Annotated in this window: 54 protein-coding genes, 2 pseudogenes and 1 riboswitch (1 of these 57 cut by a window edge); of the genes and pseudogenes, 25 read left to right on the forward strand and 31 right to left on the reverse strand. The window is 63.7% G+C overall.

The features are described 5' to 3' along the window. Nucleotides 1-418 carry the 3' portion of a sugar-phosphatase gene (gene yidA / locus C2U37_RS05445; protein WP_104451971.1) on the forward strand. 392 nt of this gene lie to the left of the window's left edge, so only the last 418 of its 810 coding nucleotides appear in the window; the start codon falls outside the window, past its left edge; the stop codon is at nucleotides 416-418. 363 nt (nucleotides 419-781) lie between these two features. Continuing rightward, complete coding sequence (locus C2U37_RS05450; protein WP_043154048.1) at nucleotides 782-1552, forward strand: gamma-glutamyl-gamma-aminobutyrate hydrolase family protein; 771 nt, start codon at nucleotides 782-784, stop codon at nucleotides 1550-1552. A gap of 151 nt (nucleotides 1553-1703) precedes the next feature. Here the strand turns inward: C2U37_RS05450 and C2U37_RS05455 are convergent, their stop codons facing one another. The 7 genes from C2U37_RS05455 to lptM form a co-directional block, all read right to left on the reverse strand. Next, nucleotides 1704-2108, reverse strand: coding sequence for a hypothetical protein (locus C2U37_RS05455; RefSeq protein WP_010672705.1), 405 nt, complete (start codon nucleotides 2106-2108; stop codon nucleotides 1704-1706). 71 nt (nucleotides 2109-2179) lie between these two features. Beyond that, entirely contained in the window at nucleotides 2180-2890 is a 711-nt protein-coding gene (locus C2U37_RS05460; RefSeq protein ID WP_104451972.1) for an HAD-IA family hydrolase, read from the reverse strand. Between the two features lie 95 nt (nucleotides 2891-2985). Further along, nucleotides 2986-3963, reverse strand: coding sequence for a tyrosine recombinase XerC (gene xerC, locus C2U37_RS05465; RefSeq protein ID WP_104451973.1), 978 nt, complete (start codon nucleotides 3961-3963; stop codon nucleotides 2986-2988). Continuing rightward, nucleotides 3956-4636, reverse strand: a complete 681-nt coding sequence (locus C2U37_RS05470) for a DUF484 family protein (protein ID WP_041212252.1) — start codon at nucleotides 4634-4636, stop codon at nucleotides 3956-3958. Before C2U37_RS05470 ends, xerC begins: the two co-directional genes overlap by 8 nt. A gap of 79 nt (nucleotides 4637-4715) precedes the next feature. Beyond that, nucleotides 4716-5546, reverse strand: coding sequence for a diaminopimelate epimerase (gene dapF / locus C2U37_RS05475; RefSeq protein WP_029313578.1), 831 nt, complete (start codon nucleotides 5544-5546; stop codon nucleotides 4716-4718). A gap of 62 nt (nucleotides 5547-5608) precedes the next feature. Next, nucleotides 5609-6859 (reverse strand): diaminopimelate decarboxylase, encoded by a 1251-nt coding sequence (lysA, locus tag C2U37_RS05480; RefSeq protein ID WP_104451974.1) that lies wholly within the window; start codon nucleotides 6857-6859, stop codon nucleotides 5609-5611. A gap of 20 nt (nucleotides 6860-6879) precedes the next feature. Then, nucleotides 6880-7080, reverse strand: coding sequence for an LPS translocon maturation chaperone LptM (gene lptM, locus C2U37_RS05485; protein ID WP_104451975.1), 201 nt, complete (start codon nucleotides 7078-7080; stop codon nucleotides 6880-6882). A 73-nt stretch (nucleotides 7081-7153) separates the two neighbouring features. Between lptM and cyaY the strand changes: the two genes are divergently transcribed. Both cyaY and C2U37_RS05495 read left to right on the forward strand, forming a co-directional pair. After that, nucleotides 7154-7468 carry an iron donor protein CyaY gene (cyaY, locus tag C2U37_RS05490; RefSeq protein ID WP_010672698.1) on the forward strand — a complete coding sequence of 105 codons (315 nt, stop codon included), beginning with the start codon at nucleotides 7154-7156 and terminating at the stop codon, nucleotides 7466-7468. Next, nucleotides 7465-8118, forward strand: coding sequence for an alpha/beta hydrolase (locus C2U37_RS05495; protein ID WP_104451976.1), 654 nt, complete (start codon nucleotides 7465-7467; stop codon nucleotides 8116-8118). The genes cyaY and C2U37_RS05495 overlap by 4 nt, the downstream gene beginning before the upstream one ends. Nucleotides 8119-8305: 187 nt before the next feature. Here the strand turns inward: C2U37_RS05495 and C2U37_RS05500 are convergent, their stop codons facing one another. Then, complete coding sequence (locus C2U37_RS05500) at nucleotides 8306-10825, reverse strand: class I adenylate cyclase (RefSeq protein ID WP_042879398.1); 2520 nt, start codon at nucleotides 10823-10825, stop codon at nucleotides 8306-8308. 335 nt (nucleotides 10826-11160) lie between these two features. On the opposite strand from C2U37_RS05500, the gene C2U37_RS05505 reads away from it, so the two are divergent. The 5 genes from C2U37_RS05505 (at nucleotide 11161) to C2U37_RS05525 (ending at nucleotide 16165) form a co-directional block, all read left to right on the forward strand. Then, nucleotides 11161-12078, forward strand: coding sequence for an IS5 family transposase (locus C2U37_RS05505; RefSeq protein WP_104451977.1), 918 nt, complete (start codon nucleotides 11161-11163; stop codon nucleotides 12076-12078). Between the two features lie 129 nt (nucleotides 12079-12207). Next, complete coding sequence (hemC, locus tag C2U37_RS05510) at nucleotides 12208-13137, forward strand: hydroxymethylbilane synthase (RefSeq protein ID WP_158656316.1); 930 nt, start codon at nucleotides 12208-12210, stop codon at nucleotides 13135-13137. Nucleotides 13138-13183: 46 nt separating this feature from the next. After that, the gene (locus C2U37_RS05515) at nucleotides 13184-13918 is read left to right on the forward strand and encodes a uroporphyrinogen-III synthase (RefSeq protein ID WP_039039810.1); all 735 of its coding nucleotides are present in this window, start codon (nucleotides 13184-13186) and stop codon (nucleotides 13916-13918) included. After that, a complete protein-coding gene (locus C2U37_RS05520) occupies nucleotides 13915-14991 on the forward strand; it encodes a uroporphyrinogen-III C-methyltransferase (RefSeq protein WP_104451979.1) in 1077 nt (358 codons plus the stop codon). The genes C2U37_RS05515 and C2U37_RS05520 overlap by 4 nt, the downstream gene beginning before the upstream one ends. Before the next feature lie 10 nt (nucleotides 14992-15001). Further along, complete coding sequence (locus C2U37_RS05525) at nucleotides 15002-16165, forward strand: heme biosynthesis HemY N-terminal domain-containing protein (RefSeq protein ID WP_045523022.1); 1164 nt, start codon at nucleotides 15002-15004, stop codon at nucleotides 16163-16165. Between the two features lie 168 nt (nucleotides 16166-16333). Here C2U37_RS05525 and C2U37_RS05530 read toward each other — a convergent pair whose 3' ends face one another. Both C2U37_RS05530 and glpX read right to left on the reverse strand, forming a co-directional pair. Then, nucleotides 16334-16585 (reverse strand): YkgJ family cysteine cluster protein, encoded by a 252-nt coding sequence (locus C2U37_RS05530; RefSeq protein WP_104451980.1) that lies wholly within the window; start codon nucleotides 16583-16585, stop codon nucleotides 16334-16336. Between the two features lie 248 nt (nucleotides 16586-16833). Then, nucleotides 16834-17844: a class II fructose-bisphosphatase gene (gene glpX, locus C2U37_RS05535; RefSeq protein ID WP_039040467.1), complete on the reverse strand. Its 1011-nt coding sequence runs from the start codon at nucleotides 17842-17844 to the stop codon at nucleotides 16834-16836. Nucleotides 17845-18062: 218 nt separating this feature from the next. On the opposite strand from glpX, the gene C2U37_RS05540 reads away from it, so the two are divergent. After that, entirely contained in the window at nucleotides 18063-19121 is a 1059-nt protein-coding gene (locus C2U37_RS05540; protein ID WP_029313567.1) for a porin, read from the forward strand. Between the two features lie 59 nt (nucleotides 19122-19180). Here the strand turns inward: C2U37_RS05540 and C2U37_RS05545 are convergent, their stop codons facing one another. Next, nucleotides 19181-19918 carry a class I SAM-dependent methyltransferase gene (locus C2U37_RS05545; protein WP_104451981.1) on the reverse strand — a complete coding sequence of 246 codons (738 nt, stop codon included), beginning with the start codon at nucleotides 19916-19918 and terminating at the stop codon, nucleotides 19181-19183. Nucleotides 19919-20388: 470 nt separating this feature from the next. Next, the gene (locus tag C2U37_RS05550; protein ID WP_041212247.1) at nucleotides 20389-20871 is read right to left on the reverse strand and encodes a GNAT family N-acetyltransferase; all 483 of its coding nucleotides are present in this window, start codon (nucleotides 20869-20871) and stop codon (nucleotides 20389-20391) included. A 272-nt stretch (nucleotides 20872-21143) separates the two neighbouring features. Here C2U37_RS05550 and C2U37_RS05555 point away from each other — a divergent pair, with 272 nt between their 5' ends. The 3 genes and pseudogenes from C2U37_RS05555 to C2U37_RS05565 all read left to right on the forward strand — a co-directional run bounded on the left by C2U37_RS05555 (nucleotide 21144) and on the right by C2U37_RS05565 (nucleotide 25087). Beyond that, nucleotides 21144-23186 carry a TonB-dependent receptor gene (locus C2U37_RS05555; protein ID WP_104451982.1) on the forward strand — a complete coding sequence of 681 codons (2043 nt, stop codon included), beginning with the start codon at nucleotides 21144-21146 and terminating at the stop codon, nucleotides 23184-23186. A 65-nt stretch (nucleotides 23187-23251) separates the two neighbouring features. Then, nucleotides 23252-23872: a PepSY-associated TM helix domain-containing protein gene (locus tag C2U37_RS05560; protein WP_181023106.1), complete on the forward strand. Its 621-nt coding sequence runs from the start codon at nucleotides 23252-23254 to the stop codon at nucleotides 23870-23872. A gap of 176 nt (nucleotides 23873-24048) precedes the next feature. After that, nucleotides 24049-25087 (forward strand): annotated as a pseudogene (locus tag C2U37_RS05565) (acyltransferase). On the opposite strand, the gene C2U37_RS05570 reads toward C2U37_RS05565, so the two are convergent. Next, the gene (locus tag C2U37_RS05570) at nucleotides 25059-25415 is read right to left on the reverse strand and encodes a winged helix-turn-helix transcriptional regulator (RefSeq protein WP_042015355.1); all 357 of its coding nucleotides are present in this window, start codon (nucleotides 25413-25415) and stop codon (nucleotides 25059-25061) included. The pseudogene C2U37_RS05565 and the gene C2U37_RS05570 overlap by 29 nt on opposite strands. Nucleotides 25416-25536: 121 nt before the next feature. Here C2U37_RS05570 and C2U37_RS05575 point away from each other — a divergent pair, with 121 nt between their 5' ends. Next, entirely contained in the window at nucleotides 25537-25842 is a 306-nt protein-coding gene (locus C2U37_RS05575) for a monooxygenase (protein ID WP_041212361.1), read from the forward strand. A gap of 12 nt (nucleotides 25843-25854) precedes the next feature. Here C2U37_RS05575 and C2U37_RS05580 read toward each other — a convergent pair whose 3' ends face one another. Further along, complete coding sequence (locus C2U37_RS05580; RefSeq protein WP_039040459.1) at nucleotides 25855-26469, reverse strand: outer membrane beta-barrel protein; 615 nt, start codon at nucleotides 26467-26469, stop codon at nucleotides 25855-25857. Nucleotides 26470-26670: 201 nt separating this feature from the next. On the opposite strand from C2U37_RS05580, the gene C2U37_RS05585 reads away from it, so the two are divergent. Further along, nucleotides 26671-27309, forward strand: a complete 639-nt coding sequence (locus C2U37_RS05585) for an exopolysaccharide biosynthesis protein (protein ID WP_104451983.1) — start codon at nucleotides 26671-26673, stop codon at nucleotides 27307-27309. A gap of 63 nt (nucleotides 27310-27372) precedes the next feature. Here C2U37_RS05585 and C2U37_RS05590 read toward each other — a convergent pair whose 3' ends face one another. From C2U37_RS05590 to C2U37_RS05600, 3 genes are all read right to left on the reverse strand, one after another. Then, a complete protein-coding gene (locus C2U37_RS05590) occupies nucleotides 27373-28263 on the reverse strand; it encodes a sensor domain-containing diguanylate cyclase (RefSeq protein WP_104451984.1) in 891 nt (296 codons plus the stop codon). Between the two features lie 327 nt (nucleotides 28264-28590). Further along, nucleotides 28591-29175: a hypothetical protein gene (locus tag C2U37_RS05595; RefSeq protein WP_010672673.1), complete on the reverse strand. Its 585-nt coding sequence runs from the start codon at nucleotides 29173-29175 to the stop codon at nucleotides 28591-28593. 215 nt (nucleotides 29176-29390) lie between these two features. After that, nucleotides 29391-29711: a hypothetical protein gene (locus C2U37_RS05600; RefSeq protein WP_104453191.1), complete on the reverse strand. Its 321-nt coding sequence runs from the start codon at nucleotides 29709-29711 to the stop codon at nucleotides 29391-29393. A 142-nt stretch (nucleotides 29712-29853) separates the two neighbouring features. Between C2U37_RS05600 and C2U37_RS05605 the strand changes: the two genes are divergently transcribed. The 3 genes and pseudogenes from C2U37_RS05605 (at nucleotide 29854) to C2U37_RS05615 (ending at nucleotide 31175) form a co-directional block, all read left to right on the forward strand. Then, nucleotides 29854-30189 carry a hypothetical protein gene (locus tag C2U37_RS05605; RefSeq protein WP_104451985.1) on the forward strand — a complete coding sequence of 112 codons (336 nt, stop codon included), beginning with the start codon at nucleotides 29854-29856 and terminating at the stop codon, nucleotides 30187-30189. Beyond that, nucleotides 30170-30631, forward strand: coding sequence for a hypothetical protein (locus tag C2U37_RS05610; protein WP_223919349.1), 462 nt, complete (start codon nucleotides 30170-30172; stop codon nucleotides 30629-30631). Before C2U37_RS05605 ends, C2U37_RS05610 begins: the two co-directional genes overlap by 20 nt. A gap of 22 nt (nucleotides 30632-30653) precedes the next feature. Further along, nucleotides 30654-31175 (forward strand): annotated as a pseudogene (locus tag C2U37_RS05615) (GNAT family N-acetyltransferase). A 145-nt stretch (nucleotides 31176-31320) separates the two neighbouring features. On the opposite strand, the gene C2U37_RS05620 reads toward C2U37_RS05615, so the two are convergent. The 9 genes from C2U37_RS05620 to C2U37_RS05665 all read right to left on the reverse strand — a co-directional run bounded on the left by C2U37_RS05620 (nucleotide 31321) and on the right by C2U37_RS05665 (nucleotide 41230). Next, complete coding sequence (locus tag C2U37_RS05620) at nucleotides 31321-32301, reverse strand: IS5-like element IS5 family transposase (protein ID WP_026141915.1); 981 nt, start codon at nucleotides 32299-32301, stop codon at nucleotides 31321-31323. A 790-nt stretch (nucleotides 32302-33091) separates the two neighbouring features. Then, nucleotides 33092-34363, reverse strand: a complete 1272-nt coding sequence (thiH, locus tag C2U37_RS05630; protein WP_104451987.1) for a 2-iminoacetate synthase ThiH — start codon at nucleotides 34361-34363, stop codon at nucleotides 33092-33094. Beyond that, nucleotides 34360-35127: a thiazole synthase gene (locus C2U37_RS05635; protein ID WP_104451988.1), complete on the reverse strand. Its 768-nt coding sequence runs from the start codon at nucleotides 35125-35127 to the stop codon at nucleotides 34360-34362. The genes thiH and C2U37_RS05635 overlap by 4 nt, the downstream gene beginning before the upstream one ends. Before the next feature lie 85 nt (nucleotides 35128-35212). Beyond that, nucleotides 35213-35413, reverse strand: a complete 201-nt coding sequence (thiS, locus tag C2U37_RS05640; protein ID WP_039040452.1) for a sulfur carrier protein ThiS — start codon at nucleotides 35411-35413, stop codon at nucleotides 35213-35215. Nucleotides 35414-35415: 2 nt separating this feature from the next. Then, nucleotides 35416-36195 (reverse strand): HesA/MoeB/ThiF family protein, encoded by a 780-nt coding sequence (locus C2U37_RS05645; protein ID WP_104451989.1) that lies wholly within the window; start codon nucleotides 36193-36195, stop codon nucleotides 35416-35418. After that, nucleotides 36185-37807 (reverse strand): thiamine phosphate synthase, encoded by a 1623-nt coding sequence (thiE, locus tag C2U37_RS05650; RefSeq protein WP_104451990.1) that lies wholly within the window; start codon nucleotides 37805-37807, stop codon nucleotides 36185-36187. Before thiE ends, C2U37_RS05645 begins: the two co-directional genes overlap by 11 nt. Further along, nucleotides 37804-39795, reverse strand: a complete 1992-nt coding sequence (gene thiC, locus C2U37_RS05655; RefSeq protein WP_104451991.1) for a phosphomethylpyrimidine synthase ThiC — start codon at nucleotides 39793-39795, stop codon at nucleotides 37804-37806. The genes thiE and thiC overlap by 4 nt, the downstream gene beginning before the upstream one ends. Before the next feature lie 263 nt (nucleotides 39796-40058). Beyond that, a riboswitch (TPP riboswitch) is annotated at nucleotides 40059-40172 on the reverse strand. A 62-nt stretch (nucleotides 40173-40234) separates the two neighbouring features. Continuing rightward, a complete protein-coding gene (locus tag C2U37_RS05660; RefSeq protein ID WP_104451992.1) occupies nucleotides 40235-40723 on the reverse strand; it encodes a hypothetical protein in 489 nt (162 codons plus the stop codon). 78 nt (nucleotides 40724-40801) lie between these two features. Then, nucleotides 40802-41230 carry a hypothetical protein gene (locus tag C2U37_RS05665; RefSeq protein ID WP_029313554.1) on the reverse strand — a complete coding sequence of 143 codons (429 nt, stop codon included), beginning with the start codon at nucleotides 41228-41230 and terminating at the stop codon, nucleotides 40802-40804. A gap of 90 nt (nucleotides 41231-41320) precedes the next feature. On the opposite strand from C2U37_RS05665, the gene C2U37_RS05670 reads away from it, so the two are divergent. Next, on the forward strand, nucleotides 41321-41989 hold the full coding sequence (locus C2U37_RS05670; protein WP_104451993.1) for a response regulator transcription factor: 669 nt from the start codon (nucleotides 41321-41323) through the stop codon (nucleotides 41987-41989). Next, entirely contained in the window at nucleotides 41986-43242 is a 1257-nt protein-coding gene (locus C2U37_RS05675) for a sensor histidine kinase (protein WP_104451994.1), read from the forward strand. The genes C2U37_RS05670 and C2U37_RS05675 overlap by 4 nt, the downstream gene beginning before the upstream one ends. 154 nt (nucleotides 43243-43396) lie before the next feature. Here the strand turns inward: C2U37_RS05675 and rimK are convergent, their stop codons facing one another. The 3 genes from rimK to metH form a co-directional block, all read right to left on the reverse strand. After that, nucleotides 43397-44293: a 30S ribosomal protein S6--L-glutamate ligase gene (gene rimK / locus C2U37_RS05680; RefSeq protein WP_010672657.1), complete on the reverse strand. Its 897-nt coding sequence runs from the start codon at nucleotides 44291-44293 to the stop codon at nucleotides 43397-43399. A gap of 75 nt (nucleotides 44294-44368) precedes the next feature. Then, nucleotides 44369-45538, reverse strand: coding sequence for a Gfo/Idh/MocA family oxidoreductase (locus C2U37_RS05685; protein ID WP_128312896.1), 1170 nt, complete (start codon nucleotides 45536-45538; stop codon nucleotides 44369-44371). A 67-nt stretch (nucleotides 45539-45605) separates the two neighbouring features. After that, nucleotides 45606-49301, reverse strand: coding sequence for a methionine synthase (gene metH, locus C2U37_RS05690; protein ID WP_103255109.1), 3696 nt, complete (start codon nucleotides 49299-49301; stop codon nucleotides 45606-45608). A gap of 204 nt (nucleotides 49302-49505) precedes the next feature. On the opposite strand from metH, the gene C2U37_RS05695 reads away from it, so the two are divergent. Together C2U37_RS05695 and C2U37_RS05700 are read left to right on the forward strand one after the other, a co-directional pair. Continuing rightward, entirely contained in the window at nucleotides 49506-50783 is a 1278-nt protein-coding gene (locus tag C2U37_RS05695; RefSeq protein WP_103261574.1) for a cation:proton antiporter, read from the forward strand. 471 nt (nucleotides 50784-51254) lie between these two features. Beyond that, nucleotides 51255-51431, forward strand: coding sequence for a hypothetical protein (locus C2U37_RS05700; protein WP_010672653.1), 177 nt, complete (start codon nucleotides 51255-51257; stop codon nucleotides 51429-51431). Between the two features lie 103 nt (nucleotides 51432-51534). On the opposite strand, the gene C2U37_RS05705 is transcribed toward C2U37_RS05700, so the two are convergent. Next, complete coding sequence (locus C2U37_RS05705; protein ID WP_049637292.1) at nucleotides 51535-52056, reverse strand: GNAT family N-acetyltransferase; 522 nt, start codon at nucleotides 52054-52056, stop codon at nucleotides 51535-51537. A gap of 141 nt (nucleotides 52057-52197) precedes the next feature. Here C2U37_RS05705 and C2U37_RS05710 point away from each other — a divergent pair, with 141 nt between their 5' ends. Both C2U37_RS05710 and ypfJ read left to right on the forward strand, forming a co-directional pair. Continuing rightward, on the forward strand, nucleotides 52198-52461 hold the full coding sequence (locus tag C2U37_RS05710) for a hypothetical protein (protein WP_039040440.1): 264 nt from the start codon (nucleotides 52198-52200) through the stop codon (nucleotides 52459-52461). A 74-nt stretch (nucleotides 52462-52535) separates the two neighbouring features. Then, a complete protein-coding gene (gene ypfJ / locus C2U37_RS05715; protein WP_104451995.1) occupies nucleotides 52536-53390 on the forward strand; it encodes a KPN_02809 family neutral zinc metallopeptidase in 855 nt (284 codons plus the stop codon). A 73-nt stretch (nucleotides 53391-53463) separates the two neighbouring features. Here the strand turns inward: ypfJ and C2U37_RS05720 are convergent, their stop codons facing one another. Further along, nucleotides 53464-54141 (reverse strand): ATP-binding protein, encoded by a 678-nt coding sequence (locus tag C2U37_RS05720; protein WP_104451996.1) that lies wholly within the window; start codon nucleotides 54139-54141, stop codon nucleotides 53464-53466. Nucleotides 54142-54295: 154 nt separating this feature from the next. Between C2U37_RS05720 and C2U37_RS05725 the strand changes: the two genes are divergently transcribed. Further along, nucleotides 54296-55612 (forward strand): MFS transporter, encoded by a 1317-nt coding sequence (locus tag C2U37_RS05725; RefSeq protein WP_039040437.1) that lies wholly within the window; start codon nucleotides 54296-54298, stop codon nucleotides 55610-55612. Nucleotides 55613-55679: the final 67 nt, after the last annotated feature.

Genomic DNA, 55679 nt, shown 5'->3' on the forward strand with positions numbered 1-55679 from the left:
CGGTCAACCCATCAACCTGGTGGACTTCGCCACCCTGCCCGACGACGAGCAGATCATGAAGGTGATGATGATTGACCCAGAGCCCCTGCTCTCCCGTGCCATCGCCCAGCTGCCCGCCGAACTCCACGAGCGCTATACCGTGGTGCGCAGCGCCCCCTACTTCCTCGAGTTCATGAACAAGCGCAGCAACAAGGGCACCGGCGTCGCCGCCCTGGCCGAGCACCTGGGGCTGGATGCCTCCCAGGTGATCGCGGTGGGGGATGCGGGCAACGATCACCACATGATCGCCTACGCCGGACTCGGGGTCGCCATGGGCAACGCCACCGACGAGATCAAGGCGCTGGCACAGCACACCACGGGGCGCAACGATGAAGACGGGGTCGCCCAGGTGATCGAGCGTTTCATCCTGAACGCCTGAGTCGACAAGGGGCCCTGTGGGCCCCTTCTGCTATCCGGCCGCCCGGCCAGATGTTTAATATATCCACCATCAAATCGCTCGCCGCGCCAAGCATTCCCCCTCAATCCCCTTTAAATAGGACTCAGAGCCGTATCCCGGCATCAACGGTTAACATAATTGCATCATTTTGTTTGACATATTGAACGGCCTTGGCAGACTGGAAGCAGGATCCAGGCTGTCGTTGCCAAGGCTGACCGACGATTCTGGCACGCTGGCGCGACCCTGATCCCACGACCATGCCTTGAGGCATGCCCTTGCGAGCCGAGGCGGCAAGGGCCTTCCCAAGGCGCAGGATGAGACCGCCAAGGATAGCCAAGGTGACCTATGCCCAACCCCAGTTCCCATAACAAACCCGTCGTGCTGATGACCATGGGGGCCCAGGCCCGCAGTGGCCACGCCTACCAGGTCATGACCCACAAATACATCAAGCCTCTGGTGGAGATCAGCGGCTGCGTGCCGCTGCTGGTGCCCACCTGCTGTGGCACCGAGGATCTGGAGCAGTATCTGGACCTCGCCGACGGGGTCTATCTGAGCGGTGCCGGATCCAACATCGATCCTGCCCTCTATGGCCAGGAGAACCTCACCCCGGAGAAGCCCCAGGACAGGGACAGGGATCTGTTCGATATTCCCCTGGTGCGCGCCGCCCTCGACCGTGGCCTGCCGATCCTCGGGATCTGCCGCGGCATGCAGGAGATCAACGTGGCCCTGGGAGGCGACATTCACCAGAAGGTCTATTGCGAGCCAGGTTATGACGATCATCGGGAGGATGCGGATGACCCGGTGGACGAGCAGTATGGCGAGAGCCATCAGGTCGAGCTGGTGCCCGGTACCTGGCTGGCCGAGCTGATGGGGCAGCCGTCGATTCCGGTCAACTCCCTCCACGGGCAGGGGATCAAGACGCTGGCCAAGGGGCTGGCCCCCCTGGCCCATGCCGAAGACGGGCTGATCGAGGCGATCCACGCTCCCGCCCTCTCCCCCTTCCTGCTGGCGGTGCAGTGGCACCCGGAGTGGAAGGCCAGCGAGAACCCCCACTCCATCAAGCTCTTCACCGCCTTTGGCGACGCCTGCCGCCGGTTCAGGCAGCAGGTCGGCTAGTCGCCGACCCCTTGCCCTTGAGCCTGGGCAGGGCCTCGTACATCGGGGGCTGCCCGGAGGCATCCGACGTGACGGGCCTGTGACCCCCCCACGCCATCAAGCTGCCCACTGCCTTCGGCGACGCCTCCTGCCCATTCAGGCAGCAGACGGGCTAGTCGCCAAATCCCTTGCCCTTGAGCTTGGGCAGAGCCCCGCGATCAGGACGCAGGGTTCGGCAGACATCCAGCCCCTTGAGGCCCCGCTGGATATGGTCCGGGGCCTGCCCGAGCACCATGCCGTTACCGCGATAGAGACGGGCATCCTCCAGCTCGAACAGCTCGCCGCCGATGAGCAGTTGCTCCCGGCCATTCACCACCTTGCCCCGTTTCAGGGGCAGGGTCATGTCCACCTGGATCTCGCCGGTGGCACACCCCTCGCGCCAGCGCGCCTCGTCGGAAAACGGGGAGATGGCGATCTCCCGCCAGGATCCGTCCCTGAACTCCATCCGGTAACGGTCTTGCACCAGATCGCATCCCGCCAGCATCACGGGGATCGCCAGCCAGATGACACCCTTCATTCCCTTCACCCCCTTGCTCCCTTGTTGTTATTGCCAGATATAGATCACGGAATCTGTCCCTCATCCCCAGCTCAGAGCAGCAGGGTGGCCAGATCCTGCAACTGCCCCAGCTCCACATCCGGCAGCAGCGACAGCGACTGCCAGGACTGACCGCTCTCGTTGAGCCAGGCGGCCCGAAAGCCGTGCAGCCTGGCACCCAGCACGTCGGTCACCGGGTGATCCCCCACATGAAGGATGCGGCCGGGGGTCAGCCCCAGGGCCTCTTGCACCTGCACGAACATGTCGGGCGCCGGTTTCATTCTGGCTCCCGCTCCCGCCTTGCAGACCAGGGTGAAGTAGCCAGCCAGACCCGCCTGCTCCAGATCCAGGTTGCCGTTGGTGATCACCGCCAGCGGGTAGCGCGCCGCCAGACGAGCCAGCAGGGCGTGAGTCGCCTCGCTCACCTCTATCTTCGAGCGCTCGGCCATGAAGCCGGTGAACACCGCCCGGGCCTGCTGCTCCGCCAGCCTGGGCTCCATGCCCCCCTGCACCAGGGCCTCGCGAATGCCACGCTGGCGCGTCAGGCTGACGTCGTGGCTCAGCGCCGGGTGGTCCAGCAGCAACTGGCGCTTGAGCGCGAGCCAGCGCGGCTTGTCCAGCATGGCGGTAGCCAGGTATTCGCTGCGCAGGTGGTCCAGCATCCACTGTTCCGCCCGCGCGATGGCGGGGCCGTTGTCATAGAGGGTGTCGTCCAGATCGAACGAGATGGCGGCCACCGGCTGCCAGCGACGGTAAAACTGCATGGCTGTTCCTCTTTACTCCTCATCCTCTGGCGTTGCGAGCTCCCGCCTGACCGGGGCGACGTGGAGATTGTCATCCCCGCAGATCGCACACCACATCACTCATCCTCCGGCGTTTCCGGATCCCGCTTCGCCCGCGGGTGGGCACTGTCATATACCTTGGCCAGATGCTGGAAGTCGAGGTGGGTATAGATCTGGGTGGTGGAGAGATCCGCATGCCCCAGCAGCTCCTGCACCGCCCGCAGGTCGCCGGAGGATTCCAGCATGTGGGTGGCGAAGCTGTGGCGCAGCTTGTGGGGGTGCACGTGGGCATTGAGAGCCTGCTTGTTGCCCCAGCCGTCGAGCCGCTCCTGTACCGAGCGGGCCGAGAGCCGCTGCCTGCGCTTGGAGACGAACAATGCCTCCCCCTCGTCACCGGCCAGCAGGGGGCGTACCTTGAGCCACTTGTGCAACCACTCCACCGCCATCCGCCCGATGGGCAGCACCCGCTCCCGCGAGCCCTTGCCGATCACCCTGAGCTGGCGCTCCTCGAGCTTCACGTCCGCGAGGTTGAGCCCCACCAGCTCGGCAAGGCGCAGGCCGGAGGAGTACATCAGCTCCATGATGGCGCGATCCCGCACCGCCAGCGGATCCTGCTCGTCGGTGATGTTGAGCAGCTGATACATCTCGTCCACGTCCAGGTTCTTGGGCAGGGGCCGCCCCTGCTTGGGGGTGACGATGCCCCGCGCCGGGTTGGCGGTGAGCCGCCCCTGGCGCACCTGCCAGTCGCAGAAGCTGCGCAGGGCCGACACCTTGGTGGCAAGGGAACGGGGCGCCAGCCCCCCCTTGTGCATCCGGGTCACCAGACTGCGCACCTGGCTCGCCTCGAGCCGGGCCCAGTCGTCGACCCCGAGCTTCACCAGCTCGGCGGTCATGGCTTCCAGGTGGGCCTGATAGTTGCTACGGGTGTGGGGGCTGAGCTGGCGCTCGACCCGCAGGTATTCGATAAAGGCGTCCAGCTCCTCCGCCAGTGCGACCGGCAGGGGGTCGGCGGCAGGGGGCGTCCTGGCAGGGGATCGGGTCGTTGCCTTAGCCACGGGCCAGCTCGGGCAGACGCAGTTGCAGCAGACGCCCCAGCTGACCCAGCAGCAGGGTGTCGTTGTGGGGGGTGAAGTGGCTGGGATCCGAGCTCGCGAAGGCCAGCACGCCGAGCTCCCCGAGCCGCATCAGGGCCACCGAGTTGACCAGCACATCATTGCCAAACAGCGCCTGCTTCTCGCTCTGGTTGAGGCGACCGAAATAGTAGTCCGTGCCGGGCAGGCGCTGGCCCAGCAGTTGTTCGAGCTGTTTGCCCTGCGCCAGGAAACGCTGCTCGGGGCCGCTCAGCTGGAAATGCCTGGGGTTGAGCCAGAGCCGCAGGCCGGTGAGTCGCAGCCGCTGGACGAAGGCCTTGCCCATCACGGCGCTCAGCTCGAACAGGGTCTGGCAGCCGTAGATCTCCCCGTAGAGATCCGCATAGACCCGGAAGATCCGCTCGTTCTCGCTGGCGACCCCCATCAGTTCGGTGATCTCCTGCTCCAGCTGCTCGATGCGCTCCCGCTGTCTGTCCAGCTGGCGCTCCACCAGGGAGATGGTGCCCTTTTGCCCATGGGGAATGCGGATCTTGTCCAGCATGGCCCCGTGACGCAGGAAAAACTCGGGATAACGGGCCAGGTACTCCAGCACTGTGGCTTCATCCACCAGTGATTCCTGCCGTTTGAGTTCGCTCATAACTTGGTTGATCCATCCGAAAAAGGGGCCAAGGGCCCCGATATGATCCGTTGATGGAGCGGGATCACCCGCTCCTTGTCTACAACTCTATCTGGCCGTCAAAGACGTGCTCGGCCGGCCCCGTCATGTAGACGGGCTGACCCGGTCCCTTCCAGGCGATGGTCAGCTTGCCACCCGGCAGGGTGACGGTGACCCGCTCCTTGAGCTTGCCCTGGCTGATGCCTATCACCACGGCCGCACAGGCCCCGGTCCCGCAGGCCAGGGTCTCCCCCACCCCGCGCTCGAAGACCCGCAGCTTGATCTCGCTGGCGTTGACCATCTCCATGAAGCCGACGTTGACCCGCTCGGGGAAGCGCTCGTGGCGCTCCATGATGGGTCCCAGGGTCTCCACCGGCGCATCGGCCACCGAGGGCACCTCGATGACGCAGTGAGGGTTGCCCATGGAGACGGCACCGCACATCACGGTGTGATCCTGGGCCCGCAGCAGATACGTCTTCTCCGCCTTCTGGGCACGGAACGGGATCTTGCCCGGCTCGAACTGGGGCACCCCCATGTTGACCGTGACCTGGTTCTCCCCTTCCAGCTGCAGAGTGATGCGGCCTCGGGCGGTGCTGACCGCGATGCGATCCCGGTTGACCAGCCCCTTGAGACGCACGAAACGGGCGAAGCAACGGGCCCCGTTGCCGCACTGTTCCACCTCGCTGCCGTCGGCATTGAAGATGCGGTAATGGAAGTCGAGCTCGGGGTCATAGGGCGGCTCCACCAGCAACAGCTGGTCGAAGCCGATACCGAAGTGACGATCCGCCAGCTTCTTGATGATGTCGTTGCTGAAGAACACCTTCTGGGTGACACCATCCACCACCATGAAGTCGTTACCGAGGCCGTGCATTTTGGAAAACTCAATCAACATCGCGCGTTCCTGTCTCACCGTTAATCACGCTCTCACATGGAGGAACGCTGAAAATCCATCCATCACGGCAGCAGGTGCTCGCCACGCCAGAGATCCGCCAACTGCTCCCGCTCACGGATGAGGTGGGCCTGGTTGCCGTCCACCAGCACCTCGGCCGCACGGGGTCGGGTGTTGTAGTTGGAGGACATGGTAAAGCCGTAGGCCCCGGCGGAGCGCACCGCCAGCAGGGAGCCCTCGGCAATCGCCAGGGTACGCTCCTTGCCGAGGAAGTCGCCGGTCTCGCACACCGGGCCCACCACGTCATAGAGTGCCTTCTCGTGGGTCGCGCGGCTGTCCACCTCGATGATGTTCATCCAGGCGCCGTAGAGGGAGGGGCGCAGCAGATCGTTCATGCCGGCGTCGATCAGGGCGAAGTTGCGGGTCTCGCCGGGTTTGAGGAACTCGACCCGGGTCAACAGCACACCGGCGTTGGCGACGATGGCGCGGCCCGGTTCGAACAAGAGGGTCAGATCCCGGCCCGCCAGCTTCTGCTTGAGCGCCTCGGCATACTCGGTTGGGTGCGGCGGCTGCTCGGCGCCGTAGTTGACCCCCAGACCGCCGCCCACGTCCAGGTGATGGATGTGGATGCCTTCCGCCGCCAGCTCGTCGATGAGCTTGAGCAGCTTGTCCGCCGCCTCCATAAAGGGATTCAATTCAGTGAGTTGCGAGCCGATGTGGCAATCCACCCCCTTGATCTCGATGTGGGCCATGGCCGCCGCCTTGCGGTAGATGGCGGGCGCCTGTTCGATGGGGATGCCGAACTTGTTCTGCTTGAGGCCGGTGGAGATATAGGGGTGCGTGCCCGCGTCGATGTCCGGGTTGACCCGCACCGAGACCCGCGCCTTTTTGCCCATGCTGCCTGCGACCCGGTTCAGGCGCTCCAGCTCGGCTTCGGACTCCAGGTTGAAGCAGAGGATCTCTTTTTCCAGCGCAAGGCGCATCTCGGCTTCGCTCTTGGCGACGCCGGAGAAGACCACCTTGGCCGGATCACCGCCCGCCGCCAGCACCCGGGACAGCTCGCCGCCGGAGACGATGTCAAAGCCCGAACCAAGGCGTGCCAGCAGATTGAGCAGGGCCAGGTTGGAGTTGGCCTTGACCGCGTAGCAGATCAGGTGGGGAATGTCGCCAGCCGCCTGGTCGAAGGCATGCCAGTGGCGTTCCAGGGTGGCGCGGGAGTAGACATAGAGCGGAGTGCCGTACTGGTCGGCAAGCTGTTGCAGGGGAAGCTGTTCGGCCTGAAGCTGACCGTCTGCGTCGTAGTTAAAGTGATCCAAGGGGGCGGTTCCTTCCTAGATTATTGCGGCGCGGCCTCTGAGGCCGGTGTAGCGGTCGCAGGCGAGGCGGCTCGCGGTGTACTCTCTGTCTTGGGCTGTGTCTGCTCTGCAGGTGCGGGCTGTTCGGCCGGCGGCATGTAGAGCGGCCCCGTCAGGCCACAGGCGGCCAACCCGAGCGACAGCGACGCGGCAAACAGGCACTTGGTGAACTGGGTAATCATAATGGTTCGCTGCGAAAAAATTTTTGGCCCTCTATAATCGCACTCACATTGTTAAAAGCAACAGGATAAACCGATGAAGGATCACGAGTATCACGCCCTGACCGACGCCTTTTTCCAGTATGTGGAAGACACCATCGACGAGGGGTATCCGGATATCGACTGCGAACGCGCCGGCGGGGTGCTGACCTTGAGCTTCGAGAACAAGACCAAGGTCATCATCAACAAGCAGGAGCCCCTGCACCAGATCTGGGTCGCCACCCGGGAGAACGGCTTCCACTTCGAGCTGCGCGGTGACAGCTGGATCGACAACCGCTTCGGCGACGAGCTCAAGGCCCTGCTGACCCGGGCCTGCACCACCCAGGCCGGCGAGCCCGTGGTCTTCTCATGACGGATCTGCATCCCGAAGGTGCCCGCCATGCGGTGATCTGGCTGCACGGGCTGGGGGACTCCGGCGCCGGCCTTGCCCCCCTGGTGGAGGCACTGGCCCTGCCCGCCGACCTGCCCGTCCGCCATCTGCTGCCCGATGCGCCCGAGCGCCCCATCACCATCAACATGGGCTACAGGATGCGCGGCTGGTACGACATCAAGAGCTTCGAGGATCCGGCGGATCGCGCCGTAGAGTCCCATGTCAGGGAGTCAGCGGCCCGTATCGCCTCGCTGATCGAACAGTTGGTGGCCGAGGGTTTCGCCCCCGAGCGTATCGTGCTGGCCGGCTTCTCCCAGGGGGGCGTCATCGCCTCTTTCACCGCCCTGCGCCATCCGGTGCCACTGGCAGGCCTGCTCTGCATGTCCACCTACCTGGCTGCGCCCAACACCCTGCCCGGCGAGATGAGCGAGGCGGCCCGCGCCCTGCCCATCTGCTACATGCACGGCATCTATGACGACGTGGTGAACCTCTCCATGGGCTGGGACGCCAAGAATCGGCTGGAAGCAGCGGGACTCAGCCCCGAGTGGCACGAATACCCCATGCGCCACGAGATCTGCCGCCCCCAGCTGGGCGACATTCGCAGCTGGTTGCTGGCCCGCCTCGGTGCCTGATTGTCGGATCACGGGTAAGACAACGGCCTGCATCAGCAGGCCGTTTGCTTTCATCCCTGACGGCGATGCTCGACGGCATCCCCCACTGGCCGCGGCCCCCTCCACACCAGATTCCCGCACCACGGATACGACAACGGCCTGCATCATGCAGGCCGTTTGCCATCTTGCCGGTGCGGTTATTAGCGTATCATCCTACCTCCCGCGCCGCTCCTGGGGTGTCCCGCTGCGGGCTCTGGCTGCGGTAGGGGATCACATCGAGTTTGTCACCCACCTGCACGATTTCGTAGTACTGGGGCAGGTTGAAGTTGCTGAACTGACCCGCATTGCTGAATCGCTCGTGACCCGAGGTGTAGAACCGGTTCACCCCCTGTACCAGTTCGTCCTTGTTGCCGGCGAAGTGCTGGTAGATCTCCACCCGATTCGCCTCGTCCAGGATATAGATGTTGGTGCCTGCATCCCGGGTATCGAAGAAGAACTGCACCAGCCCTTCGCTGGCGTAGGCGTCGACGATGCCGGGCAGGTGCTGGCTGTGAGTCTTGTCGAGGCGCAGCGGCAGGTGATCCAGCTTGTTGTGGGAGATGTGGCGGTAGAAGTCGATGGCGTTTTCCAGCTTCTTGACCGACACCCCGCGCCGCTCGAAGAAGATGCCGTACTTCTCCTTGCCGAGCGCCAGCGTCTTGACCAGCTGCTGCTTGTCCCGGGCCAGGCGCAACTCGATGCATTCAGCCACAAGCTGCTGGAAGCGGGTGCGCACCAGGGAGCGGAAGTGCTGGCTGTAGCAGAACACCTCGATCATCTCGGGGGCCGCAGCGTCCTGGTGCATCTTGCCGAGGATGGTGGTGAGGGCGTCCACCACGGCTTCCTCCCCCTCGAAGTGCAGGGTGCGGATCTCGCTCCAGGAGTTGCGATAGACGAGATCCACGGATCCCACCAGACACTCCTGGTTGCGACCGAACGAGAAGACATCGGCGGCGTTGGCATCGAACTCGATCACCTGCCCCACCCAGTGGCTGGACGGGTCCGTCTCCAGGTTCAGGAAGATAGAGAGCTGGCGGATCTCGCACGGCCGGCTCAGGGCCAGGTTGGTCGCGCGGGGATACTTGACCGGGAAGGTGCCGGAGAGATCGCGACAGAACTGATGCAGGTTGTCGATGTGCAGATCCGAGCCCTGGTTGAACAGGTGCACCCGGGACTGGGGCGTCAGCAGGCCGTTGAAATAGGCCCAGGCCACCAGCTTGCTGATGTAGCCGTTATATTCGAGCGGCGCCCGGCCAATGATGTCGGCGGGTTCGAGGGAATGCTTGTAGAGATACCAGCCGGCGCGATTCAGGCGGCCGTGGGGTACCTGTACCAGGCTGAGATCCGGCTCGCCGAGATCCGGCGCAATCTTGAGGTTGATGCGCTGCACCTTGCCCGGCAGGCTCTCGAATGCGGCATAGAGCTTGCGCGACAGGATGCCGATGTCTTCCGGGTTGATGGACTCGCTGATGTTGTTGCGCCGGGCGAACTGGATGAGATTGCGGTAGCTCTGCATCAGAGCCTCCAGCAACTCGGCGTAGGCCACCTTGACGTCCTCGACCTTCCACTCCTGGCGGTGATCAAGGTGGTAAAGGCGCTCCGGACTCCAGCCCCAGTAGGCTACCAGCTGGGCCATCTGCTCCCGGCGCCAGTCCGGGGAGTGATCTTCCTTGGGATGGCTCAGCCCGTCGCACACCTTCAGATAGAAGCAGCGACGCACCAGATCGAGGCGCTGCATGTCGCCGATGGACTTGAGGTAGTTGGTCACCTTGTCCAGCATCAGGCAGTAGTTGTCGAGGCGGTAGTGCATCCCCTCGTTGTGCTGGAACCAGTCGCGACTGGTCACCGACAGCAGCCGGGTGTTGGGATACTCGTGGGAGTAGGCCTCCATCAGCACCGACTTGAGCACCGCCTTGTAGGGGGAGTCGATCCCCTTGTAGAGCTGCCACAGGGCGGAGCCGAAATACTCCTCGGCAGGAATGCGATCAAAGCCCCCCAGATCGAGCCAGTCATCCTGGCTCAACTTGCCGTGGGCAAACAGGCCGTTGACGTAGTCGTCGTAGTGATCGTCATATTCGGCCGGCACCAGATACCAGAGCAGCCGCTTGCCGGCGATGTGCATGGCGCTGCGGTAGAACTCGTCGAGCAGCAGCAGGTGCTGGGCGCTGCCGCAGCTCTCCCCCTGCATCTGGGCATCGTTGCGCTGACGGAACTTGTCTTCGGGGATCAGGAAGAAGTTGAGATCGACCCCCCGCTGCTCCGCCCACATGGAGAGGTGCTGGCACTTCTGTTCCAGCAGGGCGAGGCGCTCGCTCGACAGACCAGCCACATGACAGACCCAGATGTCGAGATCCGAGTGGCAGCACTGACCGATGGAGGAGGTGCTCCCCATGGAGTAGAGGCCCTGAATGGACTTGTCGTGGGTACTGAGACCGCCCTGGCAGTTGGCGTTCTGGCAGAGATCCTGGATGAAGGCCTGCTGGGCCTCGTTGGCGACAAAACTCCAGATACCATGAGGCACATCCCCTGCCACATAACCGGGCAACAGGGGGTGATTGAAGTGCAGCATGACAGGCAGCAAGTGGAAAACCTGCTGCCCGTAGCGACTCATGAGATCCAGCGCTCGTTGCGTCTTGAGACGATTGAGTTCGTCGTAGCGCGCCACCAGCGTGTCGAGTTTAACCAGCAATGCCCTACCTATGGGGAAGATAAATGACGCACCAAAACGGGGAGACGTCAAAAAAGTGTGATCATGTTAACAATGCAAACAGCAGTGGTAAACAAGCCCGCACACAATCACCGGATTATTTCTGACCCCGTTCGTAACGGTATCAGCGGAAAGCAATAAAATTGCTTATTTTCAATAACTTAAAATCAATTACTGGCTGAGTGAAAATAATTTTCAGCCCCCGTTTTTGAGCTTGGCCCCGCTTTTGCGGGCTGCGCCGGCGTTGTTTCCTAAATCCGGGAACTATCCGGCCACTCGGTGATCTGATCTCTTAGGTCAACTGCAGGGAGCGTCAGATGGGCAAGTCCAAGCACAAGATCAGTAACTGGAAACAGTACAACCAAGCCTTGGTGCAACGCGGTTCGCTAACCATCTGGATGACTGAGCAAGCCATCAAGCACTGGCATTGCCAGACCCATCATGGCCGCCGGGGACGTGGCTTTCACTACAGCGATAGCGCCATCGAGACCGCGCTGATGCTCAAGGGCGTGTTCAAGCTGCCACTGCGCGCCTTGGAGGGGTTCATTAACTCGCTGTTCAAACTGATGCAGGTTCCCTTGCAGTCGCCGGACTACAGTTGCATCAGCAAGCGCGCCAAGACGGTAGAGATCAAGTACCGCCTGCCCAGCCAAGGCCCGGTTGCTCACTTGGTGATTGATGCCACCGGCCTCAAGGTCTACGGCGAAGGCGAATGGAAAATTCACAAGCACGGCAAGGAGAAACGGCGCCTTTGGCGCAAACTCCATCTGGCCGTGGATGCTGCCAGCCATGCCATCGTCGCGGCCGAAGTCAGCCTCGACACGGTGGCCGATAACGAGGTGCTGCCGACATTGCTCAATCCCTTGCGGCGCAAGATCGAACAAATCAGTGCCGACGGCGCTTATGACACCAAAGAGTGTCACGCCCTGCTGAAGAAGAAGGGAGCCAAGGCCACCATCCCGCCGAGAAAGAACGCCGCGCTGTGGGAGGAAGGTCATCCCCGCAACGAAGCCGTCAAAGCGCTGAAAGCCGGTGAGCTGGAACAATGGAAAAAGGACTCCGGCTATCATCAGCGTTCGAAGGCCGAAACCGCCATGTATCGCTTCAAGCAGCTCATCGGACCGAAACTGAGCCTGCGGGATTACAACGCCCAAGTGGGGGAAATCCTGGCCGGAGTCAAAGTCATGAACAAGGTCATTGGCCTTGGTATGCCTGTTCGGCAGCCCATCAATTAAGCGAGGCGAACCGCCTGGGGACAGGCTGTCCCCCCTCTGATTTGATCAACATCGCCGGCTGCGCCATGAAAGCCCCTGCAAAGGGTGGTAAGATCGTTTTCCTCTCAAAAGATGAAACAACTGATTGATATGGCAGCCCGAACCCTGAGAATTGCCACTCGAAAGAGCCCACTGGCCCTGTGGCAGGCCAATTTTGTGAAAGATCGGCTGGAGGCACTCCATCCGGATCTGCAGGTCGAACTGGTGCCCATGAGCACCCAGGGTGACAAGATCCTCGACACCCCCCTCGCCAAGGTCGGCGGCAAGGGGTTGTTCGTCAAGGAACTGGAGACTGCCATGCTGGAAGGGCGTGCCGACATCGCTGTCCACTCCATGAAAGACGTACCTGTGGAGTTCCCCGACGGACTCGGCCTGCACACCATCTGTGAGCGCGAAGACCCGCGTGATGCCTTTGTTTCCAACTATTTCAACCAGATAGACGAGCTGCCTCAAGGGGCCGTGGTCGGCACCTCCAGCCTGCGCCGTCAGTGCCAGCTGCGCGCTGCGCGCCCTGATCTCGTGATCCGCGACCTGCGGGGCAACGTCAACACCCGCCTCGCCAAGCTGGATGCCGGTGATTATGACGCCATCATCCTGGCCGCCGCCGGCCTGAAACGACTGGAGATGGCCCATCGCATCGCCGCCTTCATCGAGCCCGAGCAGAGCCTGCCCGCCAACGGCCAGGGGGCGGTCGGCATCGAATGCCGCCTCGACGATCACGAGCTGCACGCCCTGCTGGCGCCGCTCGAACACCCCGAGACCCGCATCCGGGTGCTGACCGAGCGCGCCATGAACCGCGCCCTGCAAGGGGGCTGTCAGGTGCCCATCGGGGCCTATGCCCTGGTACAGGGAGAAGAAGTATGGCTGCGTGGCCTGGTGGGCAGCCCGGACGGTGCCCGCGTCATTCGCGACGAGATCCGCGGCCCCCTGGCAGAGGGCGAGGCACTGGGCCACACCCTGGCCCAGCGCCTGCTGGCCGCCGGCGCCGACGTTATCCTGGCCGAGGTCTACCGGGCATGAGTGCAGTACGGACCGGTTCGCGGTCATCTGCCCGGAGCGCCGCCTGATGGTCCCCCTGGTGGTGCGCCCGGCCGCCCAGGCCAACCAGCTGGTGCAGATGCTGCACCAGCTGGGTCATGCACCGCTCTGCTGTCCGTTGCTGGAAACCCGGCCGGGATGCGACCTCCCTCACCTGGGTGACATGCTGCGGGAGGCGGACCTCGTTATCGCCGTCAGCATGCATGCCGTTCATTTTGCACATCATTTTCTGTTGCAAACTGGTCAGACCTGGCCACATATTGATTACTTTGCAGTCGGTCAGGCGAGTGCGGATGCCTTCGCCGAGGCGGGCATCCAGGCCCTGTGCCCGGCCGATCCCCGCAGTGAAGGGCTGCTGGCCCTGCCGGCGCTGCAAGGGGTGAGTGGCCGCCGGGTGCTGATCCTGCGCGGCAACGACGGGCGGGATCTCATCGCCCGGACGCTGGCCTCACGGGGCGCACTGGTGCACTATTGTGCCACCTATGAGCGCCACTACCCCGATCTTGACGGGGACGCATTGACCCGCCACTGGCAGGCAGCCGGGCTCGACAGCCTGCTCATCACCAGTGGCGAATTGTTGCAGCGGTTGCTGGCCCTGGTGCCCGGCCCGCAGCACCCCTGGCTTTATGACCGCCTGCTGGTGGTGCCCAGTCCCCGGGTGGCCGAGATGGCAGAAGGGGCTGGTTTTACCCGTATCGTGATTGCCCAAGGTGCATCCAACCAGGCTCTGGTGGCCGCCCTGGAACTGAGGAAGATGGAATGACTGAACAGCAAGAAGTCCAGCCGAGTGCCGCGGCCACCGTGGCCGACAACAACAAGCCCACTCCCGGAACGACAGGGAGCAAGAAGGGCAGCTCTGGCACCGTGCTTGGCGGCATCGCCATCCTGCTGGCCCTGGGGCTGGCCGGTGGTCTCTATGTGCACGGACACCAGAACGCCGTTGCCCAGCAGGCCGAACTGGTAGCCCTCAAGCAGCAACTGGCCGACGCCATGACCAGGATTGAGCAGGGCAGCAGCAAGGATGCCGAACAGATCGGTGCCCTCGGCAAGAGCCAGCAGCAGTTGCAGGAGGCGCTGGACGCCTTGCAGACCAAGGTGCTGGATCTGGACGACAAGCGCCCCAATGACTGGATGTTGGCCGAATCCGAATACCTGGTGCGCATGGCGGGCCGCAAGCTGTGGCTCGAACACGACATCGTCTCCGCCATCACATTGCTCGGCAACGCCGACGAGCGCATCAAGGCGCTCAACGACCCCAGCCTGATGCCCATTCGCAAGGCGCTGGCGGAAGACATCGCCAAGCTCAAGGGGATGCCGCGGGTCGATCGCGAAGGGTTGACCCTGAAGCTGGCCGCCCTCTCGGACCAGATCGAGCTGCTGCCCCTCTCCACCGTCAGCATGCCGGAAGCCAAGAGCGAGCCCGACCAGACCGTCAGCACCAACCCGGACGAGTGGCAGAGCAACCTGAAGAAGAACTGGGTCAAGTTCACCGAAAACTTCATCACCATCCGTCGCCGCGATGGCGCCGTGGAAGCCCTGCTCTCCCCACAGCAGGAGATCTTCCTGCGGGAGAACCTCAAGACCAAGCTGCTGCAGGCCCAGCTCGCCGTCTATCGTGAACAGCAGTCCCTCTATGTCGACAGCCTGGAGAAGGCCCAGCGCTGGCTGACCCAGTATTTCGATGCCGACAACAGCGCCACCCAGTACATGCAGTCCGAGCTCGACAAGCTCAAAGGCGAGCAGATCCAGTTTGACTACCCGGATCAGTTCAAGACCCAGACCATGCTGGAACAGGTGCTGACCGAACGCCTGCAACGCATCCTGGCCGGCAACTGAGGAGGAGACCATGATTCGTCTGATCGTCATAGTCGCCGTGATGGTGGCGGGCCTCATCTTCGGGCCCGAAGCCTCCGGCAACAAGGGCTATGTGCTCATCTCGCTGGGCAACTACACGGTGGAATCCTCAGTCACCAGCGCGGTGATCCTGGCGGTGCTGTTCTACGGCGCCCTGCTCATCGTGGAATGGGTGCTGGCCCGCCTGTTCGGCCTGCGCCGCAAGACCCAGGGCTGGTTCGGTTCCCGCCGCCGCCGCAAGGCCAACCTGCAAACCGTCAATGCCACCCTGGCCATGGCAGAGGGGCACTACAACCAGGCCGAGAAGCTCCTCATCAAGGGCGCAGACAACAGCGACACCCCGCTGCTCAACTACCTGAGCGCCGCCCGGGTGGCCCAGGCCCGGGGCGATGACGTGCGCCGGGATCACTACCTGCAGAAAGCTCAGGAAGAGAACCCCAAGGCAGAGCTGGCACTGACCCTGATCCAGACCCAGTTGCAGATTGAGCAGGGCCAGTACGACAGCGCCCTCGGTCGCCTCGAGTCCATCTATGCCCTCAACCCGCGCCACCCCATGGTGCTGGATCAGCTGCGTCAGGTGTATCTGGCCCGTGAAGACTGGGCGGCCCTCATCGATCTCGCCCCTGCCCTGCGCAAGGTGGGCAAGCTGACCGCTCAGCAGGAAGAGACCCTGCTGCACCAGGCGTGGTGCGGTCGTCTGGAGGCCGCCAGCGGCTCCCTCGACACCCTGCGCACGGTCTGGCAGGGTCTGCCCCGCAAACAGCGCCAGGATCCCGTGCTGCTGGCCAGTTACGGGGATCGCCTGCGCCGATTGGGGGCCGATGCCGAAGCCGCCGATCTCTGGCTGGAGGCCCTGCGCAAGGATCCCTCCCCCGAGCTGTTCGCCCGCCTGCCCAAGCTCAAACTGGACGACTACCAGCCCATGCTGACCCTGCTCAGAAAGATCCAGGATCAACCGGGCGCCGAAGCGGCGCTGGCCCGGGTCTGCCTGCTGGCCGGTCAACTGGACGACGCCCAGCGGCTGCTGGAGCAGGAAGTGGCGAAGGCGCCGGATGCCGCCCTCTACCACGCCCTCGGCCAGGTGATGGACAAGCGCCGCCTGACCAACAAGGCCAACGAGTACTACCGCCAGGCATTGCAGCTGGCCGACATCTGACGCCCGTTCGTCGCGAAATAAAAAGAGGCCGCAATTGCGGCCTCTTTTTATTGGGATTGTTTATTGCCATTGTTCCGAATGGTGGCTCTCTTCTCCCCTTGCGGGAGAAGGGGGCGGGGATGAGGAGGACAAGCAGACACCCTTTCCCCGAGGGAGAGGGTCAAGGGCTCAGACGGTCAGCCGCTCCAGCTCGCCGATAAGCCAGATGGCCTCCTGGCGATGGGAGCCGCACACGTCCGCCATGGGGCGAAAGCCGCCGCACACCGCCGGGCGCTCCGGCTGGCCGAAGATCTTGCACCCCAGGTGCGCATCGAGCTGCACACAGGGCACACCGGCGGGCTTGCCGTCCGGCATGCCGGGAATGGCACTGCTGATGCTGGGGGCGATGCAGCAGGCACCGCATCCCTGACGACATTCCATGTGATTTTTCCTCTGTGGGGCACCGCAGTGTAGCAAGGAGTCCGGTTTCTCCTAAGCCTTATCCCTGCCCGGGCATCCTGGCGCCCTGCAGAGCGCAAAAAGCCCGGCAGTGCCGGGCTTTTTGCTGCGGGAGTCAGCACATCACAGGATGATGTCCCGTACCACGCTGTCTTTGCGATCCAGGAAGTGGATCGACTTGATACGACGGCATGAGAGTACGTGACTTGCCGCCACCGCCATCCTCCTGCTTACAGGATGATGTCGCGTACCACGCTGTCTTTGCGATCCAGGAAGTGGATCGACTTGATACGACGGATGGTGCGCGATTTACCGCGGATCAGCAGGGTCTCGGTGGTCGCCATGACGCCGTCGCTGGTGATCCCTTCCAGCAGATCACCCTTGGTGATGCCGGTGGCCGAGAAGATGACGTTGTCATTCTTGGCCAGATCTTCGAGCTTGAGCACCTTGCTCACGTCGATGCCCAGCTCCTCGCAGCGCGCGATCTCCTGTTCACCCAGGGCGCGAACCTCGGGGCTGTCACCCTTGACCTGGTGGCGGGGGATCAGGCGAGCCTGCATGTCGCCGTCCAGGGCGCGGATCACCGCGGCGGAGATCACCCCTTCCGGCGCGCCACCGATGCCGTAGAGCATGTCCACTTCGCTGTCCGGCAGACAGGTGAGGATGGAGGCGGCCACGTCGCCGTCGGGAATGGCGAACACCCGCACTCCCAGGCCCTGCATCTCCTTGATCGCCTTGTCATGACGCGGCTTGGCCAGGGTGATGACGGTCAGACGGGAGAGGGGCTTGCCGAGCGCCTTGGCCACGGCCTTGAGGTTCAGCTCCAGGGCCTGATCGAGATCGATGGCGCCTCTCGCCTTGGGGCCCACGATCAGCTTTTCCATGTACATGTCGGGGGCCTTGAGGAAGGATCCCTTGTCGCCCACCGCCAGCACGGCCAGAGCATTGGCCTGACCCATGGCAGTCATGCGGGTCCCCTCGATGGGGTCGACCGCGATGTCCACGGCGTCGCCCTGACCCGTGCCCACCTTCTCGCCGATGTAGAGCATGGGGGCTTCGTCGATCTCCCCTTCGCCGATCACAATCTCGCCATCGATCTGGATCTGATTGAGGATGTGACGCATGGCCGCCACGGCCGCGCCATCGGCGATATTCTTGTCACCACGTCCGAGCCACTTGTAGCCAGCCAGTGCAGCCGCTTCCGTCACTCGGGAAAATTCGATTGCCAGTTCACGTCTCATCGCATATCCAACCTTAGGAGCTCGAAAACGGGCGGCATTCTACCACAAGGGCAAACCTTTGCGCGTAAAAGTGGCGACCAGCCACATAAATCCCGGTTTTCATCCCGCTGACATGGAACCGACACGGTTTGTTCATTGCACGGTCACCCGACTGTCATCTGTCACTTCTAGCATGGCCCCGTCTTTTAAAACAAAAGCTTGCAACACAAGGGATCATGATGAAAAAGCTGACAGTAGTAGCATTGGCTCTTACCGCCGCCTTCCAGGCTCAAGCCGTTGAAGTGTACAAAAACGAGAGCACCCTGCTCGACCTCTACGGCCGCATCTACGCCGGCCAGTTCTTCGGCGAGAAGAAAGAGCTGGACGCCAACGGTGACATCAAAAACGAATACAGCGACAAGCAGGGGGCCAACCAGTTTGTCCGTCTGGGCGCCAAGGTAGAGAGCGAGATCAACCCGGGTCTCAAGGCGCTGGCCCAGTACGAACTGCAGATGTACATCAACGACAGCGAGAAGACCGTCAGCGAGAACTCCGACAACCTGCGTACCCGTCTGGCGTTCGCCGGTGTCGGCGCCAACTGGGGAACCGTCACCTTCGGTCGCCAGAAGGGGGCTCCTGGCTTCCTGGCGGACTGGACTGATGTCTCCCTCTCCGATGGTTACGGCAACGAGGCACTGGGCGCCAAGACCGACACCTTCGCCACCAACCGCGCCGGCTCCGTGCTGAAGTACTCCGGCCTGTTCAACGGTTTCCAGGTAGATACCAGCTACAAGTTCGATGGCGGTGACACCGAAGAGACCTCCAGCAAGGACAGCGATGCCGCCTACGGTGCCGCCGTGGCCTACACCTTCCCGTTCAACCTCTCCCTGGGGACCGCCTACAACGTGGGCATCCGCGACAAGAGCGGTGAAGAGGATGCCAAGCTGTGGCTGCTCTCCGCCAAGTACGACAACAAGGCCCTCTACGCCGCCCTGAGCTATGCCGACGGCAGCGACTTCCTGGCCACCGGCAAGGATCACACCGGCTGGGAAGGGGCGCTGGGTTACAACTTCGAGAGCGGCTTCGGCCTGATGGCCCTGTGGAACAAGCAGAAGGTGGAGCAGGCTGGCAAGTCTGACTACGACTCCATCGACTACTACACCCTGGGTGCCCAGTACAAGTTCAACAAGAACCTGCGCGTCATCGGCGAGTACCGCATCAACAACCTCGACAGCCATGACAGCGGCAAGCTCAACACCAAGGATGACTTCCAGCTGGCGGCCCGCTACGACTTCTAAGTCGGCAACCACCTGACGACACGGCGCGCAGAGCACTCTGCGCGCCGTTTTTTATTGCGTCAGGCCAGGGGTTTGTACGCCGACACCAGCAACAGCATGGGGCGCTCCGCCTCCTCCGCCAGGGCCGGGTTGGCCGCAATCTGCGCCGCCGTCGGCCCCCACTCCTCCACGCGGCGGATCTGGAACCCGGCGGCGACAAGGGCATTGAGGTAGGTGCCCAGGGTGCGGTGATACTTGATCACCCCCTCCGCCAGCCAGTTGCTGACCCGCTTGCCCTCCGCCTGATAGCCGTTGATGGGCCAGGAGCGGCGTCCCTCTGCATCCACCAGCCAGCCCTGCGGCTGCGGGCAGGTGAAGATGGGGTGCTCCACCGAGAACACCAGGCTGCCGCCAGCCACCAGCGCACGGTGGATCTCCGCAAACAGCGGCGCCACCTCGGGCAGGTAGTGCAGCGCCAAGGAGCTGTAAATGAGATCGAAAGGCTCATCGGACAGCGCAAGACCGTCCAGATCCCCCTGCCGATAGCGGATGGCCTCATCCCGGGTCAGCTCGGCGGCACGGACCAGCATCTTCGCGGAGAGATCGATACCGACCACATCGGCAGCCCCGAGATCTCTGGCTGCCCGGCAGAACCAGCCATAACCGCAGCCCAGATCCAGCACCCGCTTGCCGGCAAGATCCGGCAGCATGGCGTGCAGCGCCGGCCACTCCGGCGCCCCCGCCAGCCCGTGGAGGGAGCGTGGCAGTTGGGCATAGCCCTCAAAAAACCCTGGTTCGTCATAGATATTTTGTGACATTGCACTGTTTCCTCTTGAAGATGGTCAGCCTCTCTGGCCGACGACCCGGCCCTTGCCAAGCATACCCGTCGGTCATGACAGACCATAAAAAAAGCAGAGACCCGGGCGGGCCTCTGCTCTGTCTCGCACCCGCAGCCTGGCTGCGGGACAACAAAAAAGGCCATAGACGAGGCAACGTCTATGGCCTTGGTTCAGTCGTGCGGCAAGGTCACGGCTCCCGCGAGGTAGCGAGATCCGGTCGTCACTGCACGATGAATGGATGGGAGGTCTGGGCCTCCACCGGCTCCGGACAATGCTTCATCGTGCGCATCTGTACGGAGTTCATTCGGGTCACTCGCTGATCCGAAGCATAAAGGGTCATGTCACTCACCCGGCCGGGCCGGTTCCATCAACACATTGAAAAATCTGGTGCCACTCTAGGGGACAGGAGTCTCAGAGGCAAGCCCGGCAGATCATGTTTGCCGACTCTCTCACCCCAGCTTCTTCTGCCAGAACATAGCCCGGCCCACCTCGGGATCGAGCTCATAACCCGCAAAGCCGCTGGCGCGATAGGCAGCCTGGGCCACCTTGTTCCCCTCCAGCACCTCCAGGGTCAGCTTGCAGCAACCGAGCTCCCGGGCGAGCCGCTCCGCCTCCGCCAACAGCTGCTTGCCGATGCCCTGGCCGCGATGGGCAGGGTGCACCGCCACGTCGTGGATATTGAGCAGCGGCTGACAGGCGAAGGTCGAAAAACCCTCGAAGCAGGTGGCAACGCCAGCGGGCTCCCCATCGACCCAGGCCAGCAGCACATGAGCACCGGGTCGCGCGGCCAGGGCTTCGGCCAGATTCGCCTTCACCTCGTCCGCCAGTGCACTGCCGCCCCCCATCTCGTCCCTGGCGTATTCGTCCAGCATCGCGATCAGCGCCTCGCCGTGGCGAGGGTTGTGCAGATCCGCCCTGATGATCTCGACCATGTTTCTCTCCCTGTGTGTTCCGGATGGTGCGCCAAGGCGCGAGGCCACCATGGTAGCGTCCCCTCCGAACCGAACCAAGGTTCCCCCGGCCTTTTCCCCGAGGTTCCAGCCCCCTCAATGCCTGCCCGCCAATGATCTCTTTTTCTTGCATCTTCTCCTTGCAAGGCAAATGAAAATCAATATCATTAGCAACCTCTCGCAATGAGAGAAATCAATAATTACAAATAAATCAACAAGTTCAGGCCGATTGGTCGACAAAGAGTCACACCCAGATGAACCATTCCATCCCCCCGCGCGCCTTGCTGGGCGTCGCCTTGCTGGCGGTTTGCACCAGCCCCCGTGCCGAAGACGAAACCCTGACCGTGGTCGGCAAACGCAGCCAACATGAAGAGGTCGCCACCGCGACCCGTACCGCCACCCCGGCCAAGCTGGTGCCCCAGAGCATCGAGAGCGTCAAGGCAAGCGAGCTGACCGCCTTCGGCCAGCCCACCCTGAGTGAAGCCCTGACCGGCATCCCCGGCGTCAACGCCAGCGGCGACACCCGCTTTGACGGCGTCACCATCCGCGGTTTCAGCGCCAGCAACGACTTCTACCTCGACGGCCTGCGCGACGACATGCAATACACCCGCGACCTTGGCAACATCGAACGGGTCGAAGTGCTCAAGGGCCCCGCCGCCGTGCTCTACGGCCGTGGCAGCACGGGCGGCATCGTCAACCGGGTCAGCAAGGTTCCCCAGAAAGGGCAGGCCTCCAGCGTCAGCGCCCAGGTCGGCAGCTTCGACAGCCGGCGCTTCGCCGCCGACCTCAACGGCGAGGCAGGAGAGCGGGTACAGGTGCGCCTGAACCTGGCCCAGGAAGACAAAGACAGCTTTCGCGACGACGTGACCAGCAAGCGCACCCTGCTGGCCCCCTCCGTCAACTGGGAGATCACCGACACCCTGAACTGGCTGGTGCAATACGAGCGCAACGAGCACGATCGCACCCCGGATCGCGGCATTCCCGGCGTCGATGGTCGTCCGGCGGATGTCCCCATCGAGAGCGTCTACAGCGACACCCGCCGCGACTTCATCGACGATGTGGCCCAGTCCACCCGCTCCCGCTTCACTTGGGACATCAACGATCAGTGGCAACTGCGCCAGCAGCTCGGCTACACCACCCTCGACAGCCAGTTCGACAATACCTATGTCACCAGCGTCAAGGGTGACAAGGTGACCCGCGCCCGCTGGCAGCAGGATCTCAAGGCCAGCAGCCTCACCAGCAACACCGAGGCGGAAGGCCAGCTGCAAACCGGTCCCATCGCCCATCGTCTGCTGGTGGGCCTGGAGCAGGGCTGGCAGGATCGCACCCCCAAGCTCTACCAGAACGCCAGCCCGATCCCGGCAGGCAACCTCTATGATCCGGGCTCCCTGCCCACCTACGACGGCGCCATGAAACTCTCCAGCGACGCCCATCACAGGGTGCGCGGTGTCGGCCTCTATGTGCAGGATCAACTCAGCCTGGGCGACTGGCACCTGCTGGCAGGCCTGCGCCGCGACGACTTCACCGTCACCAGCCGCCGCAACGACCTCGACAAGGAAGAGATCCTCTCGGTCACCAGCCTGAGTCCGCGCCTAGGCCTGGTGTGGAACCCCATCGAGGAGCATGCCTTCTACACCTCCTACAGCAAGACCTTCACCCCGGTGGGCGGTGAGCTTATCGGCATCACCCCGGGGGACAAGAACAACAACCTGGATCCCCAGCACACCCGGCTCTATGAAGGGGGCGTGAAGAGCGACTGGCTGAACGGCCGCCTCGCCACCACCCTCTCCCTCTACCGACTGGAGATGTACAACAAGCGCAGCAAGGATCCGCTGGATCCCACTAAGGTGATCCTCACCGGTCTGCAGCGCACCGACGGCATCGAGCTGAGCGCCCGTGCCCAGCTGACCGACGAGATCTATCTGCGCGGCGGCGTCGCCATCCAGGATGCCGAGCAGGTCAAGGCAGACGCGGACCTGCAAGGCAAGCGACCGATGAACGTCTCCCGCCAGAACGGCCAGCTGTTCGCCGGCTACCAGAGCGGCAAGCAGGGCTGGTTCGGCGAGACCGGGATGACGGCGGTGGGGGATCGCTTCGCCGACAACGCCAACACCACCACCTTGCCCGGTTACGCCCGCTTCGACGCCCGTGCCGGCTACCGCTGGCTCCAGTGGGAAGCCCAGCTGAGCGTGGAGAACCTGACCGATCACGACTACTTCGTCAGCGCCACCAGCGCGGCCCAGATCATGCCGGGCACGCCCCGTCAGCTGCACCTGACCGCCGCCTACCGCTTCTGATCCTCCCTGTTTACCGACCCCTCTGGCCAGCGTTCGCTGGCCAGATTGTTATGAAGCACCGAACGATGACACGCAGAAAACTCCCCCTGCACAACAACAAGTGGGTGCGCCGCATCCACGCCTGGGCCGGCTTTGCCACCCTCACCCTGATGCTGCTCTACGGCCTCACCGGCCTCTGGCTGCAACACAGGGCCGTGCTGCCCCTGCCCGGTCCCCACACCGCCAAATCGAGCGAAGAGATAGTACTGAGCACGCCGCTGGCCAGCCCGGATGAATTGAAAGCCCTGCTGCAACAGCGTTATGCAGACATGTTCGAGGAGGGGCGACCCCAGATCACCCCGCCCCAGACCCTGCCCACACCATCCGGCGCCCTCACCCTGCCGGCCCGCTGGGAGCTGCGCGGTGTCACCCTCAGCCAGAGCGTGGCCGCCAGCTATGTGGAAGGCACTCTGCTGGTGCGCACCGAGCTGCAGCAGGCCAACTTCGCTGCCAGCCTCAACCGGCTGCACCGTGGCATGGGCACCGGCCTGCCCTGGCAACTGGTGGGCGATCTGGCGGCCCTGGCCATGCTGCTGCTGGCCCTCACCAGCCTGCTGATGTGGAACAAGCTGCACGGCCCCGCCGGTCGCGGCATCGCCCTGCTGCTGCTGGGCGCCCTGGTCACCGTGCTGGTGGCCCTGCTCTAGCCCTTTTACCGACACCAAAACGGGATCCTGCTCCCGGCGGCGGTAACCTTGCCCGCACCTGGGGTAACAAAGGGTAACCGGCCTCCGATGGGGGTCACAATTGGCGACCAGGCGGCTGGATAGGGAGCACCTGCGGCTGATAGGGTGCGCCCAGCTCCCGAACGCCACGAGGAATCATGCGCATCTCCAGCATCGAATGCGGGCGAGTGGTGGCCATCCTGGCCGTGATGACCATCCATCTCTCCCCTTTCAGCAACCCCTTCGACCCCGCCCTGTGGGACGGCACGCCCTACCCTCTGGTCGGGGCCGTCATCAACCAGCTCTGCCGCTTCGCGGTGCCGCTGTTCTTCCTGTGCGCCGGTTACTTCTTGCAGCCCGCCCTCACCGCAGGCCACCCGCTGACGGTCGCACTGCGCTACTGCCGACCCCTGCTGGGGCTCTGGCTGGCGTGGAGCCTGCTCTACGTGCTGATACCCTTCAACCCGCTCGCGGCGGTGAGCGAGGGCTACCTGCCCGCCATGGCAGGCCAGTGGCAGATGCAGCTCGGGGATCCGCTCAACGTCTGGTGGGTGGGCGGCATGATCCACCTCTGGTTCCTGCCCGCCCTGATGGTGGCAGTGCTGATCCTGGGGCTATGCCAGCAGGTCCGCCTGCCGAGGCTGGCCCTGCTGCTGGGGGCCCTGCTCTACGCCCTGGCCCTGATCGGCGGCTCCTATGGCCCGCTGCTGCCGGGGGGGCGAGTGGGCCCTGCTGACCCGCAACGGCCCCTTCTTCTCCCTGCTGTTCGTGGCGCTTGGCGCCGAGCTGCGCCTGCGTGCCTGGCAGCCGGACGCCAGGCGCTGCGCCCTGATGATGATGGCGGGGATGGGGCTCTACGCCCTGGAGGCCGCAGGGCTGCTGCGCGCTGCCGCCGTGCCCCTCAATCGCCACGACTACCTGCTGGGTTCGCTTCCCTGGGCGCTGGGGCTGTTCGGCCTGCTGCTGGCCAACCCCGGCTGGGGCCAGGGCAGCTGGCTCGAGCGCCAGGCCCCCAAGGTGCTCGGCCTCTACTGTCTGCACATGATGCTGGTGGTGTGGCTGATGATCTTCGGCCCCCAGGGCAAGCAGGTGTGGTGGGAACTCCTCAAGGTACCCGCGCTGCTGGCGCTCACTCTGCTCGGCTACCGACTGCTGGCGGCCACCGCCCTCAGCCGCTGGTTGCTGCGGGCTCGCTAGAAACAGGACCCTGACCAGCCAGCAGATCAACGTGGTTCAGCGCAAAATCGTGCATCTGTTGAAGCAGGGGGATCAGGGCGACGCCAAGGGGGCTCAGGCTGTACTCCACCCTGGGCGGTACGTCGGGGTAGAGGGTGCGGATGATGACACCGTCGCTCTCCAGCTCCTTGAGCTGGGCGGTGAGCACCTTCTGGCTCACCTCGGGCAGGCAGCGGCGCAGGTCGCCAAAACGCAGGGTCTGTTCGCGCAGATGAAACAGAATGGCCGGCTTCCATTTGCCGGTCAGCAGGCGCAATACCTGATAGGCGGGACAGGGCAGTGAGGGCACGGTATGGCTCGTGAGTGGTTACTTTGCGGTAACTATGCCACGAAAATGTGCCTTCTTGCAGCCAAGATGCGGGCTTCCTATGATGCGGATTCCGCCAATCAACGCCCACGAGAGGTTTATCATGCCCAGCCTGCTGCAGATCCATTTCAACTTCCCCGCCCAGATGATGGGACCGGCCCTCACTGCTGCGGCCATGCCGCTGGCCGACTCCATCACCCGGGAGCCCGGCTTCATCTCCAAGATCTGGACCGAGAACCCGCGCACCGGCGAGGCGGGCGGCATCTATCTGTTCGAGGATGAGGGGAGCGCCCTCGCCTACGCCACCATGCATGAGCAGCGGGTGCTCGCCATGGGCGCCAGCGCGGTGCAGTACAAGGTGTTCGACGTCAACGAGCCCCTCAGCCGCGTCACCAAGGGCATCGCCTAGTCCGAGCGGGGCTCAGAACCTCAGGGTCAAGCCGATATTGGCCTGCCACTGGGTGATCAGCTCCCCTCGCACCCGAAAGGCGCAGATCTCGGGGTTGCAGAGAAACTGGCTGTCGTCGTTGACCAGGGCACCATAACCGCGCACCTCGGCCCGCACAGCCAGATGTTCGGTCAGGCGCGGCTGCACCCCGAGGGCCAGGGACATGGAAGGGGCCGTCTCGCTGTCGTAGGCATCGAAGCGGGTGACCCCGATCCCGGCACCGATATAGGGGGCCATCAGGTGGTCAGAGAGGGTCAGGGCCCCGGCAAACTGCAGGGTGTCCACCGTCAGCCTGTCGGGTAGTTCGGGGGACACCCGGGTCGACTGGTGGCTGTAGAGCAGCTCCACCATGCCGGGGTCATCCACCTCCCTGCTGATGAAGAGCCCCCAGCTGCCGGAGCGCTCCCCTTGCAGGGTGTCGATGTCGCTCCCGTGCGGCGTGGGGGCCGGCTCGTCCATGGCCCGAAAGTCGATGGCCGAGCTGTATCCCGCAAAGGGAGTCAGCTGCCAGCCCGTCGCCGGGGGCTCGGCTGCCCAGCCCGCCAGGGGCAGCAGCAACCCCGGCACCATCCCCATCGCTCCTCTCATGTGCTCATCCTTTGGTGAAAAGACCTGCGCAAAGCATATCAGAGCGCCCGTCTCCCACACTGGACGGGGGCTGTACCAGCCCCGTTGCCCCGCTCCCGATGGAAAAATCTGTGATCCCCGGGGTTATTCATCCGGGATTAACCTCGCCCCCGTAAGCTGACGGCGCCACAGCGGTGGCATCAACAGACGAGGATCTCAGGAATGGTTGCCGCGCAACTCAACGACCCCAAAAGCACGCTCTCCGATACCCTGAGGGCCACCGCCCACGCCATCGAGGAGAGCCACATCAGCCTGCGCCAGATGCTGGCCCTGGTGGGCGAGCAGGGCATGCTGCTGTTTTGCGTGCTGCTCACCGTGCCCTTCCTGCTGCCGGTCTCCATCCCCGGCGTCAGCACGCCCTTTGGCCTGCTGATCCTCTTCATCGGCACCGGCATCACCCTCAACCGGGTGCCCTGGCTGCCCGCCGTCCTGATGGAGCGCCGCTTCGCCGCCGAGCACATCAAGCCGGCCCTGCACAAGGGGGCCGACCTGCTGGCCCGCATCGATCGCCTGATCCGGCCGCGCCTGCTGATCCTGACCGGCAGTTACGCCATCAATCGCTGCAACGGCCTGCTGATCATGCTGGCGGCCCTGCTGCTGATGCTGCCGCTGGGCGCCATTCCCTTCACCAACGCCATGCCCGCCTGGGCCATCCTGCTGCTGGCCGTCGGCATGCTGCAGCGGGACGGTCTCTTCGTCGCCCTCGGCTATGCTCTGGTCGCCGCCACCCTGGTCTGGTTCAGCTCCCTGGCCATCGGCCTGCTGATGGCGGGGCAGAATATCTCGACCCTGTTTGGCTGATCTGGCCAGGCCAAATGAAAGAGGGCGACCCCGGGTCGCCCTCTTTCCTGTTCACTGCGCCCCTCAGGGTGCCCCATCGTGGGCCACCCGGTTGCGCCCGCCCCGCTTGGCCCGATAGAGCCACTCGTCCGCCCGGGCCAGCACGGTGCCAAGATCCTCTCCCGGCCGGATCAGGGTGGTGCCCAGGCTCACGGTCACGGGGGCGGGATCCGGCGCCATGGCCGCCACTGCGGCGCGGATCCGCTCCGCCACCTTCAGCAATATCCCCTCGTCTATCTGCGGCAGCAGGATCAGAAACTCCTCGCCACCGCTGCGCACGAAGAGATCCTCCCCCCGCAACTGGGCGGAGACGCACTCGCAGACCCGGCACAGGACCTTGTCACCGGTCTGGTGGCCGAAGCGATCGTTGATCTGCTTGAAGTGATCGAGATCCAGCATGATGAGGCCGGTGAGATGCTGCCCCTGTACCCTGTGGTGATACTGGTCGAAGAAAAAGTGGCGGTTGTAGAGGCCGGTGAGCTGATCCGTCTCCCCGAGCCGCTTGAGCCGCTGTTGCAGCTCGTACTGGCGGGTGATGCTGCGGGTCACCCAGGCCACCGCCCGCTTCCCCTCATATAAAGAGGGCAAGGGCGCTATCTTGCCCTCGAAACGCTGCATTCCCTGGGGCCCGGCGTCGGCGTCGATGCCGTCCACCTCGGCGGGGGAGAGGTCGTACTCCACCACCTGCACCTGGCCGCTGGCGAGGGCCTGAGCCACCTGCGCCATCACCCACTGCGCCTTGTCCTCGGGCAGCACGTCCAGCAGTTGTCTGCCGATCAGCGGGTTGCCGTTCTGGTAGGACTGCTGCTCCATCCCGCCGATGTACTCGATGTAGTAGCCATCTTCGCTGAGGATGAAAACGGGATCCGGCAACTGGGCCATCACTTCGTAGAGTTGTGCCACTGAGAGCGCCATCCGAGCTCCTTGCTATCCGTGGGAGTGGGTCCCTGTACTCCTGTTATACAAGACTCATGGAGTATCGCACAGGGGCAGAAAGTTGCCTGCAGGGCGGGAAGGATGCGGTCGGTGACGTGTTCACCGGACAAGCCTCCGGCAAAGTGAATGGTAGCAATCGGGGATGCTGTCAGAACCAGGGTTGTCAGACAGTCAGGAAGGTTTTTTGCCCTCAGGCAGTGCGACATCTCAACCCCTGTGACGTCAGGAGCGCCACAGGGGCATTCCCGCCCCCGGACAAGGGGGGCAAGGCCGGATCCCGGTCAATAGGGATCCGGCGAGCCGGCATCAGCGGGCAGCGGATCGACTGGCGTTCCAGAGCAGTTCGCCGCTCTTGAGATCCATCAGGCTCATGGCGAGCCGGTAGCGGCCCCCTTCAGAGAGGAGATCCCCGTAGAGCATGTAACCCGCCCCGGTCTGGCGACCCAGGCGCACCAGGGAGGCGGGGTTCATGCCCCCCTGCTGGTATTCGAGCTGACCCGTGATGGCCGCCACCTGGCCCGGGTCTGCGAAACGAAAGCCGCTATTGGCCTGAATGCGCTGGATCATGGCCACCGCCAGGGGCTGGGTGCTGAAGGGCTCACCTGTACCGTTCTGGGGCGCCATCAGCAGCAGTACCGGGCTGCTGCCCGCCAGTGCCTGCACATCGGCGGCCTTCAGGAAGTCATCGGCCAGGGCGACCGCCAGCCCCGTCGGTGCCACGGGTTTGGGAGCAGGCACCGGCTCGGCCTTGTCAGGCTCGGCCACGGGTTTCTCTGGTTTGGTCACCGGCTTGTCCGGCTCGCCGACCGGCGCAGGCGTCCCCCCATAGGGATTGACCGCACATCCGCCCAGCAGCAGGGCACCCACCATCAACAAGGAACGCAGCTTCATCTTTTCTCTCCGCCAGAAGTGTGCAAGGCGCACTTCGTCCATCATCCATTTTGACGGAGCCAGACTCCGCCGCCCCTCCATGCTAGAGACAAACCCGCCCCGGGTCGATGCGCACATGGTCAGGGGGCGACAGAGACTGGCGAACAGACAGTGCCAGAGAATGCCTCGAATCAAATGAGGCCTGAGCGCAACACCGCCGTTGTGACCATATTGCGCTACTGAATAGCGAAGAACACCAGGTGATAGAGAGAGGCGGCGATCAACCCACCAACACCTACCCAAGGGATATACCTTCCCTTGTCGAAGGGAAAAATGGCTTCACCAAACAAGATGGCGGCGTAGGACAAGACCGGCAGATATTGCCCCAGACGCCCTTGATGGATGGAGCTACCGACGAGATCAGAAGGAAAAAGGTAATAGAGGGCAAGATACAGGAGCATCAAGAATGACCCACATACAAAACGCCTCTCTGCAAAGCGCCCCCAACCCGACAAGAGGTAGCTACCTGCAACAAGCCCAACAACCAATAACATCATGATCAATGCCTATCTCTTCATGCTCGGCATCACGCGACACAGGGCGATATGACTCTCATTTTTCAGCTTTTAATTTGATCATCGGTTGCATTAATGATATCCAATTTGGCCTCATTCATGTCCGATAAAGCAGGAGAGTATCATGGGGATAGCTACATGTCCGATCAAAGGACTGACATTGAGCTCCCGTTCAATCGATGCCCTGGAGCAAATGGACCAGCTTGTAGACAGCGCCAATCAACTGGCTGTCGCCGTTTCCGCCACACCGCTTTATACGATTTTCAGCGACCCGAGAAGTGCCAAGGACGTTGCCTACAACATCAGTGATTACGATTGGGAGTTGTATGGCCAGGCGATGGAAGGTATCCCCAATATCCTGCGCCACAAACTGAATCAGGTTGTTGAACCCATGGCATGGTCTTCAGCAGGTAAAGAATCCCAGTTCTGGAAATGTGTCCATGCCTCATACAACAAGTAAATTTGCCCTTCTGCTGCTCTTCGCCTGCCAAGGCGCCATGGCGCTGTCACTGCACGATCTGGACCCGGCATTTGAGCGGTGCGAAGCCATCAAGTCGCAACACGGCACCACTCTGCCCACGAAAAGCGACCCCTTCTGGTCACTGGAGAGGGAACAACAAGTGACCGTGCTTATCTATCTTCATGAGAAAAGCATGGAGCGCTGCACCGCAGCAGAGGTTGATGCGCTGGCGCTCAAGGCTTTCCATCAAGCCGTAGCGGGAGACCGCAGTTTTCTCGACACCCTGATCAAGGCGAGAACCACCACGCTCACTCCCGCCCAGCAAGCTCAGTTACAGCAAGTCGGCCAGGCAGAGCTGGATAAATTGGCCGGGATGAAGGAATTTGCTCAGCCATTCTCACTAACCGCTTACCTCAAGCAACTGGGTAGCGCCGCCCCATAGCCACCCTCAAGCAGGAGGCCCTATGCAGCTCACCCCCCTTGCCAACACCCAGATCGTGATCCGCCCCTTCGAACCGGCCGATGCCGACGAGTTTGTCCGCGCGGCCCACCAATCGATCGAGACTGTCGGCCAATGGATGAGCTGGTGCTCACGTTCATTTACTCGGGAGAGCGCGCTGGCGTGGTTTGCCAGCTGCGAGCAGGATTGTGCGGCGGGACGCGCCTTTGACATGGGCATCTTCTGCGCCACCACCGCCCAACTGCTGGGTGGCGCAGGTGTCAACCAGCTGTCGCCCCATCATCGCTAGGGCAATATCGGCTATTGGGTACGCCAATCCCGCCAAGGCCTCGGCATCGCCCGACAGGCGGTCGCCCTGCTCCGTGATTTTGGCTTTCGGCAGTTGGGACTATTTCGGCTGGAGATCGTGATGGGAATTGGCAACAGCGCCAGCGAAGCCGTCGCCATCGCCGCCGGGGCCACCTTTGAGTGCCGGGCAAGAAAACGCATCTTCTGCCACAGCCAACCATCAGCCCGCTACACCTAGGGAAGGTGCGAATAAGCGGGGAAATTCTTCTCGGCTGACTCAGTCATTTCATTTTTTCAGTTTGAGCCGATCTTTTCTCCCGTAAATGCCTTGAATCAGCCTATTTAGACCGTTTCTTCGCCATTTAAGGCGTTATTCCCAGTTTTTAGTGAGATCTCTCCCACTGACGTATCATTTGGTCCGCCCGAAACAGGTTGGCCAGCGTGAATAACATCGCCAGTTGGTTATCGTTTTTCAGCAACCCCTTGTATCTGGCTTTCACGAAGCCGAACTGTCGCTTGATGATGCGAAACGGGTGCTCCACCTTGGCCCGGATGCTGGCTTTCATGTATTCGATGTTGATGGCCGTTTTGTTCTTGCGTGGATGCTGTTTCAAGGTTCTTACCTTGCCGGGGCGCTCGGCGATCAGCCAGTCCACATCCACCTCGGCCAGCTCCTCGCGCTGTGGCGCCCCTTGGTAGCCGGCATCGGCTGAGACAAATTGCTCCTCTCCATGCAGCAGATTACCCAGCTGATTGAGGTCATGCTCGTTGGCCGCGGTGGTGACTAGGCTGTGGGTCAGGCCACTCTTGGCATCGACACCAATGTGGGCCTTCATGCCAAAGTGCCACTGATTGCCTTTCTTGGTCTGATGCATCTGCGGATCGCGTTGCTGCTCTTTGTTCTTGGTCGAGCTGGGTGCCTCAATGATGGTGGCATCGACCAAGGTGCCTTGAGTCATCATGACGCCTGCTTCGGCCAGCCAGCGATTGATGGTCTTGAACAATTGGCGGGCCAGTTGATGCTGCTCCAGCAGGTGGCGGAAATTCATGATGGTGGTGCGGTCCGGCAAGGCGCTATCCAGGGATAACCGGGCAAACAGACGCATGGAGGCGATTTCGTACAGAGCATCTTCCATCGCGCCATCGCTCAGGTTGTACCAATGCTGCATGCAGTGAATGCGTAGCATGGTTTCCAGCGGATAAGGTCGCCGGCCATTACCAGCCTTGGGATAAAACGGCTCGATGACTTCCACCATGTTTTGCCATGGCAGAATCTGCTCCATGCGGGACAAGAAAATCTCTTTTCTGGTCTGACGGCGCTTACTGCTGAATTCACTGTCGGCGAAGGTGAGCTGATGACTCATGATGAACCCTTTTTCATGGCTCCAGATGACAAACATGATCTCATATCAGGGACTTGTTCGCACCTTCCCTAAAAGTTGTTCAGAACTTCAATAGTAAGCTCCATATTCTTCCTGACGCTACATGATGACTGTATCAGCCACAAAAGCTAAATAATCTTGTAGTAAATAAAAGCAATATGACAGGGTAACTTTTCTCACAGGCGGGCACGGTTTTAATTTTCCCTCCAATCCGCCGAGGGGAAGGGGCAAGGTCAGGAGCGCCATCAGGGATGATGGCGCAGACGCAGCCAGCACAGGGGCCAAATCGGGAGAGGGCGAGCGCAGCTCGACCCGATTTGGCGCGAGAACAGGGATGTTCGAAGCGGACTTTGGCCGAAGCCAGGGATGACGAAGGCCAAAGTGCCGTCTGCGGCGGTCCGTCCAACCTTGCCCCTGACCCGAGGGAAACCGCGTAGCGGTCGGATTGGCGGGGGTGGCCTTTCTTTTGGTGACTTTTCTTTGGCCACGCAAAGAAAAGTTACTCGCCCCAGCCCGAAGGGCGGGCGAAAACCCTTCGAGGCCAGCGGCCTCGCGTCCTGCACGGCGAAGCCGTGCCATCAACTATCCCCTCGGACGATTACGCCTGACGGCTAATCGACCCTACGATGGCAATGAAATATCGCATCAAGACCCCTCCCCAGCCCTCCCCTTCGCAGGGGAGGGAGCCAAATCGTCGCCACCAACAAGGTGTGTGGCCGAACACCGCCCAACCATGCCGGGATGCCACCGGCAAAGGGGGGCGTGGCCGCCCCTATCGGCCCAGGAAGGGTTCCCAGTCCTTGAACACCGGCTGCAAACCCGCCTGCCGCACGGCGGCGGCCACCTCCCCCACCGGGCGGTCGTCGTGGATGGCGAACTGCTCCAGCTCCTCTTTATCCCCCTCGGCATAGCCACCCGGCTGGGTACGCGACTCGGCCGACATCTGGGTGATGCCAAGACGCACCGCGCCGTTGCGAAAGGTGGCGGACTCGCGGGTGGAGAGGGACAAATCCAGCGTGGGCGAGAAGAGACGCCATGCGCAGATAAGCTGGGCCAGTTGGCGATCCGACATGACCACGGCAGGCTCCAGCCCACCGGTGCAGGGGCGCAGGCGCGGGAAGGAGAGCGAGTAGCGGCTCTGCCAGTGGTGGCGCTCAAGCCAGGCGAGGTGCTCGGCGACGAAGTAGCTGTCGGCACGCCAGTCCGCAGAGAGACCGATGAGCGCCCCCAGCCCTATCTTGTCGATACCGGCGCGGCCGAGCCGATCCGGCGTGGCGAGGCGCCATGCGATGTCCTGCTTGTTGCCGCGCAGGTGATGGCGGGCATAGGTGGGGGCGTGGTAGGTCTCCTGATAGACCATGACCGAATCGAGGCCGAGGGTTTTCAGCTCGGCGTATTCGGCTTGCGAGAGGGGCTGCACCTCCATCCCCACCGTGCTGAAGTGACGGCGGATGATGGGCAACACCTGCCGAAAATAGGCGAGCCCCACCTTGTGCTCGTGCTCACCGGTCACCAGCAGCACGCTGTCAAAACCGCGCGCCTTGATGGCCAGACACTCGCGCTCAATCTCCTCGCTATTCAAGGTCTTGCGCTTGAGGCGGTTGCTCATGGAGAAGCCGCAGTAGGTGCAGTCGTTGGCGCACAGGTTCGACAGATAGAGGGGCACATAGAAGCCGATGGTGTTGCCAAAGCGCTGGCGGGTGAGGCGCTCGGCCTCGGCCGCCATCTGCGGCAAATACGCCTCGGCGGCCGGGGAGATCAGCGCCATAAAATCGCTCAGGGTGCGGCGCGGGGCACTCAGGGCGCGTGCCACATCGGCGGCAGTTTTGGCGCGGATCTGCATGCCGATATCGTCCCACTCCAGCTCCTGCCATCTATCGAGAAAACTCTCCGACTTTCTCTCAACCCCCTCCCGGCCTCCCCCTTCACAAGGGGGAGGTGTTAATCCGCCCCCCCGATCTCCTACTTCACAAGAGGGCGGAGTCGACACTCCCTCCCCTGGCAAGGGGAGGGTCGGGGTGGGGTCATTGGCATGCTGACTCATAACGCCCCCAGAAAATCGGTAAGCGGGCTGGAGGCTTGGGCCTGCAGGGCGCGGGCACCGAGACCGGCTTCATAGGCGCTGCGCCCGGCAGTGCAGGCCAGCGCAAAGGCGTGGCCCATGGCGACCGGGTCGCCGCTGACGGCGATGGCGGTGTTGACCAGCACGGCGTCGGCCCCCAGTTCAAAGGCGGCGGCCGCATGGCTCGGCGCACCGATGCCCGCATCCACCACCACGGGCACATTGGCCTGCTCGACGATGATGGAGAGAAACTCCCGGGTCACCAGCCCCTGATTGGAACCGATGGGGGCGCCGAGCGGCATCACGGCGGCGCAACCCACCTCTTCGAGCCGTTTGCACAGCACGGGGTCGGCACCGCAGTAGGGCAGCACCACAAAGCCCTCTTTCACCAGCTGCTCCGCGGCTTTGAGCGTCTCGATGGGGTCTGGCAGCAGGTAGCGCGGATCGGGGTGGATCTCGAGCTTGAGCCAGTTCGTCCCCAGCGCCTCACGGGCGAGGTGGGCGGCAAATACCGCCTCGGCGGCGGTCTTGGCCCCCGAGGTGTTGGGCAGCAGCTTGACCCCGAGTTTCCGAAGGGGCGTGAGGATATCGTCGTGGGCCTTGCCCGGTTCGAGCCGCTTGATGGCCATGGTGACCAGTTGGGAGCCACTTGCCTCGATGGCGGCGGCCATCAGTTCCGGGCGGGCAAACTTGCCGGTGCCGGTGAAGAGGCGCGAAGAGAAGGTGTGATCGGCAATCTTGAGCATGTCAGCCTCCGGCCACTGCGATAAGAAGAGATGAGGCCCCGCCGCAAGGCAGGGCGCGCGAAGATGGGACTGCGAGCATCATGGATCAGCCTCCCGCGATGGCGGTGAAGAGGTGGAGTTCATCCCCGTCATTGAGACGGGTCTCGGCCCAGCGGCCACGGGGCAGCACGGCGCCGTTGAGGGCCACCGCTACCCCCTGAGGGGGAATCTCCTGCACCGCCAGCAGCTCAGTCAGGCGCTGGCCGGTGGGCAGCGTCAGCTCGATATCGTTCAATCGGATCTTCATGGTTAATTCTCCTGGGCCGGGTAGGTGCTGCCGCAGACCGGGCAATCGGGGTCGGGAGCCAGCGTGAGGGTCTGCCACTGATGGGTCAGGGCATCAAACCGGCGCAATGTGCCCGCCACCGGGCTCGGCATCCCGAGCAGCATTTTCAGTGCCTCCAGCGCCTGCAAAGAGCCCATCACCCCCACCAGCGGGCCGGTGACACCGCTGGTCTCGCAGCTCTGACTCACCTTGGTATCCAGCGGATAGAGGCAGGCGTAGCAGGCGTGATCGCTGCTGGTACGCACCATCAGCTGCCCCTGCCAGCCCACTGCGGCGGCACAGACCCAGGGCTTGCCCTGGGCCACGCAGGCGGCGTTGATGGCCTGGCGGGTGGCGAGGTTGTCGCAGCAGTCGACAACCAGATCCACCTCGGTCACAAACGCCGGCAGGCTGGCGGCATCGAGTCGCTGATTGATGGCAATCAGCTCCACCAGCGGGTTGTGGGAGGACAAGCGCTCGCGGGCCAGCTCCGCCTTGGAGTGGTTGACCGCCTCGCTATCGAACAGGATCTGGCGCGGCAGATTGCTGGAGTCCACCGTATCGCCATCGGCCAGCCACAAAGTGCCCACCCCGGCCCCGGCGAGATAGAGGGCGAGCGGCGAGCCGAGCCCGCCGAGACCGACGATCAGCACGGACTTATCCTTGAGCCGCGCCTGACCGGCTTCCCCCACTTCCGCCAGCATCAGCTGGCGGCCGTATCTCAGATACTCTTTGTCACTAAGAGAAGCGGCATCAGAGCGCATGTTCTGCCTCCCGTATCACGCAGGCCGAGCGCGGTTCATCCCCCGCCCCCACGGCAGCGAGCAGCCGCTCGGTCGCCCCCTGCCAGTCATCGCTCGCCGTGATGGCCGAGACCAGCGCAATGCTGCCGACCCCGCTTGCCTTGACCGCCGCCACCCGCTCCTCGCTGATGCCACCGATGGCCACCGTGGGCCAGCCGCACATCAGGGCGCGGTAGTGGTGCAGCCGTGCCAGCCCCTGGGGGCGCGAAGGCATCGCTTTGGTGTTGGTCGGGAAGATATGGCCCAGCGCGATATAGGAGGGGGCCAGCTCGCGGGCCCGCATCAGCTCGAAGTAGCCGTGGGTGGAGATGCCAAGACGCAGCCCCGCCGCCTGAATGGCGGCGAGATCGGCGGTCTCCATATCCTCCTGCCCCAGATGCACGCCCCAGGCGCCCGCCTCGATGGCTTGCTGCCAGTAGTCGTTGATAAAGAGCCGCGCCCCATGGCGGCGACCGAGCGCTACCGCATCACGAATGGCCGGCGCCACCTCTGTGGCGGGCAGATTCTTGATCCGCAGCTGGATGGTCTTGACCCCGGCCCCCAGCAGGCGTTTGAGCCACTTGACCGAGTCCACCACCGGATAGAGGCCGAGGTGGTGCTCGGTCGGCGCAAAGGGGCCCTGCGGCAGACGGGCGCTGCTCGCTTCCATCCCTTCAACAGAAAAGAGGCCAAAGCGGCGATCGAGCGGTGAGCCCGCCAGCACGGCACGGGGGAAGTGGGCAAGATCAGCAGGCCAGCCGAGATGGGCGATGGGCCCCGGGCCTGCCCCCACCCCCTGCGCCGCCGCCAGCCCCTGTTGCAGGTAGGCACGCGCCAGGGTGATGGCGTCCTCCACCGGATAGTCCTGCGCCACCACGGCGGCGATGGCGCTGGCGTAAGCGCAGCCGGTGCCGTGGCCGTGGCGGGTATCGAGGCGCGGCGCGGCGAGCCAGAATTCGCGGGTCTCATCCTGGTAGTAGTCGAGGCAGAGATCCCCGCCCCATTCAAGGTGGCCCCCCTTGACCAGCACGGCGCGAGCGCCGAGTTCGCGCAGCCGCCGGGCGGCGAGGCGCACCAGCTCGGGACTGGTGGCGGGCAGGCCGGTCAGGGCTTCCAGCTCGGGACCATTGGGGGTGATCAAGGAGAGGCGCGGCAGCAGGTGCTCGCGCACCGCCACCAGCATGCCGGGCTCCGCCATGGGGGTGCCGGTGCTGGCGATGGCCACCGGGTCGTAGACCACGAAGGGAGCCTCGACGGTCGACAACCTGCGTGCCAGCACCTCCACATGCAGCCGGGTCGGCAGCAGGCCTATCTTGATGGCGGCGGGTGGCAGATCCAGCCCCAGGGCATCGATCTGGGCGGCGAAGGTCTGCATCAGCACGGGGTCGACCATCTTCACCGCCACCGAGTTCTGGGCCGTGATGGCGGAGATGACGGAGCAGCCGTGCACGCCGAGGTCATGCATCGTGTGCAAGTCGGCCTGAATGCCGGCCCCGCCGCCGGAGTCGGACCCGGCGATGGTCCAGACCACGGGGCGGGCCTGCGTCACAGGCGACAGGTCGGCGGGGCTGACAGCCCCGCGCTCGCTGCTCACGCCTCCTCCCCTGCGGCCTGCTTCAGGGTCGCCGCCTGATGGTAGATCTCGCCGCCGGTCTCCTTGAAGGTTTCCGCCATGCGGGCCATGCCGCTCTCCACCTCGGCCACCACCCGCTCCTGCTGACCGTCCATGCCGACCAGCTTGATCTCCACGGCTTCCAGTTTCGCCGCATAATCGCGCACGTCCTGGGTGATCTTCATGGAGCAGAACTTGGGCCCGCACATGGAGCAGAAGTGTGCCACTTTGCCGGACTCCTGAGGCAGGGTCTCGTCGTGGTAGGCGCGGGCGGTGTCGGGATCCAGGGCCAGGTTGAACTGATCCTCCCAGCGGAACTCGAAGCGCGCCTTGGACATGGCGTTGTCGCGGATCTGGGCGCCCGGGTGGCCTTTGGCCAGATCGGCGGCGTGGGCTGCGATCTTGTAGGTAATCAGCCCCTGCTTCACGTCCTCCTTGTTGGGCAGGCCCAGGTGCTCCTTGGGGGTCACGTAGCAGAGCATGGCGCAGCCGTACCAGCCGATGAGCGCGGCGCCGATGCCGGAGGTGAAGTGATCGTACCCTGGGGCAATGTCGGTGGTGAGCGGGCCCAGGGTATAGAAGGGCGCCTCGTGGCAGTGCTCCAGCTGCTCGGTCATGTTGCGCTCGATCATGTGCATGGGTACGTGGCCGGGGCCCTCGATCATCACCTGCACGTCGTACTCCCACGCAATCTTGGTGAGCTCGCCCAGGGTGCGCAGCTCGGCGAACTGGGCCTCGTCGTTGGCGTCATAGACGGAGCCCGGACGCAGACCGTCACCCAGCGACAAGCTCACGTCGTAGGCGGCGCAGATCTCGCAGATCTCGCGGAAGTGCTCGTAGAGGAAGTTCTCCTTGTGGTGCGACAGGCACCACTTGGCCATGATGCTGCCACCGCGCGAAACGATGCCGGTGAGGCGCTTGGCGGTCATCGGCACGAAGCGCAGCAAGACGCCGGCGTGGATGGTGAAGTAGTCCACCCCCTGCTCGGCCTGCTCCAGCAGGGTGTCGCGGAACAGCTCCCAGGTGAGGTCTTCGGCGATGCCGTTGGTCTTCTCCAGCGCCTGATAGATGGGCACGGTACCGATGGGCACCGGGCTGTTGCGCAGGATCCACTCGCGGGTCTCGTGGATGTAGCGGCCGGTGGAGAGATCCATCACGGTGTCGGCGCCCCAGCGGGTGGACCACACCAGCTTCTCCACTTCCTCTTCGATGCTGGAGGTGACCGCCGAGTTGCCGATGTTGGCGTTGATCTTCACCAGGAAGTTGCGGCCGATGATCATGGGCTCCGCTTCCGGGTGGTTGATGTTGCTGGGGATGATGGCGCGACCGGCGGCCACCTCATCGCGCACGAACTCGGGGGTGATGTTCTGGGGCAGTCTGGCGCCAAAGCCCTGACCCGGGTGCTGGGTGCGCAAGAGTTCTGAGCGCACCCGCTCGCGGCCCATGTTCTCGCGCAGGGCGATAAATTCCATCTCGGGGGTGACGATGCCTTGGCGGGCATAGTGCAGCTGGGTGACCCGGCGGCCCGGCTTGGCACGGCGGGCGCTCGGCAGATGTTCGAAGCGCAGGTGATCCAGCCCCTCGTCCGCCAGCCGCTCCTGAGTGAAGGTGGAGCTCAGCCCGTCCAGCGCGTCGGTGTCAGCACGCTCCAGCACCCAGGCTTCGCGCAGGCGCGGCAGACCGCGGCGCACGTCGATGGGGGCGGCCTCTTCCCCATAGGGGCCCGAGGTATCGTAAACCGGCACCGGCTCGTTGGGCTCGAACTGGGGAGCTTCCTTGGTGCCGCCGACGAAGGTGTCGGCCAGCTGGATCTCCCGCAGAGGCACCCGGATATCGGCGCGGGAGCCTTCGATAAAGATGCGGCGGGAGTTGGGGTGAGCCATCCCTTTCAAGTTGTCGATAAAGGTCTGGGCGCTGGAGCGCTGCTCGCGGCGGCTGGATTTGGTGGTATCAGATACATTGGTAGACATAGCAAAACTCACATTAACTGGTTGAAGTTATGGGTGTTTGCTTGTCTGGAGTTCGAGGAGAAGATGAACTTTCGGCGGGGTGTGCTCGGGGGAGTGAGTCGGGCATGGATCTTCCCTGCTCTGCCGTCCCGGTGTTTTCCTAGTCTGGAAACCCGGCGCCCTAAGGACAACCGGACAGGACAACCTCCCCCTGTGCGCCTGTGCCAGCCAGAGGCGGTCTGCCTCCAGCTGACGGGAAGGTGTACCTTCCCCGGCGCGGTAACCCGCAAGTTACCCTTGTTTCCCTTCGCAGGTCTTAACCTGATCAGGTTCCACGGATCCCGAATTAACGGTCTCAGCTTAGCGTCGTTCGACGGTCAGCACTCCGACAAGATGTGCGCCAGTATAAGTGGGGAAATTTAAAGTACAAGCCATTAACAAGGGGAAAGGGAGAGAGGTCTCACTCTTCGGCGTCGAGGGGATCCTCGGGGTCAGGAATGAGGATATCGGTGAGGCGGCCCTCTTCATCCCGGCTCAGCACCAGGCGGCGACCCGGTTGCAGATCGGCGGCGCTGCCGTTGATCCAGCGAGTGTCAGCATCAAACACCAGCACGCCGAGATCCTGTAGCAGCAATGCCTGCTGATTATGGGTGAGCAGTCGATCCTCCGCCCGCCGCCAGCTGGCCCCGAGTGCCGGATCCGGCGCCCCGTCGAGCACCCGGATCGTCTCGGCGACGCCGTAGCGGCTCTGGATCGCGAGGTGCATGCCGGGCACGAGCCCGTCCGGCAGCGCCACGCCGTGCAGTTCGGCACTGCCGAGCTCCAGCTCAGCCCCCTGGAATTGCAGGCGCACCCCGTCGTTGTGCTCCAGCTCCACCAGCCAGAGCTCGGCGTCGTCGGCAAGGGTGCAGAAGGGCAACAGCAGCAGGCAGAGTGCGGTTCGGGTCATGGCAGGCGGTCCGGGGTCACGGGGTGAGGTTTAACTATGGCCCCGGACGGGCAATTTTTCCCGGTCCGCCCTGACCGGTCAGTCATCCTCCCGGCACTGGCTCAGGCGCATGCCGTCAAACTTGCACTCCAGCTCCAGCCAGCGTCCCTCGAACGGGGAGAGGCTCCCATCCGAGGTGACATAACCCCAGATCCGTCCCCCTTCCACCGGCCCTTCCAGTTCCATCTCGTCCTCCTCTTCCAGCGCCTCCACCTCGCGAACGAGCCGCCGCGCCCCTGCCGCCGTCTCCTGCACGACCCCTTCCAGATCGACCCAGGTCCCGCCGAGATCGTCCTCATCCAGGCCATCCTTGAAGCGGGTGCGCTCATCGATCACGAAGGGAATGCCGTTGACCATCAACTGGCCAAGCTGCCAGGTGGTGCGGCCCGTGAGCTTGAACTCGGCCGCCTGCACCAGACCAAAAGGCAATAGAATCAATAACCAGAAGGCGCAGAGAGACTTCTTCATCGGGGATCCTCGGGGTTACACTGGCACACAGGATGACCCATCCGGTGTGAAATGGCCGTGAAATAGCGGCACAGACCAGGAGATCAGAGCATGAAAATACTGGTGGTGGAAGACAGTCCCCAGGTGGCGGAGACCATCATGGACTATCTGGCGCTGGCCGGGCACAGGGTGGATTGCGCCTATCATGGCCAGGCCGCGCTGCAACTGCTGGCCCAGGAGCGCTTCGACGTCATCATCATGGACGTCATGATGCCGCGCCTCGACGGCCTGCGTACCGTGGAGCGGCTGCGTGCGGACGGCATCGCGACCCCGGTGCTCTTTCTCACCGCCCGTGACAGCCTGGAGGACAAGCTGGCAGGCTTTCGGGCGGGGGGCGACGACTATCTGGTCAAGCCGTTCGCCATGGAGGAGCTGGAGGTGCGCCTGGAGGCCCTCAGCCTGCGTGGCCCCAGAGGGGACATGGGCGTGCTCTGCTTTGGCGATCTGACGGTGGATCCCGCCAGCGGCCGCGCCACCCGCGCCGGGGTCGAGCTCAAACTCGGCAAGATCCCGTTCCAGATCCTCACCCTGCTGGTGAGGCGCGCCCCCCAGCTGGTGACGCGCCAGGAGGTGCTCGACACCGTCTGGGGCGACGAGGAGCCCGACTCCGACGCCCTGCGCAGCCACATCTATGCCCTGCGCAGCGCCCTCGACAAGCCCTTCCCCACCCCCATGCTGGAGACCCTGCACGGCCAGGGCTATCGGCTGGTGACCCCATGACGAACCCGACGCCGCCCCTTGCCTCCGGCCTGCCGAGCCTGCGCCGGCGCCTGGTGCTGGCGCTGGGAGGGGCCGGTCTGCTGCTGCTGGTGATCCTGAGCCTGCTGATGGTGGTGGCCGAGAACAAGATGGAGGAGCTGAGCCTGCGCCACTGGCTGGAGGCGGAGGCAACCCGCTATGACGACGACTGGTTGCGCCTCGGCATGGCTGCCCCCGCCCCCAGCCCGCGCCAGTTCTCCAGCTACTGGACAGAGGCGGGCCGCCTGCCCGCCTGGCTCAAGGCCTACCAGAGCCCCGGCTTCTTCGAGCATCAGCTGGGCCGGGAGGACAAGCACTTCCTGGTACGCGCCCACCCCTCGGGTCAGGGGCTGCTCTATCTGGTGTTCAACGACGATGCGGACGACTACCTCGACCCTTACGAAGCCAAGCTGCATCTGGTGACCCGCCTCATCGGTCTGGCCCTGCTGCTGGGGAGCCTCGCCTTCGGCATCTGGCTGGTGCGTCACATCACCAGGCCGCTGGAGCGGCTGCGCCAGCGAGTCGCCCACCTGACCCCGGATCGGGGGGACTTCGTGCCCGATGCCCCCTGGCAGGAGCTGCGAGAGATAGAGCAGGCGCTGCTGGCGGGCAAGCACGAGGTAGCCGCCGTGTTTGCCCGTGAACAGGAGTTCAGCCGCTTTGCCAGCCACGAGCTGCGCACCCCCAACATGGTGATCCAGGGATCCGCGGCCCTGCTCGGCAAGGTGAATGACCTGCCCGCCCCGGCAGCCCGCGCCGTCAGCCGCATCCGCGCCGCCGCCGACGAGATGGCCCTGCTCACCGAAACCTTCCTGCTGCTGGGACGCAAGGAGGCCGTGGAGCGCCCGCCCCAGCAGGTGGCGCCGCTCATTCGCCGGGAACTGACCCGCCTCGCCCCCCTGCTGCAACGGGAGACGCTGGACATTCGCCTGCAACTGGACGAGGAGAGCGAGGTGCAGGCTCCCCTCTCCCTGCTCGCCATCGCCCTCGGCAACCTCTTGAAAAACGCCCTGAGCTACGCCGAGGGGCACATCGAGATCACCCTGCACGAGCAGGTGCTCACCATCAGCAACCCCACCGCCGCCGCGCCGGATCAGATCCTCGGCTACGGCTGCGGTCTCACCATCATCCAGCGCATCTGCGAGAAGCTGGGCTGGCAGATTGAGACCCATCTGGTGGAGGGGGTCTTCAGCGCCCGGCTGGTGATGATCCCCGGCGCCCCCGGGGCGGCATAACCCCCTCATTCCCGGCCCTTCTTCCCGGCTGTTCAACACAGTGGGAGAAGGGAGACACTTCCCGGCAAGCCCGCTGCCTTCCAGCCCACCCCCCAGATAGCAACAAGGCGCCCGAGGGCGCCCTGTGTTTACCTGTCTGACACTCGTTTGGGACTCATTCCGCCGGCTTGTGCTTGCGGCTCGCCTTGAGCTCGAGGAACTCGATGATCTTGCCCGCCACGTCCTTGCCGGAGGCGGCTTCCACCCCCTGCAGGCCGGGGGAGGAGTTCACCTCCAGCACCAGCGGGCCGCGGGCGCTACGCAGAATATCCACCCCGGCCACATCCAGCCCCATGATCTTGGCGGCCTGCACGGCGGTGGCACGCTCTTCCGGCGTGATCTTGATGGCTTCGGCGGTGCCGCCCCGGTGCAGGTTGGAGCGAAACTCCCCCGGCTGGGCCTGGCGGCGCATGGCGGCCACCACCTTGCCGTTGACCACCAGGCAGCGGATATCGGCGCCGTTGGCCTCGCGGATGTACTCCTGCACCAGGATATTGTTGTTGGTCTGGATAAAGGCCTCGATGACGCTCTCCGCGGCCTTCTGGGTCTCACACAGCACCACGCCAATCCCCTGTGTGCCCTCCAGCAGCTTCACCACCAGGGGGGCGCCCCCCACCATGGTGATGAGATCCGGTACGTCGTGGGTGCTGTGGGCATAGCCGGTCACCGGCAGGCCGATGCCGTGGCGGGAGAGCAACTGCATGGCGCGCAGCTTGTCCCGGGAGCGGGAGATGGCCACCGAGCTGTTGAGGGCCATGGTGCTCATCATCTCGAACTGGCGCAGCACGGCGGTGCCATAGAAGGTGATGCTGGCACCGATGCGCGGGATCACTGCGTCATAGCTCTCCAGCTCCCGTCCTTCGTAATGGATGGAGGGGCTGTGGGAGGCGATGTTCATGTAGCAGCGCAGGGTGTCGAGCACCTCGACCTGATGCCCACGGGCCCGGGCCACCTCGACCAGACGGCGGGTGGAGTAGTTGTTGGGCTCACGGGATAAAATGGCAATATTCATGGAAATGGCAGACCTGATAATCGGACTGGAGAGTATAAGGTGCCATGAACGACTGGCAACGCCAATCCTTTCCCCTCACCATGCGCGGTTCTGCAAGAACGGGCAAAAACCGAGAGTGCCGCACTCAAGACGGACCAAAGCCAGAGACCGTTCTGCAAGACAGCGCCAGCCACCAGCCCTATGGGGGCCGCGCAGCCCTTGCTGCAACTCAAGCAGCAGGGCGACCTCCTGCAAACGGCGCGCCGTGGTGTCGGCCCAGCCTCCCAACGGCACAGGGGCCAGCAGGGTCTGGGCGATGCAGTGGCGATAGAGGGGCCCCTCATGTTGCCAGCCCCGCATCCCGTCGACGTCGTGATGGTGCAGCCACTCCAGGTTGCCGCGGCGAAGCAGCTCGATGCGCCGCCCGTCTTTGAAGTGCAGGCAAAGCCCCTTTTTCTCAACCCCGGGACCGGCATACTTGTCGAGCCAGAGGGTCAGGGGCACCCCTGCCGCCTCGCCGCGCAGGCAGGCTCGCCCCTCGGCGGTCTCCAGATCCCCGCGCCGGATGGGCTGCCCCAGCCGGTCGCAGACGCCCTCCGCGATCAGGTGCAGGCGGTCGTCCCCACCCAGGGCCACCAGCAGCTCCCGGATCATCGCCAGCAGATGGGTGCCGATGTCGAGGATCACCCCGTCTGGATGGCGCAGGACCCGCCGATCCGGCTCCCCGGTGGCGAAGTTGAGGGCATAGGGCTCCCCCGCCTCGTCCAGGCCGCAGGGTTCCAGCAAAAAGCCCTCCACCGCGCTGATATCGGCGAGGGTGGCCAGCCCGACCCCGGCGCCCTCTGGTTCCCGAGGCTGCCAGCCTTCATCCAGTTTGCCGCTCAGCAGCAACTGCTGGACGGCATTGCGGGCCATCCAGTGATCCAGTGCCAGCACCCTGGCTGCGACCTCGGGGTCCGCCAGCAGGGCGTGCAGACGATCGTGCTGGGCCAGGGTGGCCACCACGGGTTTCTCCACCAGGATGAGGGGAATGGCGCTGGCCAGTGCCTGCTCCAACACGGGCAGATGCAGCAGGGAAGGCGTGGCGATCACCAGCCGATCCAGGGGTTCGGCCAGCAGGGCTTCCAGGGTCGAGGCGGACATGACGCCGGGCAGGGTGATGGCGGGATCAAAACCCCATATCTTGGGATTTTCCGCCAGTGCGGCGAGTGCAGGCAGATAGGCTGTCTGCACCACGGCCCCCAGACCGACAAATCCAATCTTCATGGCAACCTCGATATGGCGTGCGTACCCGGCGTCTGCCCCGCACTGCGTGAAGCGGGGCAGACGGGGATCAATGCAGGTTGGGCCCCAGCCAGCGTTCGGCCTCTGCCAGGGTCATCCCCTTGCGCATGGCGTAGTCTTCCACCTGATCCTGCTGGATCTGGGCCACGGCGAAGTATTTGCTCTCGGGGTGGGAGAAGTACCAGCCGGATACCGCCGCCCCCGGCCACATGGCGTAGGACTCGGTGAGCTGCATACCGATGGCCTGCTCCACCCCCAGCAGCTCCCAGATGCTCCCCTTCTCGGTGTGCTCCGGGCAGGCCGGGTAGCCCGGCGCCGGACGTATCCCCTGGTAATTTTCGCGGATAAGCTCTTCGTTGCTGAGCGCCTCGTCCGGGGCATAGCCCCAGTGCACTTTGCGCACCTGCTCGTGGAGGTATTCGGCAAAGGCCTCGGCGAGGCGATCGCACACCGCCTGGATGAGAATGGCGTTGTAGTCGTCGTGGTCCGCCTTGTAGGCCTTGGCGATGGCCTCCTCGCCGATGCCGCCGGTCACCGCGAAGGCGCCGATCCAGTCGGGCTTGCCGCTCTCCTTCGGCGCCACATAGTCCGCCAGACAGTAGTTGGGGAAGCCCTGCTTCTCGCTCTGCTGGCGCAGGTGGTGCAGCACCTTGCGCACCTGGGTGCGGGTCTCGTCGGTGTAGACCTCGATGCTGTCCCCCACGGCGTTGGCGGGGAACAGGCCGACGATACCGGCGCAGCGCACGCTCTGATCCTTCTCCAGCTGATCCAGCATGGCGTTGGCGTCGGCGTAGAGGCGCGTCGCCTCCTCCCCCACCACCTCATCTTCCAGGATGCGGGGGAACTTGCCCGCCAGCTCCCAGCTCAGGAAAAACGGCGTCCAGTCGATGTAGGGGCGCAGCACAGAGATGGGCACGTTTTCGAAGGTCTGCACGCCGGGCTCCCGGGGCGCGGGGGGCTCATAACCGACCCAGTCCAGCTGATGGCGGTTGGCCCGGGCATGGGCCAGGGAAACCGGCTTGGAGCGCGGCTGCTTGCGGGCGTGCTGATCCCGGGCAATCTCGTACTCCTTGTCGATGCGGGCCACGAAGGCGGGCTTGAGCTCCGGGCTCAGCAGGCTCTGGGCCACCCCCACGGCGCGGGAGGCGTTGGAAACATAGACCACCGGCTCGGAGTAGTTCTGCTCTATCTTCACCGCGGTGTGGGCCTTGGAAGTGGTGGCACCGCCGATGAGCAGCGGCAGCTTGAACCCCTGACGCTCCATCTCTTTTGCTACGTGCACCATCTCGTCCAGGGACGGAGTGATGAGGCCCGACAGGCCGATGATGTCGGCGTTCACTTCCCGGGCCGTCTTGAGGATGGTCTCGCAGGAGACCATGACCCCGAGATCCACGATCTCGAAGTTGTTGCACTGGAGCACCACCCCGACGATGTTCTTGCCGATGTCGTGCACGTCGCCCTTGACGGTGGCCAGCACGATTTTGCCGTTGCTGGAACCGCCGGACTTCTCCGCCTCGATGTAGGGTTGCAGGTAGGCCACCGCCCGCTTCATCACCCGGGCCGACTTCACCACCTGGGGCAGGAACATCTTGCCGGCGCCGAACAGATCGCCCACCACGTTCATGCCATCCATCAGCGGCCCCTCGATGACGTGCAGCGGCTTCTCGGCCTGGGCGCGCGCCTCCTCGGTGTCCTCCTCGATAAAGTCGGTGATCCCCTTGACCAGGGCGTGTTCGAGCCGCTTGCCCACCGGCCAGCTGCGCCACTCCTGATCCCGCGGATCCTCCGCCTGGGCACCCGCGCCGCGATACTTCTCGGCGATGGCCAGCAGCGCCTCGGTGGCGTTGTCGTTGAGGTTCAGCACCACCGCCTCGACCTTCTCTTTGAGCTCGGCCGGGATGTCTTCGTAGATGGCAAGCTGGCCCGCGTTGACGATCCCCATGTCCATGCCGTTCCTGATGGCGTGGTAGAGGAAGACAGCGTGGATGGCTTCGCGCACCGGCTCGTTGCCACGGAAGGAGAAGGAGACGTTGGAGACACCGCCGGAGATCATGGCGTGGGGCAGGTGTGTTTTGATGTCCTTCACCGCTTCGATGAAGTCCACCGCGTAGTTATTGTGCTCGTCGATGCCGGTCGCCACCGCGAAGATGTTGGGGTCGAAGATGATGTCTTCCGGCGGGAAGCCGACGCGGTCCACCAGAATGCGGTAGGCGCGCTGGCAGATCTCGAACTTGCGGGCACGGGTATCGGCCTGGCCCACCTCGTCGAACGCCATGACGATGACGGCGGCGCCGTAGCGACGCAGCAGTTTCGCCTGCTCGATGAATTTGTCCTCCCCCTCCTTCATGGAGATGGAGTTGACCACCGGCTTGCCCTGCACGCACTTGAGGCCCGCCTCCAGCACCTCCCACTTGGAGGAGTCGATCATCACCGGCACCCGGGCGATGTCCGGTTCCCCGGCGATGAGGTTCAGGAAGCGCACCATGGCCGCCTCGGCATCCAGCATCCCCTCATCCATGTTGATGTCGATAATCTGGGCGCCGTTTTCCACCTGCTGCTTGGCGACGTCGAGGGCCTCGTCGTAGAGCCCCTCTTTTATCAAGCGCTTGAACTTGGCCGAGCCGGTGACGTTGGTCCGCTCACCCACGTTCACGAACATGGAGTCCGCCGTGATGATGAGAGGCTCCAGGCCCGACAACCGGCAGGCCACCGGCAGATCCGGCAGGGCGCGGGGCTTGATGCCCGCCACGGCGTCCGCCATGGCGCGGATGTGGGTCGGGGTGGTGCCGCAGCAGCCGCCCACCAGGTTGAGGAAGCCGCTTTGGGCCCACTCGCGGATATGCTCCGCCATCTCGACCGCGTCCAGATCGTACTCGCCAAACGCATTGGGCAGACCGGCGTTGGGGTGGGCGCTGACATGGGTCTCGCTGATGCGGGACAGCTCCTCCACGTACTGGCGCAGCTCGTCCGGCCCCAGCGCACAGTTGAGGCCGAAGGAGACCGGTTTGACGTGGCGAAGGGAGTGGTAGAAGGCCTCGGTGGTCTGGCCCGAGAGGGTACGACCGGAGGCGTCCGTGATGGTGCCGGAGATCATCACCGGCAGGCTGTAACCCAGCTCCTCGAACACCAGGTCCACCGCGAAGGCGGCCGCCTTGGCGTTGAGGGTGTCGAAGATGGTCTCGATCAGGATGATGTCGGCACCGCCCTCGATCAGGGCGTGGGTCGATTCGGTGTAGGCGGCCACCAGCTCGTCATAGGTGACGTTGCGCTTGCCCGGGTCGTTCACGTCCGGCGAGATGGAGGCGGTACGGTTGGTGGGGCCCAGCACCCCTGCCACAAAGCGCGGTTTCGCCGGGTCCTTGGCGGTCCACTCGTCCGCCACGGCGCGGGCCAGGCGGGCCGCCTCCCGGTTTATCTCGGCCGAGAGCGCTTCCATCTCGTAGTCCGCCATGGCGATGCGGGTGGCGTTGAAGGTGTTGGTCTCGAGGATGTCGGCCCCGGCGGCACAATACTGGTCGTGGATCTCGCGAATGACGGCTGGACGGCTCAACACCAGCAGGTCGTTGTTGCCCTTGATGTCGGTATGCCAGTCGGCAAACCGCTCCCCCCGATAGTCCGCCTCACCGAGTTTGTAACCCTGGATCATGGTGCCCATGGCCCCGTCGATGATCAGGATCCGCTCCTTGAGACAGGCTTCCAGCCTGGTTGTGACATCCGCTTTCTTGTTCGACTCTCTGCTCGACACCGCTCGTACCCCTTACATCCATGCAACTGCGTGATGCCCATCCTAGCAGCAATCAAATTAAATGGAAATCTAGCCGTCTATCTGTCCGTGACGACGATTAAATATAACCATAAATAGGTAATGAGCATGATCTAACCCGGGAGTACCCTATGCCCGTCCTCAAGAGGGATACGTGCTTGCTGTTTACCAAAGAGAAAAATAACTATGAGCGTCTACTACACACTCTGCTTCCTGGCAGCGTTGGCGATCTTCATCGCCTTTGCCAACCAGTATGTTGTGAAGATCCAGACCACCATCGCCATCACTGCGGGCTCCATGCTGATCTCCGCGCTGCTGGTGCTGTTTGGCAAACTGGGTTGGTTCAATCTGGAGCCTCTCGCCATCAAGACCATGGAGAGCATCGACTTCCAGAACTTCCTGTTGAAGGGGATCCTGGGCTTCCTGCTGTTCGCCGGCGGCCTTGGCATCAACCTCAAGGCGTTGCGTAGCCAGAAGTGGGAAATCACCATTCTGGCCATAGCCGCCACCCTGCTCTCCACCTTCCTCATCGGCTACGGCTTCTGGTTCATCGCCAAGCTGCTGGGCTGGGATGTGCCGCTGGTCTACTGCATGTTGTTCGGTGCCCTGATCTCCCCCACCGACCCCATCGCCGTACTGGCCATCGTCAAGAAGATGAAGGCGCCACCCCAGATCGCCATCCAGATCGAGGGGGAATCCCTGTTCAACGACGGTGTCGGTCTGGTCATCTTCGCCACCGTGTTTGCCGTGGCCTTTGGCGGCGTGGAACCCACCTTCGGCAGCGTGGCCGGTCTGTTCCTGCATGAGGCTCTCGGCGGCATCCTGTTCGGGGCCGTGCTGGGTCTCATCGCCCACGTGATGATCAGCGCCACCGACGACGGCTCCCTGGAGCTGCTGCTGACCCTCTGCATCCCGACCGCGGGCTTCGCCTTCGCCAACATGATCGGCGTCTCCGGCGCCCTGGCCATGGTAGTGACCGGCATCATGATCGGCAACTGGACCCGTCATTCCGGCTTCTCCGAGCAGAGCCAGCACCACCTGGATCACTTCTGGGAGTTGATGGATCAGTTCCTCAACGCCCTGCTGTTCCTGCTGATCGGTCTGGCACTGGTGCTGCTGGACCTCGACTGGCGCGACTGGATCCTGCTGGTCATCGCGGTGCCGCTCTGCCTAGCCGCACGCTTCATCAGCGTCTCCATGCCCTATGTGGCGTTCCGCAAGTTCCGCAGCTACAACACCTTCTCGGTGCGCATCCTCACCTGGGGCGGCCTGCGTGGCGGTCTGGCCATGGCCATGGCCCTGGCACTGCCATCCGGTGTCATGATGATCCCGGAACACAACGTCGATCTGCGCCAGGTGATCCTGGTGATGACCTACTCGGTGGTGATGTTCTCCATCGTGGTACAGGGCATGACCATTACCCCCATGATCACCGCCGCCAAGAAGGCCTGCGGCGACGCCTGAGCCCGTCCCTGACCGGCAATGAAAAGGGCTCCCTCGGGAGCCCTTTTGTCACCCCCGTGGCAGTGAAAAACAGGGAATGACTGGGTGAACGCACAATTAGTGTTTGCTTTTTACACATTTCGAGGAGAGAATGCGCGCCGGCTAGTTAATCAGCCCTGATTATGTTCGCAATGCTTCACCTCACGATGAATCCTGCCAGTACCCGCATAACCTTCTTCTGATTTACTCGCCTTGAGAACCGTTCAGGCTGTCTGCCTGCGTTGCCCGGCTCTCACGGTGCAGACCCGATCTGCCCACTCCCAAGTAGCATCATGCATCCGCATGGTCCTTGGCGCCTTCCTTGAAAGTGCAGACGCCCCTGAACCGGGCTGGGTATTCCTGCGCGCTCGTCCGCCATCGTGCTGACCGCGCCCATTGACCTGACATTTGCCAATACAAGGAGCAAACACTTAATTTATATAGAGAAATACCATGATGAAACACGTACAGATCCGCAAACCCCTGCGTCGCAGCAAACCCATCAACCTGCCCGTGCAAGAGCACGACGACGATGCGTTCCTGATCCAGTTCAGCACCCGCTTCAGCGGCGGCTTCGCCATCTCCTGTGATGGTATCGCCGGCGAGTTCTCCATCGAAGAGCTCAACTGACTTTGCCTGCCCACCGGCAGCGCCCGATGCAGACAGGCCGCAACTCACGGCGGCCTCCTTGCCTGACGTCATAGTCTGCATGGCCCCGCTCCCAGAGCAGTGGCTAGACCCCGCAAGTCTCCTTGTCCGGCGCCTCCAGCAGCAGGCACTCCTCCTCGCCGGCCCCCAACCTGACCCGTTTGCCCTGACTCAGCCCCAGCTTGGCGAGTAGCCGGACCGAGCGCTCATTGCCCGGGGTGACGATGGCGACCACCCGCTCGATGCCGAGCCGTTCGCGGCCATCTGCCATGGCCGCCCGCGCGGCTTCGATGGCATAGCCCTGACCACGCCAGGCGGGCAGGAAAGCATAGCCGATGTCTTCACAGGGCAGGGTATCGCGCTTGATCAGACCGCAGATGCCGAGCCTGGCCCCGTCTTCCCGCCGCACCACCAGATAGAGTCCGTGACCGTGGCGGGCATAACTGACCGCAGGCCCCTGCTGGATGTAGTTTTCGGCATCCGCCAGGGTACGCACCCCGCGATCGCCGATGTAGCGGTGAAAATCACCATCGTTGAGCAGTTCGAGAATGAAGGGGGCATCGACAACGGTCAGTTCGCGCAGTTCCAGGCGCTCGGAGAGGATCATGACATGGGCTCGTTCGGCAGTAGAGAGTGTCCAAGACTGCTCCCGCCCCGCTTCCTTGGCAAGACCCGGAGGATATTTTCGCCCCCGGGAGCCGCGTCCCCGCTATACTGCCCACCCCATGGAACAGGCAGGAGAACGGCCATGACCGATACCCCCGAATTTTTTGATGAAGAGACACTGCTGGAGATGGTGGAGAACCAGCTCGCCGACGGCCATCCCCTCCAGGTGAAAGCGACCCTGATGCGCCTGGTGATGAAGGGCACCCCGCGGGAAGAGGCGCTGCAATACATCGCCTGCGCCCTGGGCGCCGAACTCATGGCCATGGAAGCCGAACAGGGCCCCTTCAACCTCGTCCGTTACGGCGAGTTTCTCGACAGCCTGCCCGAGATGCCCTGGGCCGAATGACCCGGGCCGATTAGGCAAGCCCCGGCGCCAGCCATTATCATTACTGCCACCAAAGATGACGGGAGTATGGGGATATGCGCTGGCAAGATCGCCGTGAGAGCAACAATGTGGAAGACCGACGCCAGCAAAGCGGCGGCAACGGGGGCGGCGGCCTGCCCATCGGTGGCAAGGGGCGTCTGATCCTGCTGGTGGTGATCATGGTGGCGGGGTACTACGGCGTGGACCTCGGCCCCCTGCTGCAGGATCCGGCCCCGCAGAGCCAGCCCCAGCGTCAGAACTCGTCCCAGGCTGCAAACGATCCCCTCGCCCGCTTCACCTCGGTGATGCTCGCCTCCACGGAGGACGCCTGGGGTGAGATGTTCCAGCAAAGCGGCAACCACTATCAGGCCCCCAGACTGGTGCTCTATCGCGGTGCGACCCGCACCGGCTGCGGCCAGGGGCAGTCGGTGATGGGGCCCTTCTACTGTCCGGCCGACAGCACCGTCTACATCGATCTCTCCTTCTATCAGGACATGCGCGACAAGCTGGGGGCCGACGGCGACTTCGCCCAGGGCTATGTGATCGCCCACGAGGTAGGCCACCACGTGCAGAACCTGCTCGGCATCTCCACCAAGGTGCGCCAGCAGCAACAGGGGCTGAGCCAGGTCGCCCAGAACCGGTTGTCGGTCAAGCTCGAACTGCAGGCGGACTGCTTCGCCGGGGTCTGGGGCCACTACATGGAAAAAGAGCAGGTGCTGGAGCGTGGCGATCTGGAAGAGGCGCTCAATGCCGCCCAGGCCATAGGCGACGACAGGTTGCAGCAGCAAGGTCAGGGCCGGGTCGTTCCCGACAGCTTCACCCACGGCACCTCGGCCCAGCGCCTCGCCTGGTTCAAACGCGGTTTTGACAGCGGCAAGCCCGCCAGTTGCGACACCTTCGCCGCCCGCTGAAGGGGACAAACGCAAAGGGGCCGATTCCTCACGGAGCCGGCCCCTTTCCTTTCTCACCCGAGGGGGTCTTCCCTCATTCGGGATCCTCCGCCAGCAGATCGGTGAAGACGAAGCCGTCTCGCAGCACCGTTTCCCCCACCCGGATGGGCAGGGGATGCAGGAACATGGGGCCGTCCCAGGCCAGGGTGTGAAACTCCCCGTTCTCGCCGCAGGGATCCACCCCGGCGGGCAGGGCAGCCAGCAAGGCCGGACCAAATTCATGACCACCTAACCCGGCGTCCAGCTTGCCCGGATCCAGGGTGCAGACCCTGGCCTTGAGCCCGGCGTCGATCATCGCCTGCGCCAGCTCGGTCGTGTCGCTGCCCCAGAGCGGGAAGAGCGGCGTGATGCCGGTCCCCGCCAGTTGCCGCTCCCGATAGGCGCGCACATCCTCAAGAAAGAGATCCCCGAATGCCATGTGGTGAATGCCCTTGGCCTGCACATCGGCGATGAAGCCCGTCATGATGCGCCCATACTCCTCGTTGCTGCAGGGCCAGGGCAGGTCGATGGTGATCAGCGGCAAGCCCACGCACTCAGCCTGTGCCAGCAGCAACTGCTTGCGCCCCCCGTGCATGGCCACCCGCTCGAACGCCTGGTTGAGGGTGGTGAACAGCCCCACCACCTCGATGGCCGGATCCTCGCGCAGGCGATGCAAGGCCCAGGCGCTGTCTTTTCCGCTGCTCCAGGAGAGCAGTATCTTTTTCTTCGTCATGACCTCTCCAGCTTCTTGCCGCACCGTGCTGCAAGACAGTGTTGCGAATTGTGCGATTTACATTGCGGGACACAAAAGCATACCCTCGTGGGTGAGCGTATCCCCGCAGCACACCGGGGAGAATAACTAAAAAAACGATGGGAAACATAAGGATATGAGTAAAGTCAGCACATCGCACGACCACGGTCGCCCCCTCAATCGACAGGATTACAAGACCCTGAGCCTGGCGGCGCTGGGCGGCGCCCTCGAATTCTACGACTTCATCATCTTCGTCTTCTTCGCCGTGGTCATCGGCGAGCTCTTCTTCCCGGCCGACATTCCCGAGTGGTTGCGCCAGTTCCAGACCTTCGGCATCTTCGCCGCCGGCTACCTGGCCCGCCCCCTGGGGGGCATCATCATGGCCCACTTTGGCGATCTCATCGGCCGCAAGCGGATGTTCACCCTCAGCATCATCCTGATGGCCTTGCCGACCTTGCTGATCGGCCTGCTGCCCACCTACGCCGTGCTCGGCATCGCCGCCCCCCTGCTGTTGCTGCTGCTGCGGATCCTGCAAGGGGCCGCCATCGGCGGGGAAGTCCCCGGTGCCTGGGTCTTCGTGGCCGAGCACGTGCCCGCCCGCCGGGTCGGTGTCGCCTGCGGCACCCTCACCGCGGGGTTGACGGCCGGCATCCTGCTCGGCTCCCTGGTGGCGACCGCCATCAACCGTGGCATGAGCCCGGGCGATGTGAGCGACTGGGGCTGGCGTCTGGCCTTCGTGCTCGGCGGCGTGTTCGGCATCGTCGCCATGTACCTGCGCCGCTGGCTGCACGAGACTCCGGTCTTCGCCGAGATGCAGGCCAACAAGTCCCTGGCCGAGGAGCTGCCCCTCAAGACGGTGCTGCGTGAACACAAGGGCAGCGTCGTCGTCTCCATGCTGCTGACCTGGCTGCTCTCCGCCGGCATAGTGGTGGTGATCCTGATGACCCCGACCTATCTGCAGAAGGTCCACGGCATCAGCCCGGCCGATGCCCTGACCGCCAACTCCCTGGCCATCGTCGCCCTCACCCTGGGCTGCATCGTCTATGGTCGCCTGATCGATGCCATCGGCAGCGGTCCTACCTTCATCCTGGGCTCCCTGCTGCTGGCCGGCGCCACTTATACCTTCTACCACAGCCTGGCAGCCGGCACGGATCAGCTGGTGCCCCTCTACATGCTGGCGGGCTTTGCGGTGGGGATCGTCGGCGCCGTGCCCTACGTCATGGTCAATGCCTTCCCGCCGGTGGTGCGCTTCTCCGGGCTGTCGTTCTCCTACAACGTGGCCTACGCCATCTTCGGCGGCCTCACCCCCATGCTGGTCACCCTCTGGATGAAGGAGGACGTGCTGGCCCCCTCCCACTATGTGGTCAGCCTGGCCGCCCTCGGTTTCGTGCTCGGCATCTGGCTCTGGCTGCGCCAGCGGGGCCAACGCCAGGCCACCCCGCAGGCCGCCTGATCCTTCCCAAGCAAGCCCCGCACTGTCGGGGCTTGTTCTTTGCGGATATCATCGACCGGGTGGCGGT

Source organism: Aeromonas sp. ASNIH1 (assembly GCF_002934285.1).
Taxonomy (GTDB): domain Bacteria; phylum Pseudomonadota; class Gammaproteobacteria; order Enterobacterales; family Aeromonadaceae; genus Aeromonas; species Aeromonas caviae.

Bases quoted from the DNA above. Each gene is read 5' to 3' on its own strand.
- C2U37_RS05675 (WP_104451994.1), top strand. From the start codon at position 41,986: ATGACGAACCCGACGCCGCCCCTTGCCTCCGGCCTGCCGAGCCTGCGC.
- C2U37_RS05470 (WP_041212252.1), bottom strand. From the start codon at position 4,636: ATGAGCGAACTCAAACGGCAGGAATCACTGGTGGATGAAGCCACAGTG.
- C2U37_RS05580 (WP_039040459.1), bottom strand. From the start codon at position 26,469: ATGAGAGGAGCGATGGGGATGGTGCCGGGGTTGCTGCTGCCCCTGGCG.
- C2U37_RS05555 (WP_104451982.1), top strand. From the start codon at position 21,144: ATGAACCATTCCATCCCCCCGCGCGCCTTGCTGGGCGTCGCCTTGCTG.
- C2U37_RS05605 (WP_104451985.1), top strand. From the start codon at position 29,854: ATGGGGATAGCTACATGTCCGATCAAAGGACTGACATTGAGCTCCCGT.
- C2U37_RS05725 (WP_039040437.1), top strand. From the start codon at position 54,296: ATGAGTAAAGTCAGCACATCGCACGACCACGGTCGCCCCCTCAATCGA.
- C2U37_RS05720 (WP_104451996.1), bottom strand. From the start codon at position 54,141: ATGACGAAGAAAAAGATACTGCTCTCCTGGAGCAGCGGAAAAGACAGC.
- C2U37_RS05610 (WP_223919349.1), top strand. From the start codon at position 30,170: ATGCCTCATACAACAAGTAAATTTGCCCTTCTGCTGCTCTTCGCCTGC.
- C2U37_RS05525 (WP_045523022.1), top strand. From the start codon at position 15,002: ATGATTCGTCTGATCGTCATAGTCGCCGTGATGGTGGCGGGCCTCATC.
- C2U37_RS05520 (WP_104451979.1), top strand. From the start codon at position 13,915: ATGACTGAACAGCAAGAAGTCCAGCCGAGTGCCGCGGCCACCGTGGCC.
- C2U37_RS05550 (WP_041212247.1), bottom strand. From the start codon at position 20,871: ATGGTCGAGATCATCAGGGCGGATCTGCACAACCCTCGCCACGGCGAG.
- C2U37_RS05495 (WP_104451976.1), top strand. From the start codon at position 7,465: ATGACGGATCTGCATCCCGAAGGTGCCCGCCATGCGGTGATCTGGCTG.
- C2U37_RS05455 (WP_010672705.1), bottom strand. From the start codon at position 2,108: ATGAAGGGTGTCATCTGGCTGGCGATCCCCGTGATGCTGGCGGGATGC.
- cyaY (WP_010672698.1), top strand. From the start codon at position 7,154: ATGAAGGATCACGAGTATCACGCCCTGACCGACGCCTTTTTCCAGTAT.
- C2U37_RS05635 (WP_104451988.1), bottom strand. From the start codon at position 35,127: ATGCTCAAGATTGCCGATCACACCTTCTCTTCGCGCCTCTTCACCGGC.
- C2U37_RS05460 (WP_104451972.1), bottom strand. From the start codon at position 2,890: ATGCAGTTTTACCGTCGCTGGCAGCCGGTGGCCGCCATCTCGTTCGAT.
- C2U37_RS05710 (WP_039040440.1), top strand. From the start codon at position 52,198: ATGACCGATACCCCCGAATTTTTTGATGAAGAGACACTGCTGGAGATG.
- C2U37_RS05685 (WP_128312896.1), bottom strand. From the start codon at position 45,538: ATGAAGATTGGATTTGTCGGTCTGGGGGCCGTGGTGCAGACAGCCTAT.
- C2U37_RS05645 (WP_104451989.1), bottom strand. From the start codon at position 36,195: ATGCGCTCTGATGCCGCTTCTCTTAGTGACAAAGAGTATCTGAGATAC.
- C2U37_RS05575 (WP_041212361.1), top strand. From the start codon at position 25,537: ATGCCCAGCCTGCTGCAGATCCATTTCAACTTCCCCGCCCAGATGATG.
- C2U37_RS05660 (WP_104451992.1), bottom strand. From the start codon at position 40,723: ATGACCCGAACCGCACTCTGCCTGCTGCTGTTGCCCTTCTGCACCCTT.
- C2U37_RS05595 (WP_010672673.1), bottom strand. From the start codon at position 29,175: ATGAAGCTGCGTTCCTTGTTGATGGTGGGTGCCCTGCTGCTGGGCGGA.
- C2U37_RS05705 (WP_049637292.1), bottom strand. From the start codon at position 52,056: ATGATCCTCTCCGAGCGCCTGGAACTGCGCGAACTGACCGTTGTCGAT.
- C2U37_RS05700 (WP_010672653.1), top strand. From the start codon at position 51,255: ATGATGAAACACGTACAGATCCGCAAACCCCTGCGTCGCAGCAAACCC.
- C2U37_RS05505 (WP_104451977.1), top strand. From the start codon at position 11,161: ATGGGCAAGTCCAAGCACAAGATCAGTAACTGGAAACAGTACAACCAA.
- C2U37_RS05515 (WP_039039810.1), top strand. From the start codon at position 13,184: ATGGTCCCCCTGGTGGTGCGCCCGGCCGCCCAGGCCAACCAGCTGGTG.
- C2U37_RS05590 (WP_104451984.1), bottom strand. From the start codon at position 28,263: ATGGCGCTCTCAGTGGCACAACTCTACGAAGTGATGGCCCAGTTGCCG.
- thiC (WP_104451991.1), bottom strand. From the start codon at position 39,795: ATGTCTACCAATGTATCTGATACCACCAAATCCAGCCGCCGCGAGCAG.
- ypfJ (WP_104451995.1), top strand. From the start codon at position 52,536: ATGCGCTGGCAAGATCGCCGTGAGAGCAACAATGTGGAAGACCGACGC.
- C2U37_RS05450 (WP_043154048.1), top strand. From the start codon at position 782: ATGCCCAACCCCAGTTCCCATAACAAACCCGTCGTGCTGATGACCATG.
- thiS (WP_039040452.1), bottom strand. From the start codon at position 35,413: ATGAAGATCCGATTGAACGATATCGAGCTGACGCTGCCCACCGGCCAG.
- glpX (WP_039040467.1), bottom strand. From the start codon at position 17,844: ATGAGACGTGAACTGGCAATCGAATTTTCCCGAGTGACGGAAGCGGCT.
- dapF (WP_029313578.1), bottom strand. From the start codon at position 5,546: ATGTTGATTGAGTTTTCCAAAATGCACGGCCTCGGTAACGACTTCATG.
- C2U37_RS05665 (WP_029313554.1), bottom strand. From the start codon at position 41,230: ATGAAGAAGTCTCTCTGCGCCTTCTGGTTATTGATTCTATTGCCTTTT.
- C2U37_RS05545 (WP_104451981.1), bottom strand. From the start codon at position 19,918: ATGTCACAAAATATCTATGACGAACCAGGGTTTTTTGAGGGCTATGCC.
- C2U37_RS05560 (WP_181023106.1), top strand. From the start codon at position 23,252: ATGACACGCAGAAAACTCCCCCTGCACAACAACAAGTGGGTGCGCCGC.
- C2U37_RS05695 (WP_103261574.1), top strand. From the start codon at position 49,506: ATGAGCGTCTACTACACACTCTGCTTCCTGGCAGCGTTGGCGATCTTC.
- C2U37_RS05530 (WP_104451980.1), bottom strand. From the start codon at position 16,585: ATGGAATGTCGTCAGGGATGCGGTGCCTGCTGCATCGCCCCCAGCATC.
- lptM (WP_104451975.1), bottom strand. From the start codon at position 7,080: ATGATTACCCAGTTCACCAAGTGCCTGTTTGCCGCGTCGCTGTCGCTC.
- thiH (WP_104451987.1), bottom strand. From the start codon at position 34,363: ATGAGTCAGCATGCCAATGACCCCACCCCGACCCTCCCCTTGCCAGGG.
- C2U37_RS05600 (WP_104453191.1), bottom strand. From the start codon at position 29,711: ATGATGTTATTGGTTGTTGGGCTTGTTGCAGGTAGCTACCTCTTGTCG.
- C2U37_RS05620 (WP_026141915.1), bottom strand. From the start codon at position 32,301: ATGAGTCATCAGCTCACCTTCGCCGACAGTGAATTCAGCAGTAAGCGC.
- rimK (WP_010672657.1), bottom strand. From the start codon at position 44,293: ATGAATATTGCCATTTTATCCCGTGAGCCCAACAACTACTCCACCCGC.
- C2U37_RS05585 (WP_104451983.1), top strand. From the start codon at position 26,671: ATGGTTGCCGCGCAACTCAACGACCCCAAAAGCACGCTCTCCGATACC.
- C2U37_RS05670 (WP_104451993.1), top strand. From the start codon at position 41,321: ATGAAAATACTGGTGGTGGAAGACAGTCCCCAGGTGGCGGAGACCATC.
- C2U37_RS05540 (WP_029313567.1), top strand. From the start codon at position 18,063: ATGAAAAAGCTGACAGTAGTAGCATTGGCTCTTACCGCCGCCTTCCAG.
- hemC (WP_158656316.1), top strand. From the start codon at position 12,208: ATGGCAGCCCGAACCCTGAGAATTGCCACTCGAAAGAGCCCACTGGCC.